The sequence below is a fragment of the Polaribacter ponticola genome (assembly GCF_026191475.2).
In the GTDB taxonomy this organism is placed as follows: domain Bacteria; phylum Bacteroidota; class Bacteroidia; order Flavobacteriales; family Flavobacteriaceae; genus Polaribacter; species Polaribacter ponticola.
The window spans coordinates 1467057-1524727 of sequence record NZ_JAOSLC020000003.1; the positions used below are offsets into that span (position 1 = coordinate 1467057).

The window sequence follows — 57671 nt, forward strand, 5'->3', positions numbered from 1 at the left end:
TATTATATAGAAAAATGTTTGATTTAATGTATAAAGAAATTACGAAACCAGACTTGTATGTTTATCTATATCAAAATACAGATAGACTCTTACAAAACATTAAAAAACGTGGTAGAGATTATGAGCAAAATATTGAATCTTCTTACTTACAAAAAATTCATGATGGCTATAAAAATTTTATAAGTACACAACAAGACCTAAACATCTTAATAATAGATGTTTCTGAAATTGATTTTGTAAACAATTATAATGATTATGAGTTTATAATCAATAAAATAAAAAATGCTTAAAAGCCTATTTTTTAAGTTCTAATTTTTCCGCAAAGTATTCGCAAAAATCCCTCATTGTTGCTCCCATTTTAGCATCGTCAGTTGCTTTTTCAAAAGAATTTGCCATAGAAACTAATGTTTGATGATAAAATTGCTTCATTTCATCTACTGGCATATCTTTTGTCCATAAATCCATTCGCAAAGTATCTTTTTGCTTATGATCCCAAACAGAAATCATAACTGCCTTAGAAGGTTCATTTTCTATTCCTCCATCTTTTGCAGACCAAGAAATTTCTTCAGGAACCTTATTCTCATCTAATCCTATTTTAAAATTTATTTCAGAGTTATGTTGAACAGCCATTACTTTTTTGGTTTATATTTAGATTTATTAAATAAATCTGATTCATTTTTTATTAATAACTCTTGCAAAGATACATCATTATGTTTCATATAAGACCTTACAATTTGCCAACCTACCCAAACCCCTATTTTTCCGGGAGACAAATTATCTTGCTCCATATAAAACTTAGAAAAAGGAGCATTCTCTAAAAACCTCTTGTTTAACTTAGTATCTGTACTAAACAACAATTTTTTATCGATAAAATATTTCCAAATCTGTTCTTCATTCCCAATTGCCCAATTCAATTTTTCTTTAGTAAAACCAATTTTCTCAAAATCAGAAACTAATGGTAAATACAAGTCAAGTAAATACATTTTTTTACCTTCATGTATCATTTTACCTATAAAACTTCTATTTTTAGAAAAGTAAACTTGTTTATCTATAATAGACTTAGCAACATCTACAGCTATATGATTAATTGTATTACTCTCTTTTATATATTTAGGATAATCTCCATAAAAAGGATGACTTTTTCCTAAATACAGATCCAAAGAAATTAATAATAAGGTATCTGCATAAATAATTCTATTTTCATAATCTAAGTTTGTTAACATAGTTACAACATTAGGCTCTTTAAAATTAGAATTGTAATATTTAAGATGTTTAAAGAGTAAACTTAGTTGGTTTTCTAATAATGAAAAATCTTTATAAACTTTCTGACTCTCTTTAAACAGCTCTTGCTCTTGTTTATCTTTAATTTTTACTAATGATGAACTATCTGTATACTCTTTTGGAAACAAATATGGATATTTATTTTTTACATTTATCAATGTTTTTGTATTTGCATTATAAAAATCTACCTCATATCTTTTTACCGAAAAATCTACATTTATAGTAGAAACATCAATTTGGGTTGTTTTTTTATCAGTACAAGAAAAAAACACTGCTAAAACCATTAAAACTATAAATAAAAACCTCATATTCTTTGTATCTTAGTCTTTGAATTTAAGAACGATAAAAATACTAAAATAGTTTATCAATGAACACTGAAAAAGTAGCGGAGTATATAATAAATTGGTTAAAAGAATATGCAACTAATGCAAAAGTTAATGGTTTTGTTGTTGGGGTTTCTGGAGGTATTGATTCTGCACTAACTTCAACCTTATGTGCAAAAACAGGTTTACCAACACTTTGTGTAGAAATGCCTATCCACCAAGCCAAAAGTCAGGTTTCAAGAGCAGAAGAGCATATTAAACAATTAAAAAAACAATTTAATAATGTAACCGAGGTTAGAACTGATTTAACTTCTACTTTCGAAGAATTTAAAAATATAGTTCCTAAAGTTAACAACAAAGCTAAAGTAGATTTATCTTTAGCAAACACACGAGCTAGATTAAGAATGACATCTTTATATTATTTAGCAGGTATTCATGGTCTTTTAGTGGCAGGAACAGGAAACAAAGTAGAAGATTTTGGTGTTGGTTTTTATACAAAATATGGTGATGGTGGCGTAGACTTAAGTCCGATTGCAGATTTAATGAAATCGGAAGTATATGAACTATCTGCCTATTTAGGAGTTCCAAATTCTATACAAGAAGCGCAACCTACAGACGGTTTATTTGGAGACAGCAGAACTGATGAAGACCAGATTGGAGCTTCTTACGATGAGTTAGAATGGGCTATGAAAATGCAAGATCAAGGAAAAAAAGTTAATGATTTTTCTGGAAGAGAAGAAGAAGTTTTTAAAATTTACAATAGATTAAATACTATTAATCAACATAAAATGGTTGCTATTCCAGTTTGTGAATTACCTCTAGGTTTAAAGTAAATTAGCAGAAATCATAAGTTTTTTAATTCTCATATAGGCTTTTTTCTTTGAACCTCTACAAATATCTATTGGTAATAAAAGAAAAAGTAATACGATTTTTATAATTTTAAAAAATTGGTTCATTTAAAGACACTTTACAAGTATAAGACGCATTTAAATAAATTAGTCACAATAAATAAAAAAAGCCTTAACAATTTTAGTTAAGGCTTTTTTTATTTATTATAACTTACTATAGTAAGTTAGCAGCAATCATCATTTTTTTTATTCTCATATACGCTCTTCTTTTAAATCCTTTAGAGATTTCGAACGGTAGCAATATAAATAATTGAATGATTTTTAAAATTTGTAGTAGTCTTTTCATAACTTAATTTTTCTTTTTCTTATGCAAATATACATAAAAACTAATTAATCTATAAAACAGTATTAATAGGAAAAACCCCTTTTTTACAATTTAATAACATTACAAAAGCCTTAAAACCAACAAAAGAAAGATATAATAATCTTAATTACGCTATCTTTTTAAAGAAAAAACATAAGAAATTAGTATTAGTTTTACCAATATTGCAACTAAAGACATTTATTTTTATAAAAGTAATATTTAGACTTATTAAAATTATAAATACTATAATTAAACAACTCTATTTAATTTATCGTAAAGCCTCATTTTTAAGTCTGTATAACTTTTTATCATTTCTAAATCTATATTTTTAGACTCACTTTGCATAGCTTCATTCATTAACTCTTCAATCTTTTCTCCAATTAAAACTCTCCTCAGGTTAAAAACTGCATCATTAACAGCCTTATTTAACACTTCTAAAGTACTTGTAACAACAATATTTTGGCCTTCCCAATCACTTAATTGCCTATTCGGATTTTCTTTTTCCATTAAAACAGAAGTTACAATCGTTGAAATTTCTTGGTTTTTATGGTTTATTAAACCATCGATATTTAATTTTTCTAATTGATTTAATTGATGAATAATTTCTGTATAAATTTCTTGAAAAGTATGGTTAGAAAATTCAATTTCATCATCTTGTAAATGAACATATATTTCCGATGAAACTAAATTCTGATATTTTCTGATAGAAACTATATCATTTCCATTATCATCAACTGTTACAACCTCTTCAGAAAAGTCTACCTCTTCATTACCATATAACAATAAAATTCTTATAATTTCATTTTCAAGAATAGAAAGTTGGTCTATTTTCTGGGAAGTTACTTGCCCACCTTTTACTAAACCCATTTGTGCTTGCTCTTGCTCCATAAAATACTCAGGAGGAGGCTGGTTTGGGTCTATATTTGAATTTGTATTAGATTTAATATTACTTTTTTTATTTCTAGAAGCTTTTTCTTTACTTAATAACTGAGCTAATTCGCTAAACAAAACACGTTCTGAAATATCCATAATTCTTGCACACTCTTGTACGTAGACTTCTCTCTGAATTCCGTCTGGAATTTTAGAAATACTACTTACAATATCTCTTATAACAGTTGCTTTTTTTATGGGATCATTATTTGAATCCTTTAATAAAAGTGATACTTTAAAATTGATAAAGTCTTGTGCAGAATCTTCTAGATATTCTTTTAACTCTAAGTCTGAATGAGATTTTGCAAAACTATCGGGATCTTCTCCATCAGGAAACTGAACTACTTTAACGTTCATTCCTTGCTCTAAAATCAAATCAATTCCACGTATGGAAGCTCTAATTCCTGCAGCATCTCCATCAAATAAAACAGTAATATTTTTAGTTAACCTATTAACCAATCTAATTTGATCTGAAGTTAATGCTGTACCAGAAGAAGCTACAACATTCTCTACTCCAGATTGATGAAAAGAAATTACATCTGTATAACCTTCTACTAAAAAACAATTATCTTGTTTAGCAATTTCTTTTTTAGCTTGATAAATTCCGTATAGAATTTTACTTTTATGATAGATATCACTTTCTGGTGAGTTTAAATACTTAGCAGCTTTTTTATCCGCAGTTAATATTCTACCTCCAAAACCTAAAATACGACCAGACATTGAGTGTATAGGGAACAACACCCGCCCTTTAAAACGATCAAATTGCCTGTTTTCTTTTACAATACTTAAACCTGTTGCTGCTAAATATTTTAAATCATATCCTTTTGCTAATGCAGCTTTTGTAAAATTATCCCACTCGTCTAAACAATAACCTAGTTCGAATTTATTTATAGTATCATCTCTAAAACCTCTTTCTTTAAAATAAGATAAACCAATAGCTTTTCCTTGATTAGTGTTTAACATTAAATTGTTAAAATAATCTTTAGCAAAAGTAGAAACCAAAAACATGCTTTCTCGTTCATCCATCTGAGCTTTTTCTTCGGAAGTTTGCTCTGTTTCTTCTATTTCTATATTGTACTTTTTTGCTAACCATTTTAAGGCTTCTGGATAAGAAAAATGCTCATGCTCCATTAAAAATGAAACTGCATTACCTCCTTTTCCTGTAGAAAAATCTTTCCAAATTTGTTTCACAGGAGACACCATAAATGATGGTGATTTTTCATCTGTAAAAGGACTTAATCCTTTAAAATTACTACCTGCTTTTTTTAATTGCACAAATTCGCCAATAACCTCTTCTACTCTTGCAGATTCGAAAACGCGGTCTATAGTACTTCTAGAAATCATTTTTTGGATAGATTGGAAAGTGAAAACAAATATAAGAAAACCTTGTTTCTGATAAATCTTAAAATTAAAAAACCTCACTAATAGAATTTAGTGAGGTTTATATTCTGTATTGTTTTATAATTACGAAGCTGCTCTTAATTTCTTTAAAGCAGTTTTAGTTAATTTTGCTTCAGCATAATTTTTGGTTACTTTAAATTCTTTTTCATCAGAACTAGGTAAATCAAACATTGCATCTGTAAATATAGCTTCACATAAAGATCTTAAACCTCTTGCTCCTAATTTATATTCTACAGCTTTATCAACTATATAAGTTAAAGCACCTTCTGTAATGGTAAACTCAACATCATCCATTACAAATAACTTAGCATATTGCTTAATAATCGAATTTTTAGGCTCAGTTAAAATTGCTCTTAATGTTTTAGCATCTAAAGGGTTCATATAACTTAACACCGGTAAACGACCAATAATTTCCGGAATAAGTCCAAAAGACTTTAAATCTGACGGAATAATATACTGTAATAAGTTTTCTTGATCTACTTTATCTTCATCTAAAGAAGCTCCAAAACCTACTGCTTGCATATTTAAACGCTTACTAATTAATCTATCTATTCCAGAAAAAGCTCCACCTGCAATAAATAAGATGTCTTTTGTATCTACTTCTATAAATTTTTGTTCTGGGTGTTTTCTACCTCCTTTAGGAGCAACATTTACAACCGTTCCTTCTAATAACTTTAATAAAGCTTGCTGAACACCTTCTCCAGAAACATCTCTAGTAATTGATGGATTATCTCCTTTACGTGCAATTTTATCTATTTCATCAATAAATACAATTCCTCTTTGAGCTTTCTCTACATCGTAGTCCGCTGCTTGTAACAATCTACTTAAAATACTTTCTACATCTTCACCAACATAACCTGCTTGGGTTAAAACTGTGGCATCTACTATAGAAAAAGGAACATTTAACATTCTAGCAATTGTTTTTGCTACCAATGTTTTTCCTGTACCAGTTTCTCCTACTAAAATAATGTTCGATTTTTCAATTTCAACATCATCATCTTCTTTAGTTTGCAACAAACGTTTATAATGATTATAAACCGCAACTGCCATAGCTCTTTTTGTTTCTAACTGACCAATAATATATTGGTCTAAAAAATCTTTAATTTCTAATGGCTTTTTAAGTGTTAAGTCTTTAGACAAGTTACTCGATTTTGCATCAGAGATTTCTTCTTCTACAATACCATGAGCTTGTTCAATACATTTATCACATATATGGGCATCCATACCTGCAATTAACAAGTCTGTTTCTGCTTTTTTTCGTCCACAAAATGAACACTCTAAAATTTCTTCCTTTGACATTTAATTTGGCTTTTTGCTATTCGTTTGTTCTAACAGACTTATAAATAGCTAATTGCGTATTATTTTCTTGCTAAAATTTCATCTATCATACCGTAATTCTTAGCTTCATCTGCTTTCATCCAGTAATCTCTATCAGAATCATTATGTACTTTTTCTATTGTTTGTCCAGAATGATTTGCAATAATTGCATACAATTCATCTTTTAACTTTAAAATTTCTCTTGCAGTTATCTCAATATCAGAAGCTTGCCCTTGAGCGCCACCTAAAGGTTGGTGAATCATAATTCTTGAATGTGGTAAAGCAGAACGCTTACCGGCTTGACCAGCACACATTAAAACGGCTCCCATAGAAGCTGCCATTCCAGTACAAATTGTAGCAACATCTGGCTTTATAAATTGCATAGTATCATATATACCTAAACCTGCATAAACACCACCACCTGGTGAGTTTATATAAATAGAAATATCTTTATTTGCATCTACACTTTCTAAAAACAATAATTGAGCCTGTATAACATTTGCTACTTGATCATTAATACCTGTTCCTAAAAAAATAATTCTATCCATCATTAAACGAGAAAAAACGTCCATCTGAGTAATATTCATTTGACGTTCTTCCATAATATATGGCGTTAAACTACTTGTTATTTTCCCAAAGTATGTACTGTTTATTCCGTGATGTTTTGTTGCGTATTTTTCAAATTCTTTTCCGTAATCCATCTCTTAATCTATTTAATATTTGAATTGTAAAGGTAAGAAACTATTTGTTACTTTTTTGTTAATGTATTCTACTAAAAAAACCTGAATTAAATAATTCAGGTTTTATCTTTTTTAACTTTATTTAGAAAACAAAGTTTAGTTACAGTTATAGTTTTAACTGTTATTTATATACTTCTTTAACAAACTCTTCGTAAGAAACTTCTTTGTTTTTAAAACTCATATTCTCTTTAAAGAAAGCCATCATTTTCTGGCTAATTAATTGAGATTGTAATTTCTGAGCTTCTTCTTGGTTTTGTAAAATTCTACCAGCAATATCATCCAATTCTTTTTCTTCAGGATTCATATTACCAAATTGAGCCATTTGCGTTCGGATGAATCCTTTTGCATAATCAACCAATTCTTTATAATCTAATTTGATGTCGTTATCCTTCATAATCTTACCTTCGATTAATTGGTAACGTAAACCTTTTTCAGATTTTTCAAATTCTGCAGCTGCTTCTTCTGGAGATAATGCTTTTTCACCTGCTGTTGCTAACCATTTCTTTAAAAACTCAACTGGTAAATCGAATTTTGTGCTTTCAATTAAAAACTCAGTGATTGCATTTAATAACTGCTGATCTCCTTGTTGTTTAAATTGTTTTTCTGCATCTTCTTTAATTTTTTCTTTTAATTCTGTTACAGAAGAAACACTTCCATCTGCGAATAACTTATCGAATAATTCTTTGTCTAAATCTGCAGGTTCAGTTTTAGTAATTTCTTCTACAGTTAAAGAAACAGTTACATCTAAATCATGAATTACATCATGTTCAACACCTAAAATATGTTGCAATTTATGATCGTCTTCAAATAATTTCTTAGTATCTAATTCTATTACATCACCAACTTTAGCTCCAATAACTTTCTTTTCGTTTTTCTTTCCTTTAAGATCATTTACTAAGAAAGTAGACTTTTTATTAATCCCTTTTTCTTCATTAACAAAAGTTCCAGTAACGTTAGAATGTTCTGTTGCTGTTTCTAACGGACTCATTTTACCATAACGAGTTTGAATGTTTTTTACTTCTTCCTCAAGCAAATCATCTTTAGCAACAATTTTGTATTCTTTAACCTTGTGTTTTGCTTTTAAATCTACTTCGAACTGTGGTACTAAACCTATTTCAAATTCAAAAGAAAATTTATCTGCATCCCAATTAAAGTCTTCTTTTACTCTTGGTAAAGGATTTCCTAAAATATCTAATTTTTCTTCTGTTAAATATTTATTTAAAGACTCTTGTAAAAGCTTATTAACCTCATCCATCATTATAGATTTCCCGTATTGTTTTTTAATCATCCCCATTGGTACATGACCTTTTCTAAAACCAGGAATATCTGCTTTTTTACGATAATCTGTTAATAAACTTGTTACTTTTGTTTGATAATCATCTGCAACTATATCTACTGTTATAACTGCATTTAACGCATCTATGTTCTCTTTTGTAATATTCATTTCGTCTAATCTATATTTCTTAAAAAATCGAGTGCAAAATTAATCAATTATTATTAATCTTACAAAGGTTTAAACACTTCTATTTCAGCAAATTCGTTTTCCTATAAAAATTATAAATCAAAACTGTCTTTGGTATTTATAAAAAATAAAAAAATACGTAATTTTGCATAACTTATTCCAAAAACAAACGGAATCTTCAAACAACAAACTAAATGCAATACAAAAGAATTCTTTTAAAATTAAGTGGTGAAGCTTTAATGGGTGATAGACAATATGGTATAGATCCAAAACGTCTTTCTGAATATGCAAAAGAGATTAAAGAAGTAGTAGCTAAAGGAATAGAAGTTGCTATAGTAATTGGTGGCGGAAACATTTTTAGAGGTGTTGCAGGAGCTGCTAATGGTATGGATCGTGTACAAGGAGATCATATGGGTATGCTAGCTACTTGTATTAATGGTTTAGCTTTACAAAGTGCCTTAGAAGACCAAGAAGTTAAAACTCGCTTGCAAACTGCTCTAGAAATTAAAGAAGTTGCAGAACCATATATTAAAAGAAAAGCAATTCGTCATTTAGAAAAAGGGCGTGTTGTAATATTTGGAGCAGGAACAGGTAATCCTTATTTTACTACAGACACTGCTGCCGTTTTAAGAGCAATCGAAATTGATGCAGATGCTATTTTAAAAGGAACAAGAGTAGATGGCATTTACAATTTAGATCCTGAAAAAAATAAAGATGCAGTTAAATTTGAAACAATTACTTTTAAAGAAGTTATTGATAAAGGTTTAAAAGTAATGGATATGACTGCTTTTACATTAAGTGAAGAAAACAACTTACCAATTATCGTTTTTGATATGAATACAAACGGAAACTTATTAAAATTAGTTTCTGGAGACAAAATTGGTACAATAGTTGACAATTAATAATCAAAATCTTTAAATTTTAAAAGATGAACGAAGAAATTGAATTTATTTTAGATACTGCTAAAGAAGCAATGGTAAATGCTGTTACGCATTTAGAAAAAGAATTACGATCTATTAGAGCAGGTAAAGCAACACCAGCAATGCTAGGTACTGTAATGGTAGATTATTATGGTTCTCAAACTCCATTAGCTCAAGTAGCAAATGTTAATACTCCAGACCCTAGAACCTTAAGTATTCAGCCTTGGGAAAAAAACATGTTGCAAAACATTGAAAAGGCAATACAAATTGCAAACTTAGGTTTAAACCCAATGAATAATGGTGATATTATTATGATTAATGTACCACCTTTAACAGAAGAACGTAGAATTGGTTTAGCTAAACAAGCAAAAGCGGAAGCTGAACATGCTAAAGTTGGAATTAGAAATGCCAGAAAAGATGCTAATAACGACATCAAAAAAACAGATATTTCTGATGACATGAAAAAAATTGCAGAAGGAGATGTTCAAAAAATGACAGACACGTTTGTAAAAAACATTGAAGAAATACTTTCTGTTAAAGAGAAAGAGATTATGACTGTATAAGTTTTATATTAAAGCCAAAAAAAGAGTGTTAAAAACACTCTTTTTTTTGGCTAAATCACAAGTACAATTTAATTACCTTTGCATAAATTTTTTTAAATGAATTTCTGGACAAAAGTTGCTGGTATTATTTTAAGAAACCGCTACTTGGTTTTATTATTTATCGCCATAATTACTGGTTTGTTAGCTTCTCAAATAAAGTACATGAAGTTTTCATATACAGAAGCAAATTTGCTTCCAGAAAACCATGAAGCAAATTTAGAATACAATAAATTTTTAGAGATTTTTGGAGAAGAAGGTAATCTTGTTATTCTTGGAATAAAAGATTCTACTGTTTTTACTCCTAAAAAATTTAACGCATGGAACAACTTAGTTAATGAGTTTGAAAACCTTAACGAAATAGACTTTACAGTATCTATAGCTGATGTAAAAAAATTAAAAGCAGACAGAAAAAAAGAAAATTTGTTTTAGAACCTTTGTATGAAAAAGATCCATCTACAAAAAAGGAAGTACTTGAAATAAAAAAACAACTTTTCGAAAAACTTCCTTTTTATGACAACTTATTATTCAATAAAGAAACAGGAACTCTTCAAACTGCTATTTATATTAAGAAAGAAATCATAAATACTCCGGCTCGTAGAGATTTCATTTTTTACAAACTTATACCTACTATCGAAAAATTCGAGAAAGAAAACAACTTAGATGTTCGTATTTCTGGAATGCCTTACATTAGAACTGTAAATGCACAAAATATACAAGATGAAATTATTCTTTTTGTTGGTGGTGCACTTGGTATTACTGCTGTTATTTTCTTTTTCTTTTTCAGATCGTTTAGAGCTACTTTTATTACACTTCTAGTAGTATCTATTGGTGTTACTTGGGCACTTGGTTTTATAGGTTTGTTTAGATATGAAATTACAGTTTTATCTGCACTAATACCGCCATTAATTATTGTTATTGGTGTACCAAATGCTGTTTTTCTTATCAATAAATATCAGCAAGAAATAAAAAAACATGGTCATCAAGCTAAAGCTTTACAACGTGTAATTTCTAAAATTGGTAATGCAACTTTAATGACAAATATTACAACTGCATCTGGTTTTGCAACTTTTGTTTTTGTAAAAAGTAACTTATTACGTGAATTCGGAATCTTAGCTTCTGTAAACATCATTAGTATTTTTATTTTGGCACTATTAATTATTCCTATTATTTATAGTTTTATGCCACTTCCTAAAAAGAAACATTTAAATCATCTAGAAAGAAAATGGATTGAAAATGTTGTGGATTGGATGGAAAGAACCGTTAGAGAACAAAGAATTTCTATATACATAGCCACAGTTGTAATCATTATCTTAGGTATTATAGGTGTCTATAAAATTAGAGTTTCTGGAAGTTTAATAGAAGATATGCCTAAAAGCATGAGCTTCTATAAAGACATTAAATTCTTTGAAAAAGAATTTGGTGGTATTATGCCTTTAGAGATTTTAATTGATACTAAAAAAGACAAAGGAGTAATGAAATTATCCACCTTAAAAAAGATGGATAAAATTAATGAAACCATAGAAACTTTCCCTGAACTATCTAAACCTGTTTCTGTAGTAAATCTAGTTAAATACTCTAAGCAAGCTTACTATAAAGGAAACCCAAGATATTATCAATTACCAACTAGTCAAGAACAAAGTTATATTTTTTCGTACACTAAAAACTCGAATAGTGATGCAGGAATGTTAAAGAATTTTGTTGACTCAACTGGTCGTTATGCAAGAATAACAACCTTTATGAAAGATATTGGTACCGATAAAATGGATGTTATTCAAGAGCGTTTAAAGGCGGTTATTAAAAAAGAATTTCCATCAGAAAAATATACAGTTTCCATTACGGGTAAAGCTTTAGTTTTTATAAAAGGTACTAACTATCTAATTAAAAATTTAGTTTTTTCTTTGTCACTTGCCATTTTATTAATCGCAATTTTTATGGCTTGGATGTTTAGATCGCCACAAATGATTTTAATTTCTTTGCTACCAAACATTCTTCCTTTACTTATTACAGCAGGATTAATGGGCTTTTTTGATATTCCTATAAAACCATCTACAATTTTAGTATTTAGTATTGCATTTGGTATTTCTGTAGACGATACAATTCACTTTTTAGCTAAATACAGACAAGAACTCATCGCAAACAAGTGGAAAATTAAACCTTCTGTTTATGCAGCCTTACGAGAAACTGGTGTAAGTATGTTTTACACATCTATCGTTTTGTTTTTTGGTTTTCTTGTATTCTGCTTATCTAGTTTTGGAGGTACTATTGCTTTAGGAGGATTAGTTTCCATTACCTTATTATTAGCAATGGTTTCTAACTTACTACTACTACCTTCTTTATTATTAACTTTTGAGAAGAAAATTGCAAACAAGAAAGTATTTAAAGAACCTAAATTAAAAATTATACCTCCAAAAGAGGAGAAGATTCAATAAACAAAAAACCTTTACTAACTTGAGCTAGTAAAGGTTTTTCTTCTATTTTTAAATTGGGGAACTTAAATCTTTTTCAATTAGTTAAAATTATTTTTCATAGCAATTTTCTTAACTTTTAATAATCATAGCACTTTAAAACAAAATTAAGGTAATATTAACCTTAAATCAACTGTGTTTTTACGCAGTTTTAGTATATTGTAGAATGGAAAATGATTTTGGGAAATATACACGCGAAAGAGTTTCAAACATTCCTTTTGACTCTAACGACCCTGTATACAAAGAATACAGTAATAAAGTACCACAATTTATTGGTCAAGCTGTTTATATTTATTCCTTTGAAAAAAACAGAATGGTTTTTGCTAATGGTTGGAAAGATCTATTAGGTTACGAAGATGTAGAAATTACTTTATTAAAAATTATTGAAAGTACATCTAAAAGGCACTTTAACTTCTCAAACGAATTAAATGATAAAGCTTTACAGTTTTTAAAAAATATAAATCTTAATTTAGATAAGTATAGTTTTACTCTCGAAGTTGAAAAAATTCATAAAAACGGAGATATAATACCACTATTCTCTAGAGTTGGTATTTATAAATCTCATAATGGAAACATACTAGAAGTTATTGGTATATCTGAAAGAATTCATTCGAGAAAATTAGGTAATATTATGCAATATGCTGCTTTTGGCCCTGAAACATCTAGTTTTGAAGAATCTCTTAATGAACAATTATTTAATCAACTGGCTATATCAAGAAAAGAAAAAGAAGCATTAGAATTAGCTGCAAAAGGTTTTGCTTCCAAAGAAATTGCTAACAAACTCAATGTAAGTCAATCTGCAATCGAGAAAAGAATTATTCCTTTATATAAGAGGTTTAATGTAAAAAGTTTACCACACCTTATTAGCTTTTCTTATGATAATTATATATTATAAATTAGTTTTTCGTTTATAAATTTATAGTAACAATTTTACTTTCTTCAATTCCTATATCAACTAACATATCCTTCCATTTATCTTTATTTTCATCAACTAAATTCTGCTTACTTCCAAGCACCCAAATAATATTTTTAGTTTTTAGTAACTCTCTGTTTTCTTTATTTTTAGGTTTTAGAGTATCAATAAAACTTAACAACTTCTTAGGTGAGATTAATTCTTCCTGAATTGGTTCACTAGGATTTATGTCATCAATCATTAAAAAACTTGCAGTTTTCCAATTCCAAATTTCATGACTTTCTAAAACATCATCTTGTTCTTTAAAGAAATAGTTAAACATTTTAATTGCATTCACATACAAACAACTATTATTTTTTATACTTAATTCATTTAAAACACCAACTCCTAAGCTGGTTTTACCTGTATTTAAAGATCCATAAATTAAAAGATGATTTCCGTTATTTTTAGTTGATAAAAAACGATCTACTTTTAATTTATCTAAGCTAGAAATTATAAAATTCCATTGGCTTAAACGAAACTGAAACGGGAACCTTGCATAGAACTGATACATTTTTGTTACATACCAATACCTGGTTGCAAATGCCAAATAAATAGCTAAAAGAATCAAAGCAATAATTACACTATTATTATTCAACTTATAAATACAAAAAGCAAATAACAAGCTTCCTAAAGTAAAAAAGCACACATCTGTAAAGGTATCAAAAGCCACATTAATCCATTTAGGCTTAAAAATATATTTTTCCTTTTTTGGTACAAAAAGAACACCAGAATTGGACTCTCTTTTACTTAACAAAGGCCCTAAGAAATTATACAACTCAAACAAAAACCAAAATCCTGAAACATAAATAGCTGCTCGCACTCCTTCTATCTCAAAAAAATAAAAAAGCAAGAATGTTGGTATAAATCCTAATGAAATATGCCCAAATTGATTTGCCAACCACGCATAAGTTAAAGTTACTCCACGATGAGAATCCTTTCCTATTAAATCTGCTTTTAACTGTTGTAGAATTCTTTTAAAAGGAATTTTATTTACAATTTTCATACACTTTTTTACTTATAAAGATAACAAATTGTAGATGATAAAATATGTTTAAAAAATTTTGAGGAGATTAACTGAAGATTAATTAATACGATGTACTATTAAATATTACACATTTTCAGTTCGAGTGGTTTTTATGAAGTGATAACGTAATAAAAATTGTATAGAGAATCTATTTAGCAACGAAAACTTCTCGATACAAAATTATTTTCCATTGCATTTCAAATAATTTTACTCGAAGTGACCATATATGTACACGAAATTATAAAATGTAAATTGTATAACATGCTAATTGAATAGCATTAATCTAGAAGCCTAAATTTAAGCCAAAAAAACCAGATGATTTTTAGAACATCTGGTTTTACTAACAAAAAATCAAAAACTACTTTCTACTTTTTCACTATTCTTTTTATTGTTACTCCTTTTTCTGTAACTATATTCATTAAATAAATTCCTTTTGGCAAACTAGAAACATTAATAGACGTTTTAGGTTCTTTTAAAACTTGTACACTCTTTCCTAAAATATTAAATATCTCTATTTTGTTAATTGCAACATTATTAGAATTTCTAATTTGTAGAATATCATTTACTGGGTTAGGAAACAATTTAATTGCTTTAGAAAACTCATTATTATCTACGGATAAGGCTGTATCATAGGTTAATGTTACATTTTCTGTTCGTATGGTTAAACCAGTAACTACAGTACTTGTTACATAACAGAAATAATAACCATTATCGGTTGCAGAAGCTTCTGTTATTTCTAACGTTTTATTTGTTGCTTCTGTTATTTTACTTCCGTTTTTATACCATTGATACTCATTATTAACTCCATTAACTTCCGCGTCTAAAGTAAAGCCACTTGTACCAAAACTTTTATCCTCTTCAACACCCACTTTTGCTTGAGGATTATATATAAAAGTTGTTAAGTTTTGATAATCTGTAAACTCATCTTCGAAATCACCAAACTGAAACTTATTGCTACTTAAATACAATGTTTGAAGTGAAGTAATTCCTGATAAATCTGGCACTTTACCAGATAACTCATTGTCTTGAAAATAAACTGTTTTTAAATTAGATAAATTGCTTAACTCACTTGGTAAGCTTGTTAATTGATTATTGTTTAAATGAATTTCCTCTAATACTCTTAGGTTTCCAAAACTTGCAGGTATGCTTCCACTTAAATCATTCCTACTCATTTGTAAATATTTAAGTTTAGATAAATTACCGAAACTCGCAGAAAATTCTCCTTTTAATTTATTATTTGATAAACTAATACTAGAAATATGCTTAGCTCCGTCAATAATTTCTGTTGTAACACCTTGCCATTTTGTTGCGTTATAAGGAGAGTTTATTGTTGCTTTTGCTAAATCTCCTGTCCAATTAGTTTTGTTTGTCCAATTTGCACCATCTAAATTATTATACATATCTACCAAAGCTTGTATTTCTCCTTCTGGTACATTGTTATATGCACTACAATCTAGACCCCAAACAATATTAGGTCTTTGTTGAGCAAAGGTTGTTGCTTCCCAATCTGCAATTGTATTTTGAGGTACAGCAATACAGTTTAAATATTGATTGCTTGAAAAACTAAAATTATTTCTGTATCCATCATGACTTACATTATCAAAAACAGAAGGTGAAAGCCCTATTTTTAAACCTGTAATTTGATTACTAGAAATATGTAAAGAGGTTAAATTAACTAAATTAGAAAAATCTAAATTACCTTCTAATTGATTAGAAGACATTTCTAACCTTTTTAAAGAAGTGATGTTATTTATTTCTTCAGGAATTGTTTTTAAAACATATTCTGCATTCGTTGAATTATATTGACTTGTAAAAGTTAACTGCTCTAAATTAGTTAACTCTCCAATTTCTGATGCAATTTCTGAAACTGAATTATTATTAAAATCCAACTCCTTTAACTGAGTTAGGTTTTTAATTACAGATGGTATTGTACCATCTAATTTATTAGAATTTAACTCAACTTTTGTAACATGTTTTTGCCCATTAATAATTGCCGTTGTTACACCAAACCAAGCACCTACATTTCTTTTTTGCGTAGCATCTGCAACCCAAGTTACTCCGTTATAAGAACCGGATAAATCGTTTTTCCAATCTGTTCCTTTTGTATTGTTGTATAAAGCAATTAATGCTTCTCTTTCTATATCTGGAATAGCATTAGTAGTTACTGCGCTACAATTGTCTGAATAGATTACACCATTGTCTAAATAACCTTTTTCTTCATTTACTCCAGATAATTGCCAAGAAACCAATTCATCACTTGGTACTTCTATACAACCTAGTGCGTTTCTTTTTAATTTAATACTATAAGACCCATTTGTGCCTCCAAAAGCTGTTGGTGAAAGATTCATTTTTAATCCATTTAAATTATTATATCTAATATTTAAATTATCTAATTTATCAAGGTTACTAATATTTAAATAGCCAGATATATTATTATAGCTAATATTTAAATTATCTAAATTAATTAAGTTATTAATAGAGCTTGGTATATTATTTAGACCATTACTAGATAGTTCTAGTTTTTTTAATGTTGCTATATTTCCTATCTCTTCTGGTAAACTCGTTAATGTTGCTACGCCTCCACTTTTATGTTCTACTTGACCATGCAAATACAACTCTTCTAATTTTGCCATTCCTCCTATACCTGATGGTAAAGTGGTTAATTGATTACTGCGTAAAAATAAATAAGTTAAGTTATCTAAATCTCCTATCTCTTCTGGTAAACTAGTCAAATCTTGATAGGTCATTGTAAAACGTTCTAACTTACTCAATAAACCTATCTCTTTTGGCAGACTTTGTATATTTTCACTTTGATTCACGTAAATACTTCCAGATAAATCTAACTCTGTTAATTCTGGTAAATCTTTTATTAAAGGTGACACATCTCCTTGAGTGTCTTGATTTGATAAAGATAATTTTGTAACATGTTTTTGCCCATCTATTAATGCTGTAGTTACTCCAACCCAAGAACCAACATTGGTTAACCTACTGGTATCTGTATCCCAATTGTTTAATGTAAATCTATCTCCTCCTCCTATAGATTCATAAACGGCTATTAATGCTTCTCTTTCACTTTGTGGAACTCTAAAACCTGTACAACTATCACTTAAGGCAACTCCATTATCTCTTTGTATTGCTTCCCATTTGGTAATATCTGCTGTTGGCACTTCTATACATGTTATAAATGGATTTTGACGTACATTATAAGATCTTGATTGAAAACCTGTTGGATATCCTCCTAATTTTAAATCTGAAATCTCATTGTCTGAAACATTTAATTGATGTAAAACATCTGTACCACTTAAATCAACCAAACCTGTAATTTTGTTTCCTACTGAATAAAATGTAACTAGCTTGATTAAATCTTTTGTAGAAGCTGGAATACTTGTTAAGGTTTTTATTGTTACATTATTCTCTCTCTTTGATTGATAATTAACATTAATACTTTCTAAGTTTGATAAATTACCAATGGTAGATGGCAATGAAGTAAACTCATTACTCTGTAATTCTAATTTCTTTAAACTTGTGATATTAGTTATCTCATCTGGTAAAACAGTTAATTTATTACCAACTAAATTTAACTCTTCTAAAGAAGCAAAATTACCTATACCAATAGGTAGACTTATAAGACCATTACTAGATAGTTCTAGTTTTTTTAATGTTGCTATATTTCCTATCTCTTCTGGTAAACTCGTTAATGTTGCTACGCCTCCACTTTTATGTTCTACTTGACCATGCAAATACAACTCTTCTAATTTTGCCATTCCTCCTATACCTGATGGTAAAGTGGTTAATTGATTACTGCGTAAAAATAAATAAGTTAAGTTATCTAAATCTCCTATCTCTTCTGGTAAACTAGTCAAATCTTGATAGGTCATTGTAAAACGTTCTAACTTACTCAATAAACCTATCTCTTTTGGCAGACTTTGTATATTTTCACTTTGATTCACGTAAATACTTCCAGATAAATCTAACTCTGTTAATTCTGGTAAATCTTTTATTAAAGGTGACACATCTCCTTGAGTGTCTTGATTTGATAAAGATAATTTTGTAACATGTTTTTGCCCATCTATTAATGCTGTAGTTACTCCAACCCAAGAACCAACATTGGTTAACCTACTGGTATCTGTATCCCAATTGTTTAATGTAAATCTATCTCCTCCTCCTATAGATTCATAAACGGCTATTAATGCTTCTCTTTCACTTTGTGGAACTCTAAAACCTGTACAACTATCACTTAAGGCAACTCCATTATCTCTTTGTATTGCTTCCCATTTGGTAATATCTGCTGTTGGCACTTCTATACATGTTATAAATGGATTTTGACGTACATTATAAGATCTTGATTGAAAACCTGTTGGATATCCTCCTAATTTTAAATCTGAAATCTCATTGTCTGAAACATTTAATTGATGTAAAACATCTGTACCACTTAAATCAACCAAACCTGTAATTTTGTTTCCTACTGAATAAAATGTAACTAGCTTGATTAAATCTTTTGTAGAAGCTGGAATACTTGTTAAGGTTTTTATTGTTACATTATTCTCTCTCTTTGATTGATAATTAACATTAATACTTTCTAAGTTTGATAAATTACCAATGGTAGATGGCAATGAAGTAAACTCATTACTCTGTAATTCTAATTTCTTTAAACTTGTGATATTAGTTATCTCATCTGGTAAAACAGTTAATTTATTACCAACTAAATTTAACTCTTCTAAACTTGTTAAACCTCCTATTGAATTTGGTAGTATACTTAATCTGTTAGTATTTAAAGGTAATTTTGTTAATTTAATTAAATTACCAATATTAGCAGGTAGTTTTTTTAATTGATTATTATTTAATGTCAACTCTTCTAACAACACTAAGTCAGACATATCTTCTGGTAAATCTGTATTAAAATTTGGGTTGTCTTCTCCTAACCTATTGTTATGTAATCTTAAGGCTTTTAATTTTGTAAAACCACCTAAACCAGCAACCACTTGTATTTGGTTGTTGTTTAAATATAAGGTTTCTAGTTCTTTTAAATTCGCAAATGCAGCTGGTGTGTTAGATAGCTCACAATTTGCAAAATCTAAATAGGTAAGTTTTGCTAATTGCCCAAACTCACTTGGTATACTTGCAATACTATTAGGTGCAGCTACCAAACGTGTTAATTCTACCAAACCACCTATTTCTGGTGGTAATAAGGTAATTTTGGTATTAGCAAATTCTAAAATTTGTAATTTTTTTAGATTACCAATTGTTGTTGGTATTACATCTACTTGGGTATTGCTAAAATATAACTCTTCTAAAGAAGTGAAGTCTCCTAATTTACTATCTAAACTAGGTATTTGATTATTACTAATATTTAGTATTTTTAAATTTACTAAATCATAAAAATCTGTTGGTATTGCAGTTATTGAATTATTATTCAAATACAACTCTTTTAATTTAGTTGCATTTTTAATTTCTGTTGCAATACTATTAATTCCTGAACTTGGTATATGTAAATGTGTTAATTCTGTAAATGCACCTATTTCTGAAGGCATTGCGCCATTAATTGCCAAACTTGTTGTATGAATTTCTGTAACTCTAGTTTCACCATTAATTACTTCAATTTCTAGCCATTCTGTATCGTTTGTCCCATTTTTTATAGTATTTGCGTACGTGTATGATTTATTTGCATATAATTTTTTTAAAGCTTCTCTTTCTAAAGCATTTGGTGTAGCTGTTTTATCTGCTTGATCGTAAGCAACTATTCGTAAACCTAAATCAAATCTATCACTTGTTAAATTTATAAAATTTGCTGGAGTAGCTGATTCTATAAACACTAACTTTGGAGTATTTTTAGTACTTAAACCATTACTTAAACTATTGGGTACTTTTAAAAAATCAATATCAGAATCGTTTACTAATAGAGTAGATAAGCTATTAAAAACACTTAAATCTAAACTCCCTGAAATGTCATTATTGCCAATTACAATTCCTGTAATGGCGTTTGGAAAATTATTTTCAGAAACAGTTCCAGTAACTTTTAAGTTATCTAAATAAAGAACGTTTAAATTGGTTAGAGAAGAAAAATCTGGAAAAGAACCTGTAAGAGCGTTATTTGACAACCTTAAAACTGAAAGAGTATTAGGAAATTTGGTAATATCTAATACATCTGATATTAGATTGTTTGCAATTTCTAATCGGAGTAATTCAGATAAATTTGTAACATCTGGTAATGTGCCTAAAAGATTATTAGTATTTAAATTTATTCTTGTAACATGTTGTTGTCCATTAACCAATGTAACCGTTACTCCTTGCCAAGTAGCAACATCAGAAGTAGAGTTTGGGTCTGTATCCCAATTTGTATTATTAGTCCAATTATCGCCATCTGTAGCATTGTATAAATCTATTAACGCTTGTCTTTCTGTTTGAGAAACTTGCGCATGAAAGGCTAAACTAAATAGCGTAAGGAAAAGTAGTAATTTTAGTTTCATAATGATTGTTTTTAGGGTAATTCCCAAATTTAATCATTAAACAAACATTAGTAAATACCTACTAGTAGGTATATTTTGCCTTTTACAACTATTTAGACTGAAAAGCAATTGAGCACTTCACAAACTAATTAACACTCTAAACTACAGTATTTTAACTTATATTTTTCAATACAATTTTTTAGTACATGCATCAAAAAAAATCTGCTCTTTTTTTATAGATGCATATTTTTTCTATTTCCTAAGTAAAAAAATACTCTTTTTTTAACTATAACAAATTATTATTTTTTAGAACTTATAAAACCCTTCTAAAAATTAAACAAAGCTATTATATACTTTAAAAAACAACTTTTTAGGTTAATTCAAATGTTAAACACCCATCTGCAGTTATAGTAAAAGTAGAACTCCATGTATAATTACCACAAGTAGCTGTAAAACTATGTGACCCTTGTGAAAGTGTAAATATTGTACCTTCTGAACAACCATTTATTCCTTGAGTATAATATTGACTAATAGTTTTTGTGGTATTTCCATCAACAGTAATAGTAATGTTTCCACACCCTTTATCCGATTTGACAAAAAAAGCAACCTTACCTTCAGTTGTTGAATTGTTTCCACCTCCTCCTCCTGAGTTACTTCCCGAACAAGGAAAATCACTCACAGGTGTATATGTAGATGGATTATTTGTAGATTGTGATATTTCATCCCAAGGAGCGAGAATTAAATTGCTTCCGCTTTTTGTAATTCTAAGTATACGTTCATCTCCATTATTATACAAAGTAAAAAAGGCAGTATTAGCATCTTCCCATCTTAAATCGGAATAAGTACCTCCAACAACATTGCCATTAGCACAAAATACGGGTACAGAATTACTTAAATCCATATAAGTATTACCAGATGATTTTAACCAATATCCATTCGACCAATTACTACTATTGCTATTCCCTGTATCTGATGGCGGATTATAAATATCAGAATCATCTTCTAATGTTTCACAACTAAAAAAAACTAAAAATAATGATAGTAGAAGTATTTTAAATCTATAAAAATTATTCAACAGAAGTAATGTTTCATTTTTTTCATGGCTTTATTTTTTTATTTTATCCAAAACTAGAAAATAAAACTGCGTAAATCAATACCTATTTATAGGTATATTTAAAATAAGTTACTTATAATAAACTATTTAGACTGAAAAGCAATTGAGTACTTTATCAACTCATTCGTGTTCTGAACATCAAGTTTTTGCTTTATTTTTTTCCAATGCTCTCTTAAGGTATGTGTAGAAATAAAAAGTTCTTCTGCAATCTCTTTTTGTTTACCTCCTTTAGATAATAATTTTAAAACCTCTTTTTCTCTTTTTGTTAAAGATGCATATTTTTCTACATTCGATTTTATAAAATCATTTTCTTCTAGAGCTCTTTTAAAAGATTTTATTGTGTTTGCAATATCTGTTGCAGATTTTTTAATTTCAATGATAGCATTACCATCTTCATCTAAACCTTTATAAGCAATTTCTGTACTTGTTTTGTTTTTTGGTTCTGCTTTTAAATCAATCAATTTATGATTTAACCAATCTCGAGCTTCTTGTTCTGTTGCAAAGTGTTTAGGTTTAAAAACACTTGGGTTAGGTTCATCAAAAACACCCATAACTTCCATATGAGAAAGCACGTCTTGTCCAACTACAAAAGCAATTGGATGATACCCCTCTTTATCAATTTTTATATACCCTTTTTCAAACCTTGGTCTTAAAATATTTATTTCTACCCAAATTTTTGTCTCATCATCTATTTGATGCTTAAAATTTTGTTGCAACCAGATAATTTGAATTGGATTAAATTTTTCTAAGCAACTTAAATAAACTAACAACTCGCTTTTAAACTCTTCTATATTGTTAGGTGTAGATTTCCAATAATTAATAAACCTTTGGTTCTCTTCTTCAAATTTTATCTCTAAATAAGGGCCTTTATAAACATTCATATTCTAAAAAAATCTCTACTTTTTTGTTTTTTATTATCCGTTCTAAATATAATTTTTCTTTTGCAAATACGAAAACAAAAATTAAATTAAGAGCAATAAAAAACCATAAAATTTATGAAAATCTTAAAAATTCTTATCTTATAAATATCATTGCTCAATTTATAGTAAAAAAGTATCTTTACAACTCAGTAAATATATTTTGTAACAAATCAATCAAACAGAAAAAATGAAAGAGAAAAACGTTGCCGAAATTTTAAAATCGGATTCAGTTTTACAAGAAATAGCATTAAAGGGTTGGGTAAGAACTTTTAGAAGTAATCGTTTTATTGCCTTAAATGATGGTTCTACTATAAAAAATATACAGTGTGTTATCGACTTTGAAAACACAGATGAAGAAACTCTAAAAAGAATTACTACAGGTGCTGCTATTGCCATAAAAGGTACAATAGTAGAAAGCCAAGGTAGAGGCCAAACCGTAGAAATTCAGGTATCTGAAATTACTATTTTAGGAGATTCAAATCCTGATGAATATCCAATTCAGCCTAAAAAACATAGTTTCGAATTTTTAAGAGAAAACGCGCATTTACGTACAAGAACTAATACATTTAGTGCAGTTATGAGAGTACGTTCTAAACTATCTTTTGCTGTGCATAAGTATTTTCAAGAAAATGATTTTAACTACGTAAATACTCCAATAGTTACTGGTTCAGATGCAGAAGGAGCTGGTGAAATGTTTAGAGTTACTACTTTTGAAGACAACAAAGCTCCGCTTACAGAAGATGGAAAAATAGATTTTTCTAAAGATTTTTTTGGTAAAGAAACTAACTTAACAGTTTCTGGTCAATTAGAAGCAGAAGCTTATGCAATGTCTTTAGGTAAAGCGTATACTTTTGGACCAACTTTTAGAGCAGAAAACTCTAATACTACACGTCATTTAGCAGAATTTTGGATGATAGAGCCAGAAGTTGCATTTATGGATTTAGATGGTAATATGGATTTGGCAGAAGACTTTATTAAATCTGTGATAAATGATGTTTTAGAAAATTGTAAAGACGATTTAGAATTTTTAGATCAACGATTAACGCAAGAAGAAAAGAGTAAACCACAAGCTCAAAGAAGCGAAATGAGTTTACTTGAAAAATTACGTTTTGTTGCCGACAATAATTTTAAACGTGTTTCATATACAGAAGCTATTGACATTTTAAGAAATTCTAAACCTAATAAAAAGAAAAAATTTCAATTTCCTATTAACGAATGGGGTGCTGATTTACAATCTGAACATGAGCGTTTTTTAGTTGAAAAACACTTTAAATGTCCGGTAATTTTATTTGATTACCCTGCTAACATTAAAGCTTTTTACATGCGTTTAAATGATGATGGAAAAACTGTTAGAGCAATGGATGTATTGTTTCCAGGAATTGGAGAAATTGTTGGTGGTGCACAAAGAGAAGAACGTTATGATGTTTTAATCGACAAGATGAAAGCCATGAACATAGATGAGAAAGAACTTTGGTGGTACTTAGATTTACGTAAATTTGGTTCTGCAGTACATTCTGGTTTTGGTTTAGGTTTTGAGCGTTTGGTTCAATTTACCACAGGAATGGGCAATATTAGAGATGTAATACCATTTCCTAGAACGCCACAAAACGCAGAATTTTAAAAAAATCATAAAATTGAATATTGTAAACGTCATTCCTAATAGAATGACGTTTTTATTTTACGCTATTTCTTATATTTGTGTATATGCTAAAGCAAAGTTTACAATACAAACTCTTACAAAAATTATCTCCTCAACAAATTCAGTTGATGAAGTTAATACAATTGCCTACACAAGCTTTTGAGGAACGATTAAAACAAGAAATCGAAGAAAACCCAGCATTAGACACTGGTAAAGAAGAATCAGATTCTTTTGATGAAGATTTATCAGATGAATATGATGATACTGGTAACGAGAAAATTGAGGCAGAAGACATCAATATTGATGAATATTTGAGTGATGATGAAATACCCAATTACAAAACACAAGCAAATAATTACTCTGCAGATGATGAAGAGAAAAATGTGCCTTATGCAGCTGGCACAACATTTCATCAATCTTTAAAAAACCAATTAAATACTTTTAGAATAGACGAAGAAGAACGAGCTATTGCAGAGTTTTTAGTAGGTAGTATTGATGATAGCGGATACATTAGAAGAGAAATTATTGATTTAGTAGATGATTTAGCCTTTACAGCAAACGTATTTACCACAGAAGAAAAAGTAATTTCAGTTTTAACTAAAGTAGTTCATACACTCGATCCTGTTGGAGTTGGAGCAAGAGATTTAAAAGAGTGTTTAATTATACAATTAAAAAATAAAGAAAAAACCAAAATTAGAAGTTTAACTATAAATATTTTAGAAGAAGCTTTTGATCATTTTGTAAAAAAACATTTTAAAAAATTACAAGAAAAGTTTAACATCTCTGAAAACGAGCTAAAAGAAGTTAATACAGAAATTTCTAAATTAAACCCAAAACCTGGTAGCTCTTATGCCGGGAATAATAAAATAGCCGAACAAATTGTTCCTGATTTTTCGATTAAAATTGTAGACGGTGTTTTAGATTTAACACTTAATTCTAGAAATGCTCCAGAATTACACATCTCTAGAGAATACAATAATATGCTCAAGGGATATCAAGAATCTACAGTAAAAAGTAAATCGCAAAAGGATGCAGTGTTTTTTATAAAACAAAAGTTAGACGCTGCTAAATGGTTTATTGATGCTATAAGACAAAGACAACAAACCCTTTTAATAACCATGAATACAATTATGCATTATCAATTAGAGTATTTTTTAACTGGCGATGAACGAAAGTTAAAACCTATGATTTTAAAGGATATTGCAGATCAAATAAACATGGATGTTTCAACTGTATCTAGAGTTGCAAATAGTAAGTATGTATCTACTCCTTATGGTACCAAGTTGATAAAAGTGTTCTTTTCTGAATCTATGAAAAACGATCAAGGAGAAGATGTTTCAACAAAAGAAATTAAGAAAATTTTAGAAACAGTTATAGCTGAAGAAAATAAAAGAAAGCCATTAACAGATGAGAAGTTATCTTTAATATTAAAGGAAAAAGGATATCCAATAGCTAGAAGAACAATAGCAAAATATAGAGAACAATTAGATTTACCTGTTGCTCGATTAAGAAAAGAAATTTAGTGCGAATTCATAAAGTTATATCAACAATACTTCATCCAATTGTACTACCAACTATTGGAGTAATGTTGTATTTTTTATTAATACCAAATAGCTTTAGAAGTAATCAAAAGTTTACCCTTTTAAGTATCGTATTTATTTGTACTTACCTAATACCTTTACTAGTCTTATTTGTTTTTAAAAAATTTAAAATTATTAAAAACTATCAAACAGAAAGCATAAAAGAGAGAAAATTACCAGTAGCTATAATGATTATAGTTTTTTATGTTTTAGGTAATACTATATATAATATTGCTAATTTAAGAGACTTAAGCATGTTATTTCATGCCAGCTCTTTAGGTTTATTTCTAATATATTTACTATTTAATTTAAAAATAAAAGCAAGTATACATTTATTATCATTTGGAATCTCAATCGGATTTTTCTTAATCTTAAGCTATACTTATAATCAAAGTATGCTACTAATAATAATTGTCTTATTATTTCTTTCTGGCATATTAGCAAGTGCCAGATTACATTTAAAAGCTCATAATAATAAAGAAATTTATCTTGGTTTTTTTATTGGAATAGCCTCTAGTTTAAGTATCCATTTTATATTATAATATATAAAAAATTAAGCCAAATTTTAAAATAGAAGAATTAATATCCTCACCATTTAAAGTTCCATTTTTAAAAATGGGAGTTAAACCGTAAAACAAATACGCATTGAACTCCGTATAACCTGCAGAAAATGTTAATCCGTATTGTAACTTCCTGTAAGCAGAAATATTTTTATTTTCAAAATCTATTGCATTTTCGGTATATTGAAATTTATTGGTTAAATTATATAAAAATTTAACACCCGTATAAATACGCCAGAAATCATATTTTTTAGCAGTAGATGTTCTCCATCTAAATTCGATAGGAAACTCTAAATTATGTGCTTTAAAAACATTTGAACTAATATTTTTAGCATTATCAAATACTGTAATATTGTTAGTTTCAGAAACTTTTAATTCGTGATTAAAAAAGTCGAATCCATAACCTACACCAAGAGCAAAAGAAATATTTCCGCTTTTAGATAAAATGAAATCTTTTAAAAACCCCGCAGAAATTGCATAGGAAAAACTACTTCTAGTTATAGTTGTAGGTTGCTTGCTAAACTGAGCATAAGTAATAGAAGCATAAATTTGATCATCCGCATATTTATCACCCAATTGCAAAGAATCTTTTTGTGCATATAAACTTGAAGTAATGCAAACAAAAACAAAAAAGTAAATTATTTTATACATAAACAAATAACGGAATATAAATATACAATATTTCAATAACTACATTTTAAATTAAGGTATAAAAAAAGGGTAATTCTAAAGAATTACCCTTTTAAATGATTTATAAAAATTAATTATTCGGCTCCTTTTTGAGTAGAATAACTAACCTTAAGAGCATTTACATCTCTTAATTTTAATCTAATATCTGTAATTGTTCCTACACTAGATTCTTTATCAGCCTTAATAGAAGTTGTCATGAAAGGTACTTCAGCTTCAGATACTTTAGATCTAGCATTAATAATAAATGCTGGAACTTGATCTGCAGAAGCAATCTTATCATTTAACTGAATTCTATTAAACCCAGAACCGTGTTTATTAACATCTTTAGATTTACCAACATATATAGTACACACTAAACTCTTATGCTCAAGTTTTTTTATTTCTGTTGCACTAGGTAATTTTGGCGCTTCAATTCTTAGGTCTGTCTCTCTCATAGTAGTAGTAACCATAAAGAAAAATAACAACATAAAAACGATATCTGGTAACGATGCTGTATTAACAGCTGGCATTCCCTTTTTTTCTTTTTAAATTTAGACATTTTGTTAAATTTTAAATTAATTAAGAAGTTGGTTCTGCGTCAGAAATAATTTGCGGATACGCATTACGTATTGCTTCAATTTTTTTCTTCAACTCTTCGTTATTTTTATCATCTTTATAAGCAGCTTCTAAATCTGTAAAAGACATATTATATCTTTGCTGACATAACCTATTTCTTAAAACTCTATATGCTCTTAATAACTCATTCTGAACTTGAATATATGTACCATACTCAGTACCTCTATCACTTTGAACAGAAATAATTGCTTTGTTTGGATGATCTGAAGAAGATTCACTTTTTTCACCTTCACAGTAATCACAGGCTTTACCTGGTGTACCATCTTCTCCTGGTTTTCCAACTCCACCACCATTATCAATAAATTTAATAGCAGCCTCTTTTAGATCTTTAATATCCATAGCTTCATTCTCTACAAGTAGATCATTATTTCTATTGATATTTACCTCGAAAATGTTTTTCTCCTTAATAACAGGTGGAACATAATCTGCAGGTGGTTTTTCTGACAGCTTTTTAGAAACCCCAGAATCTACATTCATAGTTGTGGTTACTAAAAAGAAAATTAATAACAAGAAGGCAATATCTGCCATAGATCCTGCATTAATTTCTGGATTTTCTCTTCTTGCCATAGTTTTAAGATTTAATTAATCCTTTCCCTAAATCTAATACAAAGAAAAACGCAGCTACAGCACCTAAAATAACGCTGTACCATATACCAGTTCCAACCCATTTATTAACAGTAGATCCTGCTTCTCCACCTGGTTGAATTTTACCAGCTGCATCATATACTACATTACTATCCGCCATAAAATAAGCGACTACTAAAAGCACTCCTAAAGCAACTAAGCTCATAAGCATCTTTTTTAAATTCTCTGGATTCTTAATAATTGTCCAAAGAGAAAGAACAACTGCAATAACTACTGCGGCTAAGAATAAGTAAAAAGAAAATGAAATTAATGGGCTAACAACACTGTTTTGCACATCTACATTACTCTTAATTACCTCAGCATCTTCCATACCAACTCTTACGAAAAGAATAGCTCCAACAATAGCGATGACAGCAATTATAATATTTAATATTTTATTACTTTTCATAATCGTTTTTTATTTTTTATACTTCACTAATAAATCTACCAAAGAGATAGAAGCGTCTTCCATACTGTTTACAATAGCATCAATTTTAGATACGATGTAATTATAAAAAATTTGAAGAATAATAGCTACGATTAAACCAAATACAGTTGTTAATAAGGCTACTTTAATACCTACCGCAACTACTGCAGGAGAAATGTCGTTTGCAACAGCAATATCGTTAAATGCTCCAATCATACCAATTACAGTACCCATGAAACCTAACATCGGTGCAAGTGCAATAAATAAAGATAACCAAGAAACATTTTTCTCTAATTGCCCCATTTGAACACCTCCATAAGAAACTACAGCTTTTTCAGCAGCTTCAACACCTTCATCAACTCTATCTAAACCTTGATAAAAAATAGAGGCAACTGGTCCTTTTGTATTTCTACATACTTCTTTTGCAGCTTCAACACCACCAGAACTTAATGCATCATCTACATTAGCTAATAATTTTTTTGTGTTTGTTGTTGCCATGTTTAAATATATAATTCTTTCAATGGCAATAGCTAATCCTAAGATTAATGCTACTAATACAATTCCCATAAATTCTGGACCACCATCAATAAAGTTTTGCTTTAATACTTGGTGAAACGTTTGCGCTTCTGTTGCTGTTTCTTGAGCAAAAGTTGATTGAATAGCTCCAAAAAACATAAATCCTGTTACAGATAAGACATTTACTACTTTTTTCATCTTTGTTATAATTAATTTTAATAGTTAACGGGTTAAAGATATAATTTTCATCACAAATAAAAGAAATTCGAAGACACAATCTAATTTTTTAAGAAATTATCTTCTAGTTCTATTTTTGAGACTGCCAAGTAACAAAAAATGTTAGGCATAAAAAAATTTATTTACGCTATTTGTATTTTTTTAATCACTTTTATAAAGAAATCATTCTTTTTCTAGGTTTTCATTGGTATTTATCAATCGAAATTATTAGAAATTTCTCCTCTTAATGATTTTTCGAAATAAAATGAAAATTCTTTTAAAGATAAGTTTTCGTTTAAGAGATACATTAATTTTGCAACTGCAGATTCTGTGGTAATATCCTTACCGCTTACAACTCCTATTTGTTTTAAAACTACACTGGTTTCGTAATGCCCTTGAATAACGTTTCCTCCAGAACATTGGGTAACATTTATCACTCTAATATCTTTAGTTATTGCATCTTTTAACAAACTTAAAAACCAATTTTTATCAGGAGCATTACCAGAACCATAAGTTTCTAAAACCACACCTTTTAAATCTTTAGTATTTAGAATACTTTTTACTGTTTTTTCTGTTATTCCTGGAAAAAGTTTTAATATTAGAATATCTGTTACCAAATTCTTTCTAACTATTAAATCTAGATTTTCTTTTTCTGGCTTATAAATATAATGTTCATTAAAATTTAAATGCACTCCACTTTCTGCTAATGGCGGATAATTCATAGAAGTAAAAGCTTCAAACTGTTCTGCGTTTATTTTAGTGGTTCTATTTGCTCTGTATAATTTATATTCAAAGTATAAACAAACTTCAGATATTATAGGTTTATTATTTTTTCTAGAACAAGCTATTTCAATAGAAGTGATTAAATTTTCTTTTGCATCTGTTCTTAAATCTCCTATTGGTAATTGAGAACCCGTAAAAATAATAGGCTTTTGTAAATTTTCTAACATAAAACTTACTGCAGATGAAATGTAAGACATCGTATCCGAACCAGTTAACACAACAAAACCATCAAAACCTTTATAATTTTCTTGAATTATATTAACAATTTCAACATAATTTTGAGTATTCATATTTGAAGAATCTATAGGCTCTTCAAAAGAAATACTCTCTACATTACAATTTAATTGTTCTAATTCTGGGATTTTTTCTAGAATCTGATTAAAATCAAACGCCTTTAAAGCATTTGTTTTATAATCTTTTATCATTCCAATTGTTCCACCAGTATAAAGAAGTAATATTTTTGGTTTTATTGACATTTTGACATTTTTTTGCTCCAAATTAAAAATGGAATAATTTATGTTGTAAATTTATCAAACAAAAATGAACTAAAAAATTTAAAACAATATACAATTATGATAGGTTTTTATATTCTTATTGGTGCAATCTCTTTATTAAGCTGGTTAGTTAGCAACACTCTTAAAAGAAAATTTAAAGAGTATTCTCAAATTCAATTGAGAAATGGCTTAAGTGGAGCTGAAATAGCAGAAAAAATGCTAGCAGACCATGGTATTTACGATGTTAAAGTTATCTCTACTCCCGGTAGATTAACTGACCATTACAATCCAAAAGACAAAACTGTAAATTTGAGTGAATCTGTATACAGTCAGAGAAATGCTGCCTCTGCTGCTGTAGCAGCTCATGAAGTTGGCCACGCAGTTCAACATGCAAAAGCTTATAGTTATTTAACAATGCGTTCTCAATTAGTGCCAATTGTGAGTATTACTTCTAAATTTTCTCAATGGATGGTAATTGGTGGATTAATATTAGGCGCTGCGTCTGGAGCACAAGGTGTTGGTTTTTATATTGCTATTGTCGGATTAATTTTTATGGGTTTTGCTACATTATTTAGTTTTATTACTCTTCCTGTAGAATATGATGCTAGTAATAGAGCATTGGCGTGGTTAAAAAATAAAAACATGGTTTCTCAAGAGGAATTTGCTGGTTCAAAAGATGCTTTAAAATGGGCGGCTAGAACTTATTTGGTTGCAGCCCTAGGCTCTCTTGCTATGTTATTATATTGGGGCCTACAAGTTTTAGGTGGTAGAGATTAATATCTCAAATACATTTATAGTATCGCTTTTATTTTATAAAACACTTAACACTTTTGATTATTAAATCAAGAGTGTTTTTTTTGTATTAAAAATCTACAAAAAAGTTTACAGTTCTTAATTATGATTAAGACTTAATATAAAAAGAGAAATACTTCTAACACAGATTGAAATGACATTCTTTTTTTTGCTGAATTAACTTCTTTATCTCAAATAAATAATAAAAATGGCTACAAACAAAACTACCTTTCTAATTTCTTAGAAAGGTAGTTTATCTTAAATATATTATATTATTTTTTATTGAGCTTTAGAGGTAGAATTTTAATTACCATACTTAGTCCAATCGCTGCAAATGCTCCCAACATAAAATCTAAAATATCAGCGTATTTAAAAGTTTTTTCCCAAAGAAAACCTAACGTCAATCCTAAAATAGCAATAAGCATCCCAATAATTTGATTTTTGTTTATTTTCATGCTAGTCATTTAGCTTAAGAACTGCCATAAATGCTTCTTGTGGTATTTCTACATTACCTACTTGACGCATTCTTTTCTTTCCTTTTTTCTGCTTTTCTAATAACTTACGTTTCCTAGAAATATCTCCACCATAACACTTTGCAGTAACATCTTTACGCAAAGCTTTGGTAGTTTCACGCGCAATAATTTTTGCTCCAATTGCTGCCTGAATAGGAATATCGAACTGTTGTCTTGGTATTAAAGTTTTTAATTTTTCAACTATTTTTTTACCAATTGTATAGGCATTGTCTGCGTGTAAAAGTGCCGAAAGTGCATCAACAGGTTGTGCATTTAAAAGAATATCTACTCTTACTAATTTCGATTCTTTCATACCAATTGGATGATAATCAAAAGAAGCATACCCTTTAGAAACAGTTTTTAAACGATCGTAAAAATCAAATACAATTTCTGCCAAAGGCATTTCGAAAATTAATTCTACTCTCTGCGTAGTTAAATAGGTTTGATTTGTTATTTGACCTCGTTTTTCAATACACAAACTCATAACTTGCCCAACAAAATCGGATTTTGTTATAATTGACGCCTTAATAAATGGTTCTTCTACTCTATCTAATCGAGATGGATCTGGTAAATCTGTTGGATTATTCAACAAAATCATTTCATCAGGATTTTTCTTGGTATACGCGTGGTAAGAAACGTTGGGTACGGTTGTTATAACCGTCATATTAAACTCACGCTCTAAACGTTCTTGAATAATTTCCATGTGTAACATTCCTAAGAACCCACAACGGAAACCAAAACCTAAAGCAGCAGAACTTTCTGGTTGAAACACTAAAGAAGCATCATTTAATTGCAGTTTTTCCATAGAATAACGCAATTCTTCATAATCTTCTGTATCTACAGGATAAATTCCTGCAAAAACCATTGGTTTTACATCTTCAAAACCATCAATAGTTTCTGTTGTTGGTTTGTGTGCATCTGTAATTGTATCTCCTACTTTTACTTCTTTTGCAGTTTTTATTCCTGTAATTAAATACCCAACATCACCAGTTTTAACCGATTTTTTTACAACTTGTTCTAACTTTAAAGTTCCAACCTCATCAGCAAAATAGTTTTTGCCGGTTGCCATAAACTTAATTTCTTGTCCTTTTTTAATTTCTCCGTTTAAAACTCTAAAATAAGTTTCAATTCCTCTGTAAGAATTGTAAACAGAATCGAAAATTAAGGCTTGTAATGGCGCTTCAGGATCTCCTTCTGGAGCTGGAATTCTATCTATAATTGCTTCTAAAATATTATCTACTCCAAAACCAGTTTTTCCACTTGCATGTATTACCTCTTCTGCATCACAGCCTAATAAATCTACAATATCATCTGTTACTTCTTCTGGATTAGCAGAAGGTAAATCTACTTTATTAAGAATAGGGATAATTTCTAAATCGTTTTCTAAAGCTAAGTATAAGTTAGAAATTGTTTGTGCTTGTATACTTTGTGCTGCATCTACAATAAGTAAAGCACCTTCACAAGCTGCAATAGATCTCGAAACTTCGTAAGAGAAATCTACGTGACCAGGAGTATCAATTAGATTTAAAATAAATTTTTCACCTTTATGCTCAAAATCCATCTGAATAGCATGCGACTTTATGGTAATACCACGTTCTCGCTCCAAATCCATACTATCTAATAACTGTGCTTTCTTTTCGCGCTCAGTTACAGTGTTTGTATAATCTAACAATCTATCTGCCAACGTACTTTTACCGTGGTCAATATGCGCAATGATGCAAAAGTTTCTAATATTCTTCATTCGTCGTAATTCTAACTGCTTTCAACCAACAAAGATATGTTATTTACAGACCTTGTCAAAAATAAAAAGTATAATGAATTTCATTATACTTTTTATTTTTATTACTTTTTTATTCCAGATTCTTTAATGGCTAATTGAAATTCATCCCAACTTACTTTTCCATCCCCATTAGCATCAAAACTTTTCAGCATAAAATCTGCAACTAAACCTCTAATTAATGCACTAACTTTAGCTTCTTTTAATAACTTTTTAAAATCAGATTTTATTAAGAAACCATCATTATCTTCATCAAAATAACCAAAGGCTTCTTTAGGTTCAGCAAATTTACTTCGCATTAATTTTTCGATATTAACTAAGATTTTTTCTTTTGTCCAAACCATTTAATCTTGCCATTCTGCAATAAATAAATTCGTATCTCTTTTGTTTATTTCATATTGTCAATCCATCTAGTCTTGCCACTCTGCAATAAACAAGTTGGTATCTCTACCTCCTCCATTATTTCTGTTTGATGAAAATGCTAGTTTTTTTCCATCATTAGAAAATACTGGAAATGCATCAAATGTTTCTCCATGGGTAATTCTTTCTAAATTTTTACCATCAATATCAATTAGATATAAATTAAACGGAAACCCTTTTTCAGCTTCAAAATTAGAAGAAAATAAAATCTTTCTTCCTGAAGGATGAAAAAACGGACTCCAATTTGCATTTCCTAAATCTGTTAACTGACGTAAACCAGAACCATCAGAATTACAGATATATAACTCCATTTCTGTAGGTTGCACTAATCCTTCTTTTAATAAATCTTTGTATTCTTTAATCTCTTCATCAGTTTTTGGTCTCGAAGAACGAAAGATCAATTTTGTTCCGTCTGGCGAGAAAAAAGCACCTCCATCATAACCTAATTCAGAAGTAATTTGCTTTACATCAGAACCATCAATATTCATGGTAAATAATTCTAAATCTCCTGTTCTCATTGATGTAAATACAATTTTATCCCCTTTTGGAGAAACTGTTGCCTCTGCGTCATAACCTGGTTCGTTAGTTAATTGTTGGGTGATATTTCCTTCTAAATCTGCAACAAAAATATCATAAGAATCATAAATTGGCCATACATACCTCCCTTCTCTTCTTAAAGGTGAAGGCGGACATTCTTTACCTCCTAAATGTGTAGAACCATAGACATAACTCTTATTATCAGGTAAAAAATAAGCACAAGTTGTTCTTCCTAAACCAGTTGAAATCATTGGCGGAATTGAATCTTTAAAAGTATCACCAACATTCATTAAAAACATTTGATCACAACCAACATTCCAGTCTTTATTATTAGACTGAAAAATAATTTGTTTATCATCAAAACTCCAATAAGCTTCTGCATTATCTCCACCAAAAGTAACTTGTTGTATAGATTTAAAATGCTTTTCTTCAGGATAAATTAAACCACCTTTCCATTTTTTGGTTTCACCAGATTTTGCATCTGAATTTTCTTTTTTGTTAGTTTTACAAGCTGTAATTGTTATAGATATCAGGAGTAGAAGAAGTAATCTAAATTTCATTTTATACAATATAATAAGTGATAATAATTCTCTAATTTTGTAAAAATAATATTTATCATCATGAGAAACCTTTTTATTTTATTTTTTTATGTTTTTTAATTTCTTGCAAAGAATCTATAAATCAAGAAAATAGAATAAAAGAAGATGTAACTTTTTTAGCTTCTGATGATTTACAAGGTAGGCAAACAGGAACTGATGGTGAAAAAAAGCTGCAGCGTATATTGCAAGTCGCTTTAAAGAATTAGGATTGTCTGAAAAAGGAACAGAAAAATATTTACAACCTTTTACCTTTAAACCAAAGACAAATCCTCATGAAGAAGTAAAATTTGAGGTAAATGGTGATGGAACAATAACAGGAAATAACGTAATTGGTTTTTTAGATAATAAAGCAGAAAACACGATTATTATTGGCGCTCATTTTGATCATTTAGGTTTTGGAGGCGAAGGCTCTTTATATAGAGATTCTATGAAAGCCATTCATAATGGTGCTGATGACAATGCTTCTGGAATATCAGTTTTATTAAATTTAGCTGCAAAATTAAAAGAAAAAAACACCAATAACAATTACCTTTTTATGGCTTTTTCTGGAGAAGAAATGGGGCTTTTAGGTTCTAATTATTTTGTTAAAAACCCAACTATTAATACAAAAAAAGTATCCTATATGATTAATATGGATATGGTTGGTAGAATGAAAAAAGATTCTTCTTTAGCTGTTTATGGAACAGGAACTTCACCAATTTTCAAACAAACTCTAAAATCTCATAATGATAGTTTTAAATTAATTCAGCAAGAATCTGGAGTTGGACCAAGTGATCATACAAGTTTTTATTTGGCTGATATTCCTGTATTACATTTTTTTACGGGTCAGCATGAAGATTATCATAAACCTGGTGATGATTCAGAAAAACTGAATTATGATGGAATGGAATTAATTTCTAAATATATTTTTAACATCATTTCTGATTTAAATGACAATGGAAAATTAGCTTTTAGAAAAACTAAAAATGAAAGTGAAAGTACACCTCGTTTTAAAGTTGGTTTAGGTGTAATTCCTGACTATATGTTTGACGGAAAAGGAATGCGAATTGATGGTGTTTCTGAAGAAAAACCAGCACAAAGAGCAGGTTTACAAAAAGGCGATATTGTAATAAAACTTGGAAATAATGAAGTGATAAACATGATGACTTACATGAAAGCTTTAGCTATTTTTAAAGAAGGAGATAAAACCAAAGTAGTTGTTCAACGAAAAAATGAAAAAGTAACTACAGAAATTCAGTTTTAATATTCTTTTACAAATAAATCAACCTGTTAAATTTTAAATTTAGCAGGTTTTTTCATTCGCATAAAAAAAGTAAATTTGCAGCATGGTAAAAATTGGTAACATAGAACTTCCAGACTTTCCGCTTTTATTAGCGCCAATGGAAGATGTTTCAGATCCTCCGTTTAGAGCTTTATGTAAAGAAAACGGAGCAGATGTTGTTTACACTGAATTTATTTCTTCGGAAGGATTAATCCGTGACGCAGCAAAAAGCGTTATGAAATTAGATATATATGAAAAGGAACGACCTGTAGGAATACAGATTTTTGGTGCCAATTTAGATTCAATGTTGAAAACTGTGGAGATTGTAGAAAAATCTAACCCAGATATTATTGACATTAATTTTGGATGTCCTGTTAAAAAAGTGGTTTCAAAAGGTGCAGGTGCTGGAATTTTAAAAGATATAGATTTAATGGTTTCTCTAACAGAAGCTATGGTTAAACACACCAATTTACCAGTTACTGTTAAAACACGTTTAGGTTGGGATCATGATTCTATTAAAATTGTTGAAGTTGCAGAACGTTTGCAAGATGTAGGTTGTGCAGCAATATCAATTCATGGTAGAACTCGAGCACAAATGTATAAAGGTGAAGCAGATTGGAAACCAATTGCTGATGTAAAAAACAACCAGAGAATGCATATTCCTGTTTTTGGAAATGGAGATGTAACTTCTCCTGAAAAAGCAATGGAAATGAGAGATAAGTTTGGTTTAGATGGTTGTATGATTGGTAGAGCATCTATTGGTTACCCTTGGTTCTTTAACGAGGTAAAGCATTATTTTAAAACTGGAAAACATTTAAGCAAACCTACAATTGCACAGCGTGTGGAAATGGCGCGTAGACACTTACAAATGGCTATAGATTGGAAAGGTAATCATTTAGGTGTTGTAGAAACAAGAAGACATTATACTAATTACTTTAAAGGAATTCCTCATTTTAAAGAGTATCGTATGAAAATGGTTACTTCTGATGATGCTAAAGATGTTTTTACAACATTTGATGAAGTTGAGACGAAGTTCGGGAACACTATTATTCCTCAATTTTAAATGAATCCATAATTTTAATAGCTTCATCTACTACATCTTTATAAAGAATATTACTAGCTTTAAAATGTAGTTTGTAAATTTTACTTTTATGATAGTAATACAAGAACAAATTTGTGTTATTTCTACTATTCCAAATAGAACCATACTTTAAAAGTAGAGCATCTCCGTATTTTGTATTCTCAACTATTACTTTCTCAAAATTTGTGTTTACCGTTATATTGTTCGTTTTAATTTCGTTTTCAAAAAAATCAATTTTACTTTCTACATTTTTAATAACAAAAACACCTATCGTAACCTTTTGGCTTTCTAAACCATTATCCATAAATCTCTTAGGAGAATGATATATAGAATGATACCCTAAATAAGAATACCAATTATTAGGAATTTCAAATGAATAATCATTCATGAAGTTTAAAATAACTGACTTCTCTAAGGGAACAAATTTTTTGGTATTCCAGATTTTATTTTCAGAAGTTTTACATCCAAATAACAGCATTAAGCACAAAAATAATTGAAGGTTTTTCATAAAAATTAATTTTCAATAAAATTTGCAGAGATTCTTGAACTTGCAATTTTTGCAGCAATAAAACCAAGAATTGTAATCGTACTAATAACAATAATTAGGTTAGAAAATCGAAACTCTACAGGATATGCAAAATTTTCTGTAATCATAAACAAACTAAATTCTTTTTGAAGAAATAATAAAATTAACCCTAAAGTTAAACCTATAAGCATTCCAAAAAAAGTAAGTAAAAAACCCTGCAATACAAATATCCTTTTAATCTCTTTTACTGTTGCTCCTAAACTAAAAAGCGTTTTTAAGTTATCCTTTTTATCAATTATCATCATAATAATTGTACCAATAACATTAAACAATGCTATAATTACAATCAATGTAAAAATTAAATAAGAAACAAAATTTTCAGTATTTATTACTTTGTAAAAAACTTCATTCAATTGTTCTTTAGTTTGAACTTTAAAATTATCCCCTAAAGCTGTTTGTAGTGTTTCAGAAACAACATCTGCATAAGCATTTTTAGTCAATTTCAACTCTAAAGCAGATACCTGATTCTCTTTAAACTTTAATAAACTTTTTGCTTGTTGTAGAGAGACAAACACATATTTACTTTCAAACTCTTCTGTACCGGTATATAAACCTACTATTTGAACATTTGTTTTATAGAAAGCGTTATTAGGGTTTATAAACCCTGTACCTGGTTTTGGTACCATTATTTTTAAAGGCTGACCAAAACTCCTTATACCTAAAGATAATTTATAAGCTATAGTTCCACCTATAACCGCAGTATTGGAATAATTAACATCTAACCAAGAGCCTTGACTTAGGGTTGAATCTATACTAGAAATGATAGTGTAATTCTCTTCAACTCCTTTTATAAATGCAATTTCGTTTTTATTATTATATTCTAAAAAAACACGTTCCTCTATAACTTTAGAACTTAATGATATAGCTGAGTTTGCATCAATTATTTTACTAAGCTTATCAGTAATAAAAAAAGATTTCCCTTTAACCGAAGTAATTTTAATATCAGGATCAGAAGCATCTAATAAACTATAACTAAAAGTACGTAAACCAGAAAAGCCTGATAAAATAATAAATAATGCTAAAGAACCAACAATAACACCAAATGAAGCAATTATTGTAACAATGTTAATGGCATTATTACTTGTTTTGGTAAATAAATATCTTTTAGCTATGTAGAGAGAAAAATTCAAATTATAAGGTTGAATTTATCTTTTTTTACGCCTAGGAAGCATCTCTGGGTTTTTAATAGGATTTTCATCCTCTCCTTTTAAAGACTTATCAATTTCTTCAATATAATCTAACGTATCATCACCATAAAACAATAACTCAGGCATTCTACGCAATTGATTTTTTGTTCTTTGCGCCATTTCATGACGAATTAAAACTGTGTTAGATACTACACCTTTAATTATTTCATCTCTATTAATAGAAGGAAAAACGCTTAAATAAACCTTAGCAACTCCTAAATCTGAAGTAACATGAACCTTAGAAACAGAAATTAGAATTCCTTTCATTCCATCTTGTGCTGCTTTTTGCAATACATCTACTAAGTCTTTTTGCAGAACACCTGCTATCTTTCTTTGTCTATTCGTTTCTTCCATACCGCAAATTTACGATATTTTTAAAGAGTGTAAACTTTATTTTTTATTGCATACATAACTAAACCAACTCTATTTCTTACATTTAATTTAGTGAACAGAGTATCTCTATAACCATCAATAGTTTTTGGACTTAAATTCATCTTATCTGCAATTTCTTTATAGGTTAACTCTGTACATGCTAACCTTAAAAAAGTAACTTCTCTTTCCTTAAAAACAATATCTTCTTCTATATTTCCAGAAATTGATTTCATTAATAAATTAGTAACACTTCTGGTATGATAAAATCCATTTTCAACAATTTCTATTAATGCTTTTTCTAAAATAGATTTTTCTGTATCTTTTAACAAGTAACCAACAGCTCCCGCTTTGAGCATTTTTAATACAGTCTTATCTTCATCTTCAACAGAAAGTGCCATAACATTAACCTCAGAATGATTTTGTTTAATCCATTCTGTAGTTTCAATTCAATTCATTATTGGCATATTAATATCCATTAATACTACATCTGGTATAAACTCAGAAATAGAAAATTTATCAACAAGTTCTTGTCCATTTTTACAAGTATATAAAACTGTAAAATTTTCAAAAGTATTTACCATCGCTTGAATTGCTTGAGATAGTAAAGTATGGTCATCAACAACTACAACGGTAAATTTTTTCATAATTTATAGTTTATTTTAAGAATAGTTCCTTTATTTTCCTCAGATAAAAATACAATTTCTGCATTAATTAATTTTGCTCTTTTTTTTATATTTAATAAACCTATTCCTTCTTTTTTTGTTTCTGAAGAAAAACCTATTCCATTATCTTCCGCAGTAATATTTAGTAAGTCATTAAAGTATTCTAAAGATATTTTTAAAATAGAAGCTTTAGAATGTTTAATTGTATTTGAGAAAAATTCTTGTAAAATTCGAAAAATAATTATATTATGCTTTTTATCAATTTCTTTTTCAATACCAATAATTTCTAAACTAGATTTTATAAAATTTAACCTATTAAAACGATCTACTTCTAGTTGAATTGCTTCTTTTAAATTAATATTTTTTATAGCTTCTGGGTTAATTAATTTTGATAACGAACGAACCTCTGTTAAACCTTTTGTAATCGTTTCTGATACGTCTTTAATATTTTCTTCAGTAGCATTCTGTAGTTGAATTTTAGCCAAAGTTAAAAGCTGACCAATATTATCGTGTAACTCCCAACTAATATTTCTTAAAGTTTCTTCTCTAATTTCTATTTGAGTTTCTGCAATTTCTCTTTCAAAACGCTTTTTTGCTTCTTTTTGTTCTTCTATTAAGCTGTTTTTTTTCGTTGAAAAGTTGTAAATAAAACCACTAATGCTACCACTACTAATAAAATTAATAGTGTAGATATTATTAGAACTAAGCCTCCATTTTCTTGCATGTTATTAAACCATAAATAATACTAAGATGTAAAATAGCTATTACAGCTAGTAATATAGGAAACATTGTTCTACTATTAAAAAATCCAGAGAATAATAAAGTAAAAAAGGGAATTGTAACTAAGTAAAAAATTAAGAAGCCTACAGACATCCAAAAAGAAAATAACTTTTTATAATTTAAAATCTTATTAGAATTTAATAATTCTTTAAAAAATAAAATGATAAAAACGCTATTTACCACACCTTCTAAGGAAGTTGTATATTTCTGCAATTCAACTACAATAAAGCTTAAAAAATATATTAAATTAAAAACAATGACAAGTTTTATAATTAGCTTTAAAGTTTTAGTGCTTTTAATTAAATTATAATAAATTAAAGCTACTAAATTAAATTCAAAAAAAGTATATAAATTTATAAACCAAAAATTATTGTCTTTAATAAAACTAGAGACAAAATCAGTTAAACAAGCACAAAACAAATACAAAACAAAATAGGTGTAAAATTTTGATTTATACTTTTTTATATATAATAACGCTACAAATAAACTAATATACTGTAAAGATCTACCTGCAATATTTATTGATTCCAAAGTTATACTATTTTGGTGGAACAGTTGGAAACTTATTTACTGAAGAACTTTCTGTAGATTCAAATTTTGGTAGTATGGAGCCAGTGTAAACTTTTTTAGCTCTTACCTGCTCTAAATATTTTGATACACTTACTGGATTTCCTTTTTCTGAATATAATGGCTCAAAAGCTGCATCATATTTCCCATCAATTATTGTAGTTGGTGTAAAAATAATTGTAACTCTATTTCGTAATTCTTTATTACTATAATTTTTAGGATAAGAAGTAGGTATAATTCTAAAACCAGTTACTGGAATATCTTTTTCTTTAGAGATTCTTTCAATATACGCTATGTATTGCTTTAAATCATCTAATTTATACCAATTATAATCTGTAGAAGTTGTTTTTTTTCCATTAGAAACTTTTTTAAGATATTTATTCATTTCTTTTTTAACACCATTATCATAAGAGTCCATCATTTCTGCCATTTCTAAATAAGTAATTACTTGTGAAGGTTTATTACTATTTGGATAACATGATAATTTTTCATTTTCATATTTAATTTCTTTATGATTACAGTTGGAATTACAAGAAAAAAATAAAAATGAACAGAGTACTATAGCAAAATAATTTAACGTTTTTAAATTCATAATCAATATTTATATAATCTAAAAATACAATATAAATCTAAAAAAATATTTTTCATTAAAAAAGGGTGTTTTTCCTTAGTTAAATTAAGTGATTAAACTCTTACTCATTATTGTTTTTTAATTCATCTTTGAATTAAGAAAAAGAAGAATTGGGAAGATTGCATAAAAAAACATCTTTATTAATAAAGATGTTTTTTTTAATTTTATAATCGTAAATACTTAATTAATAGCCTCAAACTAAATAAATAATTTGAGGCTATTATAACACTTATTATTAAGTAAAATTAATCAGCTAAAATAATAGCCTTATTATCGTTTAATTCTAATGTTCCAGAATTTATTGCTAATGTTAAAATTTTATCATCATCAATATGTGGCACTAATTTTCCGTTTAAGTCATTTAATTCAATATGCTCTTGAGAATGAATATGAATTTTTACTTGACCTTCTTTTAAAATAGAGACTACTGGTGCGTGATTATTTAACATTTGAAAATCTCCATTAATACCAGGTACAGTTATGGCATCAACTTCTGATGAAAATAAAATAGCTTCTGGTGTTACAATTTCTAAATACATAGTTAAACTTATTTAACTATCCTGAACTTGAATCAGGATTTATTAATGTTAGTAATAGGTTTTTAAAACAGATGCTGAAATAAATTCAGCACTTGCTTTTGCTTATGCCTCCGCAAGCATTTTCTCACCAGCATCAATTGCGTCTTGAATTGATCCTCTTAAGTTAAATGCTGCTTCAGGGTATTTATCTAACTCACCATCCATAATCATATTAAAGCCTTTAATAGTGTCTTTAATATCTACTAATACACCAGGTATACCTGTAAATTGTTCAGCTACATGAAAAGGTTGAGATAAGAAACGTTGTACACGTCTAGCTCTGTGAACTACTAATTTATCTTCTTCAGATAATTCTTCCATACCTAAAATAGCAATAATATCTTGTAATTCTTTATAACGTTGTAAAATTTCTTTTACAGCTGTTGCTGTATTATAGTGCTCATCTCCTAAGATTTCAGCAGATAAAATTCTAGAAGTAGAATCTAATGGATCTACTGCAGGATAAATACCTAATTCTGCAATTTTACGAGATAATACAGTTGTAGCATCTAAATGCGCAAACGTTGTTGCTGGCGCTGGATCTGTTAAATCATCTGCAGGAACATAAACCGCCTGTACTGATGTAATAGAACCTTTTTTAGTAGATGTAATACGTTCTTGCATTGCACCCATTTCAGTTGCTAATGTTGGTTGGTAACCAACTGCAGATGGCATACGTCCTAAAAGTGCCGACACCTCAGAACCTGCTTGTGTAAATCTAAAAATATTATCAACAAAGAAAAGAACATCTTTTCCTTGTGCCTCTCCTGCTCCATCACGGAAATACTCAGCAATAGTTAAACCAGATAATGCAACACGTGCACGTGCTCCTGGTGGCTCATTCATTTGTCCGAATACGAAAGTAGCTTTTGAATCTCTCATACCAGGTTTATCTACTTTTGATAAATCCCATCCTCCTTCTTCCATAGAATGCATAAAGTCATCACCATACTTGATAATCCCTGACTCTAACATTTCACGAAGTAAATCATTACCTTCACGAGTTCTTTCACCAACTCCTGCAAACACAGATAAACCACCATGTCCTTTCGCAATGTTGTTAATTAACTCTTGAATTAATACTGTTTTACCTACTCCTGCTCCACCAAATAATCCAATTTTACCACCTTTTGCATAAGGTTCAATTAAATCGATTACTTTAATTCCTGTAAATAAAACTTCTGTAGATACAGATAAATCTTCGAACTTAGGTGCAGATCTATGAATTGGTAAACCGTCTTTACCATCTTTATTTAAATTACCAAGACCATCAATAGCCTCACCAGTAACATTAAATAAACGACCGTAAATATCATTACCTATTGGCATTTGAATTGGACTTCCTGTAGCAAAAACTTCTGCCCCTCTAGATAATCCATCAGTAGCATCCATAGAAATAGTTCTAACAGTATCTTCACCAATGTGTTGTTGTACTTCTAAAACTAAAATTGAACCATCAGCTTTTTTAATTTCTAACGAATCATAAATTTTAGGAAGCTCGTTGTTTTCTGTATTGAATTCAACATCAATAACTGGCCCAATTATTTGAGAAACTTTACCTGTAGTTGTAGACATTTTGTATCTAATTAAATTATTATTATTTTATATGGGAACTACCCTCTCATTTTCAAGGTGCAAAGGTACTTTTTTTGTTTGAATTTAAAAAAGTTTTTTAACTAAAAAAGCCTCATCTTAAAGATGAGGCTTTTAATATAGTAGTTTAACTAAATATTAGTTAGTTACTTTAATTTCTACTCTTCTGTTTTGAGCTCTTCCTGCTCTAGTTAAGTTAGATGCTTCTGGATGTGCTTCACCATAACCTTTAGCAGTTAATCTTGAAGCATCAATTCCTTTTCTTACGAAGTAATCTTTAACAGCATTTGCTCTTTTTTCAGATAACTTTAAGTTAGAAGAAGCTCTACCTGAACTATCAGTATAACCTCCAATAGCAAAAGTTGCTTTATTGTTTTTACTCATAATTGCAACAATAGCGTCTAATTGCTTAGTTACACCAGATTTGAAAGAAGATCTTCCTGAGTTAAATAATATAGATTTAGCAGCAAATTTAATTGCTTCAACAGCTTCATCTTTAATTACTGGCACAGGACATCCGTTATTAGATGCAGGTCCTACAACACTAACACATTTATCATCTCTATCTAATACACCGTCTCCGTCAGTATCTGGCCAAGGACATCCACCATTTGCAGCAGGTCCTGCAGTAGTAGCACATTTATCGTCTTTATCAACAACACCATCTCCGTCAGTATCAGGACAACCTTTATTAGCTTTAGTTCCTTTAGAATTAGGACACATATCATCTTTATCAGCAACACCGTCTCCGTCAGAATCAGGACAACCGTTCATAGCTGCTAAACCTGCAACATTAGGACAAGCATCATCAGAATCTTTTACACCGTCTCCATCAGCATCAGGACATCCGTTAAATTCTGCTAAACCAGCAACTTCTGGACAAGCATCATCTTTATCATATACTCCGTCTCCATCAGTATCTTTTCCTCCAAATTTAATAACTAAACTTAAAGAATGTTGCCAATGATTTTGTACTTTATCTGCAAAACCACGTTTAGCACCTGTCTGAAAGTTTAATCCTAAGTTTTCATTAAACCAAGTATTAAATCCAGCACCAAATGTTAACATTCCTTCACCTTCAGAATCTACAGAAACATAACTACCACCTAAATGAACATAAGGATCAAACCAACCTGTATCAATTCCAGGGGCTAACTCATTTAAGTCATACCTTACAGAAGCATCGATAGAATAATAAAGAAAATCAGAATCATTTTCTAATTTGAAATTTTCAATCTTATTTATAGAACCTGCTAATTGTAAACTAAATCCTTTTTCTAAATACTTACTTACAGAAAGCCTTGAAATCGAAGGCAATAGATTCCAATCCTGATCACTACCTAAAAGATCTTCAAAGTGAATCTTCTCACTAATTGGTGCATGAATAAAATCTACAGTATTCATACCAAAACTTACAGCCCATGGGTTGTTTTCATCTTGTGCGCTTACGTTACTAACTGTTACCAACGTAAATAAAGCTATCACAGCTAATTTTAATCGTTTCATTATCAAATTTTTAAATTAAAAGTTCGTTATTATAATACGCAAAAGTAAAGTCTTCTATCGTATCTACAAAGACAAATCTACAAAATATTCATAAAAGAGCAATTTTTTATCAATTCTAAATAACTTTTAGCTCTTTACCTACCTTTACAAATGCAGAAATAGCCTTATCTAAATGCTCTTTCTCGTGTGCCGCAGAAAGCTGCACTCTTATTCTTGCTTTTTCTTTAGGAACAACAGGAAAAAAGAAACCTATAACGTAAATACCTTCATCCAACAACTTATTTGCCATCGTTTGAGATAATTTTGCATCATATAACATAACCGGTACTATTGCTGCATCTGCACCAACCAAATCAAAACCAGCTTTTTCCATTTCTGTTCTAAAGTAATTTGTATTCCATTCTAATTTATCACGTAATGAAGTATCTTCAGAAATTAAATCAAAAACCTTTAATGAAGCTCCAACTATTGCCGGCGCTAAAGAATTAGAAAACAAATAAGGACGTGAACGTTGACGTAAAATTTCTATGATTTCTTTTTTTGCCGTTGTATAACCTCCCATTGCACCTCCTAAAGCCTTACCCAAAGTACCCGTAACAATATCTACACGATCCATTACGTTTTTCAATTCTACTGTACCTCTACCTGTTTTACCAATAAAACCAGTTGCATGACATTCATCAACCATAACCAAAGCATCATACTTATCTGCTAAATCACAAATTTCATCTAGCTTAGCTACAATTCCATCCATAGAAAAAACACCGTCTGTAACTATTATTTTAAAACGATGATTTTGTTTATTCGCTTCAATAAGTTGCTCTTCTAAAGCCGACATATCATTATTACTATATCGATAACGCGCTGCTTTACACAAACGAACTCCATCAATAATAGATGCGTGATTTAAACTATCAGAAATAATTGCATCTTCTTTTGTTAGCAATGGTTCAAAAACACCACCATTTGCATCAAAAGCTGCTGCATATAATATGGTATCTTCAGTTGTGTAGAAATCTGCAATTTTTTGCTCTAATTGTTTGTGAATATCTTGAGTACCACAAATGAAACGTACAGAAGACATTCCAAAACCATGAGTATCCATAGTATCTTTTGCTGCTTTAATAACTTCTGGATGATTAGACAACCCTAAATAATTATTTGCACAAAAGTTAATTACCTCTTCTCCTGTAGAAATTTTAATAACTGCATCTTGAGAGGATGTTATTATTCTTTCTGACTTATACAATCCAGCATCTTTAATTTCCTGAATCTCTTTTTTTAAAGTATCTTTAATTTTACCGTACATTTTTTATTGATTTAAAAAATACAAAGTTACAAAGTTTATTTTTTTGATTATACCTCAACAACATCAATTTTATCATTAATATAAATTAAGAGTTTTTTCTTTACTTTAAAGTCCATCGATTTTAAAACTCTCTCGTACCTTAATAATTGCTGATGATGCTCTTTTGATTGATTTCCTGTTTTATAATCTATGACTACAACCTCATTTTTATCTGTAAAAACCAAACGATCTGGTATAATTATTTGGTTATCCACATCTAGAATCTCTCTTTCATTAAAAACAGTTACAAACTCTGAAAAATAAAATTTTAAATCTATATGATTAACAATCAAAACAATTTTCTCTTTAATAACTTCAAATTGATCTAAATTTATTAATCCTTGTTTATAATATTGAGCAACTACTTTACCTACATCTTCGTGTGATTTTATTCTAGACAATATTTCATGAAATAAATTACCAAAACTAATAGCATCTCCTTGTTTAGTATTCCACAATTTTGAAGCGCTTGCTAATAAAATCACATTGTGTTCTTGCCAAGGTGTGGAAATAAATTTTTTATGCACTTCAGCTAAAGAACTATTCTCAACTTTTTTAGCTACTCTAGCACTATTACCAAAAAAATATTCTAAAACATCAGTATTCCAAAGATTTTTTTAATTAGATAATTAATAAAAATTCCTGAATAAAAATTTGTTTTTTCTTCACCTTTAGTAGAAATTTTCTTTTCTGTAATTATATGCAATTGCTCAACAGCTCTTGTTAAAGCCACATACAATAAATTAAAATTATCTAGCTCTAGCTCTTCTCTTTGTTTATTATATATCTCTAAACCCCTATTATTTACATAACTTAACTCCTTATTGTAATCAACCAAGAGTTCTTTAAAATTATCATAATTTTCTGGCAATTCATTTAACCAAACCTTTGGATTAATTTGTCTATAAATATCTACATCACAGGGAAAAATTACAACCGGAAACTCCAATCCTTTAGATTTATGAATTGTCATAATCTGAACAGCGTTTTTACTTTCTGAAGCAACAATGCTTAAGCGTTCTTTTTTTATTTCCCAGAATTCTAAGAAATCTGCTACATTGGTAGAATTTCGCTGCTGCTCCAATACAACATCTAAAAAAATTGAACATAAGCATCTGAAGTATTTAATAGATTAAAACCTCTTATAATCGCTTCAATTTTCTCGTAAAAAGGTAGCTGATAAAAAATCGAAACCTCAAATGAGATTCCATATATTTTTAAATTCTCAAAAATAGTTTGGTTATCTAACTTTGCAAATTCTTTAAAGAAAAATGGTTTTGACTTATTTACGTTTAAATGTTCATGTAAAAAATACAACATATTAAAACGCGTTTCTTCATCGTTTGGGTTTTGTAATATTTTTAAGACATCAATAATAAAAATTACTTTAGCGCTATTTTGTATTAGTAATGTTTCAGACGAAATAATATCTACATTATTCTCAGTTAAATATTTTGCAATTGTAACTCCATCTTTTTTTGTGCGTGTTAAAATGCAAATTTCATTCAAAGAAAATTGATTCTTTAATTGATTAATTCTCTCTAAAACTTTCTTAGGATACTTAATTTTTCTCTCTTCTTTATCTTTTTCATCTTCTAAAAAAGATAAAGAAACAAATCCTCCTTTTTTAGAATTCTCAACCTGCTTATTTCCTTCAACAAAAAGGTTTTTATAAGAGTTGTTTTGAAGAAAACCTCCTGTATGCTGGAAAAATGAGTTATTAAAATTTATTACTTCAGAATAGCTTCGATAATTCGTTTCTAAGCTTTTAATTTCTTTAAATACATGAAAAGGGTTTACAGTGTCTGAACCTAACTCAATAAACTGTTCTGCCTTACCTCCTCGCCACCTATAGATAGCTTGCTTACCATCACCTACCAACAATAAATTACTATTTTCTTGCGCCAATGCATTATCTATTAAAGGAATTAAGTTTTGCCACTGCAACGTAGAAGTATCTTGCATCTCATCAATAAAATAATGCTGAAAACGCTGCCCAATTCTTTCATAAATAAAAGGTGCTGGTTGCTCTTTAATATTATCAGAAATTAGTTGATTAAATTCAGAATTTAATTGAATGTTGTTTTCTTCTTTAATTTGCTCTAACTCTAAATTAATATTATTTAAAACTGCTAAGGGAATAATATTTTTTAAAGCCAATTTATTCATTAAAAATTGACTAAATATTTCTTTGGATTTGTTATAAAGCTCAATAATTTGTGGAACAATATTTTCTATTAATGACGCTACTTCACCTGTAGTCGATTTAGAATAATATTGTTGATTATCTATAGCTTTTTCAATAGTTAAACTTCTAGTTAAGTAATTAAAATTAAAAGATTTATCATTTATATCTTTAAAAAACTTCGGAATTGTAGAACGCATAAAGTCTTTATGCTCCAACCCTTTACTTTCTATTAACTCTAAACAATCTCCACCAATTCTTCGAAAGGTTTCTTTTAATTCTTTTTGATGCAGAAATAATTTCGATTTTAAATTTGTAAAATCTTCTAACTTTTTATTTGAAAGCAATCTAAAATGCCTTACATCATCTTCATTTAAAAGCACTTTAGCAAACTCATTTAAATCTCTAGAAATATCCCAAGACTTATCATCATCAGTTTTATCTAAAGTATAATCTATTAAAAGTTTTGTTAGTTGTTTGTCTGTACCAATTTTAGAAATTAAAACATCTACAGCTTCACCTAATAATGAAATAGCATCCATTTCTACCTCAAAGTTAAGCGGTAAACCTAAATCGTAAGCAAAACTTTTAATTATTTTATGCGTAAAACTATCAATGGTAGTAATTGAAAATGCTGAGTAATGTTGTAAAATTACTTCTAAAATTTTTTTACTTCTTTCTTGTATAGTAAGTTTATCTACAGCAACTTCATTAATAATAATTTTAAATAAATCATTTTGTTTACCATTTGCAAAGTCTTCTAGATTAGAAAGAACTCGCTCTTTCATTTCTCCTGCAGCTTTATTAGTAAATGTAATTGCTAAAACTTTCTGAAACGTAAAAACATCTTCAGAACTTAATAATACTTTTAAGTATTCTTTTACAAGAGTAAACGTTTTTCCACTTCCTGCGGATGCATTATAAACTTCGAAAGTTGCTGGTTTTTGCACAGTAATATTTTTTATTGCAAAATAACCTTTTTAGCTCCAAAAGACAAAAATCTACAGAAAAGAAAAGCAGAATTTCAATTACAAAATTCTGCTTTTCTTATATTTTTACAATTCAAATCTTAACCTAAACCAACATCCAAAGACATCATTACAATAAAACCGCCAATAAAACCAAGTGTGGCAATATCTGTATATTTATCTCTTTGGGTTTCTGGTATTACTTCTTCTACCACTACAAAAATCATTGCACCAGCTGCAAATGCTAAAGCGTAAGGTAAAATAGGTGTAAAAAACGAAACTGCTAAAGCTCCTAAAACTGCTGCAACTGGTTCTACGACTGCAGATAATTGTCCATACCAAAAACTTTTTATTCTACTTATTCCTTGTCTTCTTAAAGGCATTGCAACTGCAAATCCTTCGGGAAAATTCTGAATTCCTATACCAATTGCTAAAGAAATTGCAGCAATAATCATTTCTGTTTGTTCAACTCCCACTAAAGTTGAAGCTGCCCCAAATAAAACACCAACAGCTAATCCTTCTGGAATATTGTGTAGTGTTATTGCCAAAACCAAAAGTGTAGACCTATGTAAATCAGTTTTTACACCTTCAGCTTCACTTTCTTTAAAATTAATATGTAAATGTGGTAAAATTTTATCCATACCAAATAAAGATAAAGCACCTAATCCAAAACCAATTGCAGATGGCAAAACTTTTACAAAACCTTCTCCTGGGCTATTTTCTATTGCTGGCGCCAATAAACTCCAAAAACTTGCAGCAACCATTACACCTCCTGTAAAACCTAACATCCCATCTAAAACTGCTCTGTTTAACTTTTTGAAAAAGAAAACTAATGATGCTCCTAAAGCTGTTAATCCCCAAGTAAAAAGTGAGGCATATAATGCGGCTTGAATTGGATGTTCTTTTCCAAATGCAACTAATTGATCGAATGTACTCATGTCTTTTTTATGTATAAATTATTCGCTATTTTTTTTGATATTGAAAGTTTTTTATCATCAATTAAAATTGAGAAAGAATCATCAAAATCTTCTCTTTCTAATACTTTTATTTGTTTTCCTAAAGTGATGCCTTTTCTGTCTAAAAACTGTAAAAATTCTGATGAAGAATCATCTACACCAACACAAATTCCTTTTTCATTTTTTGATAAAGTTGACAATAAACTTTTATCAATAGTTTTTAGATTTCCATCTTTATCAGGAATTGGATCTCCATGAGGATCGTGGGTTGGAAAACCTAATAAAGCATCTATTTGATTTATTAGTTTTGGAGATTTAATATGTTCTAATTGTTCTGCAACATCATGTACTTCATCCCAAGAAAAATTAAGTTTATCAACTAAAAAAACTTCCCAAAGTCTATGTTTTCTAATAACATTTGCTGCTATTTTTGACCCTTCCTCAGTTAGATGAACTCCATGATATTTTTTATAAACAACAACCTTTTTTTCTGATAGTTTTTTAATCATATCAGTTACAGAAGAAGCTTTCGTTTCTAATTTTTCTGCAATAGAATTTGTGCTAATTCCTTTATCTGAAATTGCACTTAAATGATAAATTGCTTTTAAATAATTTTCTTCTGATTGACTAAACACATCTTTAATTTAGACTACAAACATACAAAATTTTGATTTATAAAAACCTATTTTTAGACAAGTCTAAAAATTATTTTATATTTGCAAAAAATATTTATAATGAAAATAGGATTTTTTGTAAGTTTATTTTTGATTTCGTTTGTGTCTTTTGGGCAATCTATTTCTGGAAAAATCAGCACTAAAAAAGGGAATACTTTACCATATGTAAATGTATATTTAAAGAAAACTAAAATTGGAACCTCTACCAATGAAAAGGGATTTTATCAACTTAATAACATAAAAAAAGGGAATTATACTTTAATAATTAGTAGTATTGGTTACAAAACAAAATCAGTTAAAATATCAGTTAAAGAGAATCAAGTATTAATCAAAAATTTCTTTTTATCAGAAGATAATTCTTTAGATGAAATTGTAATATCTGGAACTCTAAAACCTATAAGTAAATTGGCAAGTCCAGTTCCTGTAGAAGTATATAGCGAAACTTTTTTTAAGAAAAATCCTACACCTTCTATTTTTGAATCTTTACAAAATGTAAACGGAGTTCGTCCGCAATTAAATTGCAATGTTTGTAATACTGGAGACATTCATATAAATGGATTAGAAGGTCCTTACACTTTTATTTTAATTGATGGAATGCCAATTGTTAGTGGACTTTCTACAGTGTATGGCTTAACAGGAATTCCACAGGCTTTAATAGAAAGAGTAGAAGTTGTTAAAGGCCCTGCATCTACATTATATGGTTCTGAAGCTGTTGGAGGAATTATAAATATTATTACAAAAAAACCAACAAATGCACCAAAATTAACAACAGATACTTTTGCAAGTTCTTGGGGAGAAGTTAATATGGATCTAGGTTTACGCTATAATTTAAATGAAAAAACACAAGGTTTATTAGGTGTAAATTATTTCAATTTTCAGAATAGAATAGATAACAATAATGACAATTTTACAGATTTAACACTGCAAAACAGAATATCACTTTTCAATAAAATCAATATTGATAGAAAAAGCAACAAGGTTTTTACAATTGCAGGAAGGCATGTTTATGAAGATAGATGGGGAGGCGAAATGGACTGGAAAAAAAATACAGAGGAACAGACACTAAATATGGAGAAAGTATTTATACTAACAGGTGGGAAACCTTTGGAACTTACCAATTACCAACATCAGAAAATATTAATTTTCAATTTAGTGCAAATGGTCATTTTCAAGATTCTTATTATGGAACTGATGCTTATGATGCAGAACAATTTATTGCTTTTGGACAATTTGTTTACAACAAGAACATTAATGAAAAACACGATTTCACTTTAGGATTAGCTTACAGATACACTTTTTATGACGACAATACTTTTGCAACTTTAGATGAAAATGGGAATGAAAATCAGCCTTCAAAAGTTCATTTGCCTGGAGTTTTCTTACAAGATGAAATCAGTTTAACTGATAGAAAAAAGTTGTTACTTGGTGCAAGATGGGATTACAACAGCAAGCATGGAAGTATTTTTTCGCCAAGAATAAATTACAAATGGAATTCTAGAGATAATTCTAATATTATTAGATTTAGTTTAGGTAATGGCTTTAGAGTTGCTAATGTTTTTACAGAAGATCATGCAGCTTTAACAGGTGCAAGAGAGGTTGAATTTGAAGGCGAACTAAAACCAGAAACTTCTTGGAATGCAAACATCAATTTTGTAAAAAAGATAAATACAGAAAACACTTTTATCACTTTAGACGCAAGTGCATTTTACACGCATTTTGATAACAGAATTCTACCTGATTATGAAACTGATTCTAATAAAATTATATATGCAAATTTAGAAGGGTTTTCTGTTTCTAAAGGAGTTTCTTTAAACGCAGATTTTTTATTTACAAATGGTTTAGCAATAAATGCTGGTGCAACTTTAATGGATGTTTCTGTAACAGAAAATGACGTAAAAACTAGGCAATTATTAACAGAAAGTTTTAGTGGAGTTTGGTCTATTTCTTATAAATTTCAAAACGATTTCACTTTAGATTATACTGGTAACATTTATGGACCAATGCGTTTGCCATTGTTAGGAGAAAATGATCCAAGAGATGAATATTCACCTTGGTTTAGTATTCAAAATATACAATTAACAAAGAAATTTAGCAACTCTTGGGAAATTTATGGTGGTGTAAAAAACTTATTAAATTTTACACCTGCTTCAAACAGCATTAATAACGCTAATAACCCTTTTGAGATAGGCCTAGATACAGATAAAAATCCAGAATTAGCTTTTGACCCAAGTTATGTTTACGCTTCTAATCAAGGAATTAGAGCTTTTGCAGGCCTAAGATTCACTATTTTTTAAGTAAAATGATAAAAAAAAGCATTGTTTTTATAATTCTTCTTTACTGTTTTGCAATTCGAGCACAAAAAGAAAAAGTAGTATTAAAAACATACACCTTTTCAGAAATTGAAATTCTACAACAAACAAAACCAAAACCTGTAGTTGCATTTATTTACACCGATTGGTGTAAAATTTGTTTTGGAATGAAGAAAAAAACATTTCAAAATTTAAAAGTTATAAACTTACTAAATGATCGTTTTTATTTTATAAAATTAAATGCAGAACATAAAAAAGAAATCTTTTTTTTAGGCAAAAAATTTAAATACAAACCTAACGGAAGCAAAACTGGAATACATGAACTTGCAAAAGAATTAGGTACTATTAATAATAAAACCAGCTATCCAACTACTGCATTTTTAAGTTCAAAATTTGAAATTAATTTACAGATTGACAGCTACATTAATAGTAAAAAAATGGAAAATATTCTATTGAAAATTCTACAATTAAAAAGTTAATGTTTTCTATCCCAAATTCTTGGATTCATATTTCTTGGCTCTAAACTGTAAACCAAACCAATAGAAGGATAAAAATGTGAGTATTGACTCTCAAACTTAGCTTCAGAGTATTTATAGATTAACTGAAGGTTAACACCGTAATTAGGTTTAAGCCAAAAAGTATTTCCAACTCCAAAATTTAAAGTTGGTGTAGATTTTATGGCACTTACAACACTACCTCCAATTAATAAATATGGTACTACATTGTCTGAAGATGCTCTAAAGTCATAACGTATAACGGCATCTAAAGTTGTATATTTTTGTGTATCGAAAATAGCAGTTGATAAACCAACATCAGCAATAAAGCCTTTTAGCAAGTATTTAGAAACATTAATTCTTGGTGACTGGTTCACAAATGAACCTCCTAAAATTTTACCCTGAAAATCTGTATATTTTGCAGAAGCAAGACTTAAACCTACTGTCCATTTACTATCAAAATTCTGAGATGAAAGGGAAAGTGATAAAAATAAAACAAATACTAAAGAGTTAATTTTCATGATTATTTTTTAAAAGTATAAAAATAGAAAAAGATTTAAACTCTAACTCTTTCAAATTAATATATTTGTATAAAATATTTTTACGTTGAGTAAGCAGAACATTGTAAATCAATATCAAAAATCTGCGAATATTTCGCAGTTAAACAAACAACTTCAACAAGATAAAAACCAAATTCAGATTTCGAATTTAGTAGGCTCTTCGTTGTCTTTTGTTATTTCAGAAACTTTTAAAAAAGGAGACAAACCATACCTCTTAATATTTAATGATAAGGAAGAAGCTGCTTATTATTTAAATGATCTAGAACAACTTTTAGGTGAAAAAAACGTACTCTTTTACCCAGGTTCTTACAGAAGACCATATCAAATTGAAGAAACTGATAATGCGAATGTTTTATTACGCTCAGAAGTTTTAAATAGAATTAATTCTCGTAAAAAACCCGCTGTAATAGTTACCTATCCTACTGCTTTATTTGAAAAAGTAGTAACTAAGAAAGAACTAGAAAAGAACACATTAAAAGTAACAGTTGCAGAAAGTTTATCATTAGATTTTGTAAATGAAGTTTTATTCGAATACAAATTTAAACGAGTTGATTTCGTTACAGAACCTGGAGACTTTTCTGTGAGAGGAGGAATTATAGATGTTTTTTCTTTTTCTAATGACGAACCTTACAGAATAGAATTTTTTGGTGATGAGATTGATAGTATTCGAACTTTTGATGTAGAAACCCAACTTTCTAAAGAAAAATTAAAAAAAATCTCAATAATGCCAAATGTTGAGAATAAAACATTACAAGAAAATAGAGAGAGTTTCTTAAAATACATTTCACCTAAAACAATAATTTTTGCAAAAAACTTAGATTTAATATTTGGAAATCTAGATAAATTTTACACTAAAGCACAAGAAGCTTTCAATGATTTATCTAAAGAAATAAAACATGCAAAACCAAATGAGTTATTTTGTAATGGGGATTTTATTAAAAAACAGATTCAAGATTTTTCTTTAGTTAATTTTGAAGCAAAGCGTCATTCTGAACTTGTTTCAGAATCTCAAGAAAAAATGCTAAAACAAGTTCAGCATGACATTAAATTTAACGTCATTCCACAGCCTTCTTTTAACAAGCAATTCAATTTATTAATTGATAATTTAGAAGAATATCATAAAGGAGGATTTACCAATTATATTTTTTGTGCAAACGAACAACAAGCACAACGTTTTCATGACATTTTTGATGATGCAGAACAAGAAGTACATTACGAAACAGTTGTTTTTCCTTTATACAAAGGTTTTGTTGATATAGAACAAAGGTTGGTTTGTTATACAGATCATGAAATTTTTGAACGTTATCATAAATTCCGATTAAAAAATGGGTATGCAAAAAAGCAAGCTATTACACTTCAAGAATTAAACAAACTTGAAATTGGAGATTATGTTACACATATGGATCATGGGATTGGGAAATTTGGTGGTTTACAAAAAATTGATGTTCAAGGAAAAAAGCAAGAAGCCATTAAATTAGTT

At 28.9% G+C, this 57671-nt stretch carries 48 protein-coding genes and 5 pseudogenes (2 of these 53 cut by a window edge); 15 read left to right on the forward strand and 38 right to left on the reverse strand.

Features of this window, described 5'->3' with window-relative positions; genetic code table 11:
• Positions 1 to 290, forward strand: a pseudogene (gene folK / locus N5A56_RS11785) (2-amino-4-hydroxy-6-hydroxymethyldihydropteridine diphosphokinase); it begins 834 nt to the left of the window's first position.
• Between the two features lie 4 nt (positions 291 to 294).
• Here folK and gldC read toward each other — a convergent pair.
• Together gldC and gldB are read right to left on the reverse strand one after the other, a co-directional pair.
• Positions 295 to 630, reverse strand: a complete 336-nt coding sequence (gene gldC, locus N5A56_RS11790) for a gliding motility protein GldC (RefSeq protein ID WP_265725629.1) — start codon at positions 628 to 630, stop codon at positions 295 to 297.
• On the reverse strand, positions 630 to 1589 hold the full coding sequence (gene gldB, locus N5A56_RS11795; RefSeq protein ID WP_265725630.1) for a gliding motility lipoprotein GldB: 960 nt from the start codon (positions 1587 to 1589) through the stop codon (positions 630 to 632). Before gldB ends, gldC begins: the two co-directional genes overlap by 1 nt.
• 59 nt (positions 1590 to 1648) lie before the next feature.
• On the opposite strand from gldB, the gene nadE reads away from it, so the two are divergent.
• Positions 1649 to 2437 carry an NAD(+) synthase gene (nadE, locus tag N5A56_RS11800; RefSeq protein WP_265725631.1) on the forward strand — a complete coding sequence of 263 codons (789 nt, stop codon included), beginning with the start codon at positions 1649 to 1651 and terminating at the stop codon, positions 2435 to 2437.
• A 628-nt stretch (positions 2438 to 3065) separates the two neighbouring features.
• On the opposite strand, the gene dnaG is transcribed toward nadE, so the two are convergent.
• From dnaG to tig, 4 genes are all read right to left on the reverse strand, one after another.
• Positions 3066 to 5090 (reverse strand): DNA primase, encoded by a 2025-nt coding sequence (gene dnaG / locus N5A56_RS11805; protein WP_265725633.1) that lies wholly within the window; start codon positions 5088 to 5090, stop codon positions 3066 to 3068.
• Positions 5091 to 5210: 120 nt separating this feature from the next.
• Positions 5211 to 6446, reverse strand: a complete 1236-nt coding sequence (gene clpX, locus N5A56_RS11810; protein WP_265725634.1) for an ATP-dependent Clp protease ATP-binding subunit ClpX — start codon at positions 6444 to 6446, stop codon at positions 5211 to 5213.
• A 59-nt stretch (positions 6447 to 6505) separates the two neighbouring features.
• Complete coding sequence (gene clpP / locus N5A56_RS11815) at positions 6506 to 7165, reverse strand: ATP-dependent Clp endopeptidase proteolytic subunit ClpP (RefSeq protein ID WP_265725635.1); 660 nt, start codon at positions 7163 to 7165, stop codon at positions 6506 to 6508.
• A 160-nt stretch (positions 7166 to 7325) separates the two neighbouring features.
• The gene (gene tig, locus N5A56_RS11820; RefSeq protein ID WP_265725636.1) at positions 7326 to 8648 is read right to left on the reverse strand and encodes a trigger factor; all 1323 of its coding nucleotides are present in this window, start codon (positions 8646 to 8648) and stop codon (positions 7326 to 7328) included.
• Between the two features lie 212 nt (positions 8649 to 8860).
• Here tig and pyrH point away from each other — a divergent pair, with 212 nt between their 5' ends.
• The 4 genes and pseudogenes from pyrH (at position 8861) to N5A56_RS11840 (ending at position 13548) form a co-directional block, all read left to right on the forward strand.
• Positions 8861 to 9568 (forward strand): UMP kinase, encoded by a 708-nt coding sequence (pyrH, locus tag N5A56_RS11825; protein ID WP_265725637.1) that lies wholly within the window; start codon positions 8861 to 8863, stop codon positions 9566 to 9568.
• A 26-nt stretch (positions 9569 to 9594) separates the two neighbouring features.
• A complete protein-coding gene (frr, locus tag N5A56_RS11830; RefSeq protein WP_265725638.1) occupies positions 9595 to 10149 on the forward strand; it encodes a ribosome recycling factor in 555 nt (184 codons plus the stop codon).
• A 96-nt stretch (positions 10150 to 10245) separates the two neighbouring features.
• Positions 10246 to 12617, forward strand: a pseudogene (locus tag N5A56_RS11835) (efflux RND transporter permease subunit).
• A 202-nt stretch (positions 12618 to 12819) separates the two neighbouring features.
• Positions 12820 to 13548 (forward strand): LuxR C-terminal-related transcriptional regulator, encoded by a 729-nt coding sequence (locus N5A56_RS11840; RefSeq protein ID WP_265725639.1) that lies wholly within the window; start codon positions 12820 to 12822, stop codon positions 13546 to 13548.
• 13 nt (positions 13549 to 13561) lie between these two features.
• Here the strand turns inward: N5A56_RS11840 and N5A56_RS11845 are convergent, their stop codons facing one another.
• The 4 genes from N5A56_RS11845 to N5A56_RS11860 all read right to left on the reverse strand — a co-directional run bounded on the left by N5A56_RS11845 (position 13562) and on the right by N5A56_RS11860 (position 23073).
• A complete protein-coding gene (locus N5A56_RS11845; protein WP_265725640.1) occupies positions 13562 to 14611 on the reverse strand; it encodes a P-loop NTPase family protein in 1050 nt (349 codons plus the stop codon).
• A 386-nt stretch (positions 14612 to 14997) separates the two neighbouring features.
• Positions 14998 to 21099, reverse strand: a complete 6102-nt coding sequence (locus N5A56_RS11850) for a leucine-rich repeat domain-containing protein (protein WP_265725641.1) — start codon at positions 21097 to 21099, stop codon at positions 14998 to 15000.
• 349 nt (positions 21100 to 21448) lie between these two features.
• Positions 21449 to 22153 (reverse strand): hypothetical protein, encoded by a 705-nt coding sequence (locus N5A56_RS11855; RefSeq protein ID WP_274270427.1) that lies wholly within the window; start codon positions 22151 to 22153, stop codon positions 21449 to 21451.
• A gap of 122 nt (positions 22154 to 22275) precedes the next feature.
• Positions 22276 to 23073, reverse strand: a complete 798-nt coding sequence (locus N5A56_RS11860) for a helix-turn-helix transcriptional regulator (RefSeq protein ID WP_274270428.1) — start codon at positions 23071 to 23073, stop codon at positions 22276 to 22278.
• 226 nt (positions 23074 to 23299) lie between these two features.
• Here N5A56_RS11860 and asnS point away from each other — a divergent pair, with 226 nt between their 5' ends.
• The 3 genes from asnS (at position 23300) to N5A56_RS11875 (ending at position 26873) form a co-directional block, all read left to right on the forward strand.
• Positions 23300 to 24733, forward strand: coding sequence for an asparagine--tRNA ligase (gene asnS / locus N5A56_RS11865; protein ID WP_265725643.1), 1434 nt, complete (start codon positions 23300 to 23302; stop codon positions 24731 to 24733).
• Between the two features lie 83 nt (positions 24734 to 24816).
• Entirely contained in the window at positions 24817 to 26274 is a 1458-nt protein-coding gene (gene rpoN / locus N5A56_RS11870; protein WP_265725644.1) for an RNA polymerase factor sigma-54, read from the forward strand.
• Positions 26274 to 26873 carry a hypothetical protein gene (locus tag N5A56_RS11875; protein WP_265725645.1) on the forward strand — a complete coding sequence of 200 codons (600 nt, stop codon included), beginning with the start codon at positions 26274 to 26276 and terminating at the stop codon, positions 26871 to 26873. The genes rpoN and N5A56_RS11875 overlap by 1 nt, the downstream gene beginning before the upstream one ends.
• On the opposite strand, the gene N5A56_RS11880 is transcribed toward N5A56_RS11875, so the two are convergent.
• From N5A56_RS11880 to N5A56_RS11905, 6 genes and pseudogenes are all read right to left on the reverse strand, one after another.
• Positions 26868 to 27542, reverse strand: coding sequence for a porin family protein (locus N5A56_RS11880; protein ID WP_265725646.1), 675 nt, complete (start codon positions 27540 to 27542; stop codon positions 26868 to 26870). The genes N5A56_RS11875 and N5A56_RS11880 overlap by 6 nt on opposite strands.
• A 113-nt stretch (positions 27543 to 27655) precedes the next feature.
• A pseudogene (locus N5A56_RS11885) lies at positions 27656 to 28119 on the reverse strand (ExbD/TolR family protein).
• A 20-nt stretch (positions 28120 to 28139) separates the two neighbouring features.
• Positions 28140 to 28763 carry an ExbD/TolR family protein gene (locus tag N5A56_RS11890; RefSeq protein ID WP_265725647.1) on the reverse strand — a complete coding sequence of 208 codons (624 nt, stop codon included), beginning with the start codon at positions 28761 to 28763 and terminating at the stop codon, positions 28140 to 28142.
• A 4-nt stretch (positions 28764 to 28767) separates the two neighbouring features.
• Positions 28768 to 29229: a hypothetical protein gene (locus N5A56_RS11895; RefSeq protein WP_265725648.1), complete on the reverse strand. Its 462-nt coding sequence runs from the start codon at positions 29227 to 29229 to the stop codon at positions 28768 to 28770.
• A gap of 9 nt (positions 29230 to 29238) precedes the next feature.
• A complete protein-coding gene (locus N5A56_RS11900; RefSeq protein WP_265725649.1) occupies positions 29239 to 29961 on the reverse strand; it encodes a MotA/TolQ/ExbB proton channel family protein in 723 nt (240 codons plus the stop codon).
• 233 nt (positions 29962 to 30194) lie between these two features.
• Positions 30195 to 31238 carry an asparaginase gene (locus N5A56_RS11905; protein WP_265725650.1) on the reverse strand — a complete coding sequence of 348 codons (1044 nt, stop codon included), beginning with the start codon at positions 31236 to 31238 and terminating at the stop codon, positions 30195 to 30197.
• Positions 31239 to 31334: 96 nt separating this feature from the next.
• Between N5A56_RS11905 and N5A56_RS11910 the strand changes: the two genes are divergently transcribed.
• Positions 31335 to 32033 carry a zinc metallopeptidase gene (locus N5A56_RS11910; protein ID WP_265725651.1) on the forward strand — a complete coding sequence of 233 codons (699 nt, stop codon included), beginning with the start codon at positions 31335 to 31337 and terminating at the stop codon, positions 32031 to 32033.
• Between the two features lie 287 nt (positions 32034 to 32320).
• On the opposite strand, the gene N5A56_RS11915 is transcribed toward N5A56_RS11910, so the two are convergent.
• The 4 genes from N5A56_RS11915 to N5A56_RS11930 all read right to left on the reverse strand — a co-directional run bounded on the left by N5A56_RS11915 (position 32321) and on the right by N5A56_RS11930 (position 35854).
• Positions 32321 to 32503, reverse strand: a complete 183-nt coding sequence (locus N5A56_RS11915; protein ID WP_265725652.1) for a hypothetical protein — start codon at positions 32501 to 32503, stop codon at positions 32321 to 32323.
• Between the two features lies 1 nt (position 32504).
• Entirely contained in the window at positions 32505 to 34301 is a 1797-nt protein-coding gene (lepA, locus tag N5A56_RS11920) for a translation elongation factor 4 (protein ID WP_265725653.1), read from the reverse strand.
• A gap of 101 nt (positions 34302 to 34402) precedes the next feature.
• A complete protein-coding gene (locus N5A56_RS11925; protein ID WP_265725654.1) occupies positions 34403 to 34681 on the reverse strand; it encodes an EF-hand domain-containing protein in 279 nt (92 codons plus the stop codon).
• Between the two features lie 66 nt (positions 34682 to 34747).
• Positions 34748 to 35854: a TolB family protein gene (locus N5A56_RS11930; RefSeq protein ID WP_274270429.1), complete on the reverse strand. Its 1107-nt coding sequence runs from the start codon at positions 35852 to 35854 to the stop codon at positions 34748 to 34750.
• A gap of 247 nt (positions 35855 to 36101) precedes the next feature.
• Between N5A56_RS11930 and N5A56_RS11935 the strand changes: the two genes are divergently transcribed.
• Complete coding sequence (locus tag N5A56_RS11935) at positions 36102 to 37136, forward strand: M28 family peptidase (protein WP_337994799.1); 1035 nt, start codon at positions 36102 to 36104, stop codon at positions 37134 to 37136.
• An 82-nt stretch (positions 37137 to 37218) separates the two neighbouring features.
• Positions 37219 to 38217 (forward strand): tRNA dihydrouridine synthase DusB, encoded by a 999-nt coding sequence (gene dusB / locus N5A56_RS11940; protein WP_265725657.1) that lies wholly within the window; start codon positions 37219 to 37221, stop codon positions 38215 to 38217.
• On the opposite strand, the gene N5A56_RS11945 is transcribed toward dusB, so the two are convergent.
• From N5A56_RS11945 to N5A56_RS12020, 17 genes and pseudogenes are all read right to left on the reverse strand, one after another.
• Entirely contained in the window at positions 38201 to 38623 is a 423-nt protein-coding gene (locus N5A56_RS11945; protein WP_274270430.1) for a hypothetical protein, read from the reverse strand. The two genes, dusB and N5A56_RS11945, sit on opposite strands and share 17 nt — an antisense overlap.
• Positions 38624 to 38748: 125 nt before the next feature.
• On the reverse strand, positions 38749 to 39951 hold the full coding sequence (locus N5A56_RS11950; RefSeq protein ID WP_265725659.1) for an ABC transporter permease: 1203 nt from the start codon (positions 39949 to 39951) through the stop codon (positions 38749 to 38751).
• A 15-nt stretch (positions 39952 to 39966) separates the two neighbouring features.
• Entirely contained in the window at positions 39967 to 40362 is a 396-nt protein-coding gene (gene rbfA / locus N5A56_RS11955; protein ID WP_265725660.1) for a 30S ribosome-binding factor RbfA, read from the reverse strand.
• 20 nt (positions 40363 to 40382) lie between these two features.
• Positions 40383 to 40613, reverse strand: a complete 231-nt coding sequence (locus N5A56_RS17480) for a response regulator transcription factor (RefSeq protein ID WP_337994845.1) — start codon at positions 40611 to 40613, stop codon at positions 40383 to 40385.
• Positions 40614 to 40679: 66 nt separating this feature from the next.
• Positions 40680 to 41024, reverse strand: a pseudogene (locus N5A56_RS17485) (response regulator); the annotation flags it as partial.
• A complete protein-coding gene (locus N5A56_RS11965) occupies positions 41021 to 41527 on the reverse strand; it encodes a sensor histidine kinase (protein WP_337994800.1) in 507 nt (168 codons plus the stop codon). The pseudogene N5A56_RS17485 and the gene N5A56_RS11965, both read right to left, overlap by 4 nt.
• A 217-nt stretch (positions 41528 to 41744) precedes the next feature.
• A complete protein-coding gene (locus N5A56_RS11970) occupies positions 41745 to 42353 on the reverse strand; it encodes a hypothetical protein (RefSeq protein ID WP_265725661.1) in 609 nt (202 codons plus the stop codon).
• Positions 42354 to 42360: 7 nt separating this feature from the next.
• Positions 42361 to 42981: a hypothetical protein gene (locus tag N5A56_RS11975; RefSeq protein ID WP_265725662.1), complete on the reverse strand. Its 621-nt coding sequence runs from the start codon at positions 42979 to 42981 to the stop codon at positions 42361 to 42363.
• A gap of 284 nt (positions 42982 to 43265) precedes the next feature.
• Positions 43266 to 43559 (reverse strand): FoF1 ATP synthase subunit delta/epsilon, encoded by a 294-nt coding sequence (locus N5A56_RS11980; protein ID WP_265725663.1) that lies wholly within the window; start codon positions 43557 to 43559, stop codon positions 43266 to 43268.
• A 102-nt stretch (positions 43560 to 43661) separates the two neighbouring features.
• On the reverse strand, positions 43662 to 45173 hold the full coding sequence (gene atpD / locus N5A56_RS11985) for a F0F1 ATP synthase subunit beta (RefSeq protein ID WP_265725664.1): 1512 nt from the start codon (positions 45171 to 45173) through the stop codon (positions 43662 to 43664).
• Between the two features lie 156 nt (positions 45174 to 45329).
• Positions 45330 to 46697 carry an OmpA family protein gene (locus N5A56_RS11990; RefSeq protein ID WP_265725665.1) on the reverse strand — a complete coding sequence of 456 codons (1368 nt, stop codon included), beginning with the start codon at positions 46695 to 46697 and terminating at the stop codon, positions 45330 to 45332.
• A gap of 115 nt (positions 46698 to 46812) precedes the next feature.
• Positions 46813 to 48006: a glycine C-acetyltransferase gene (gene kbl / locus N5A56_RS11995; RefSeq protein WP_265725666.1), complete on the reverse strand. Its 1194-nt coding sequence runs from the start codon at positions 48004 to 48006 to the stop codon at positions 46813 to 46815.
• A 47-nt stretch (positions 48007 to 48053) separates the two neighbouring features.
• On the reverse strand, positions 48054 to 48530 hold the full coding sequence (locus N5A56_RS12000; RefSeq protein ID WP_274270431.1) for a PD-(D/E)XK nuclease family protein: 477 nt from the start codon (positions 48528 to 48530) through the stop codon (positions 48054 to 48056).
• A gap of 104 nt (positions 48531 to 48634) precedes the next feature.
• Positions 48635 to 49129: a 3'-5' exonuclease gene (locus N5A56_RS12005; protein WP_274270432.1), complete on the reverse strand. Its 495-nt coding sequence runs from the start codon at positions 49127 to 49129 to the stop codon at positions 48635 to 48637.
• 8 nt (positions 49130 to 49137) lie between these two features.
• Positions 49138 to 51180: a UvrD-helicase domain-containing protein gene (locus N5A56_RS12010; protein ID WP_274270433.1), complete on the reverse strand. Its 2043-nt coding sequence runs from the start codon at positions 51178 to 51180 to the stop codon at positions 49138 to 49140.
• Positions 51181 to 51299: 119 nt separating this feature from the next.
• Complete coding sequence (locus tag N5A56_RS12015; RefSeq protein WP_265725668.1) at positions 51300 to 52136, reverse strand: ZIP family metal transporter; 837 nt, start codon at positions 52134 to 52136, stop codon at positions 51300 to 51302.
• Complete coding sequence (locus N5A56_RS12020; RefSeq protein ID WP_265725669.1) at positions 52133 to 52789, reverse strand: metal-dependent transcriptional regulator; 657 nt, start codon at positions 52787 to 52789, stop codon at positions 52133 to 52135. The genes N5A56_RS12015 and N5A56_RS12020 overlap by 4 nt, the downstream gene beginning before the upstream one ends.
• Positions 52790 to 52888: 99 nt before the next feature.
• Between N5A56_RS12020 and N5A56_RS12025 the strand changes: the two are divergent.
• Both N5A56_RS12025 and N5A56_RS12030 read left to right on the forward strand, forming a co-directional pair.
• Positions 52889 to 55122: pseudogene (locus tag N5A56_RS12025) on the forward strand (TonB-dependent receptor).
• 5 nt (positions 55123 to 55127) lie between these two features.
• The gene (locus N5A56_RS12030) at positions 55128 to 55616 is read left to right on the forward strand and encodes a thioredoxin family protein (protein ID WP_274270434.1); all 489 of its coding nucleotides are present in this window, start codon (positions 55128 to 55130) and stop codon (positions 55614 to 55616) included.
• Here the strand turns inward: N5A56_RS12030 and N5A56_RS12035 are convergent.
• Complete coding sequence (locus tag N5A56_RS12035; RefSeq protein ID WP_265725672.1) at positions 55613 to 56152, reverse strand: hypothetical protein; 540 nt, start codon at positions 56150 to 56152, stop codon at positions 55613 to 55615. The two genes, N5A56_RS12030 and N5A56_RS12035, sit on opposite strands and share 4 nt — an antisense overlap.
• 85 nt (positions 56153 to 56237) lie before the next feature.
• On the opposite strand from N5A56_RS12035, the gene mfd reads away from it, so the two are divergent.
• On the forward strand, positions 56238 to 57671 hold the beginning of the coding sequence (mfd, locus tag N5A56_RS12040; protein ID WP_265725673.1) for a transcription-repair coupling factor. Its footprint extends 1938 nt past the window's final position; the window shows 1434 of its 3372 coding nt (coding positions 1-1434); the start codon lies at positions 56238 to 56240; its stop codon lies off the right edge, out of view.

What these genes read in the sequence shown, in the direction of transcription:
- N5A56_RS11900 (WP_265725649.1), bottom strand. Translation starts at nt 29,961, where the DNA reads ATGAAAAAAGTAGTAAATGTCTTATCTGTAACAGGATTTATGTTTTTT.
- N5A56_RS11850 (WP_265725641.1), bottom strand. Translation starts at nt 21,099, where the DNA reads ATGAAACTAAAATTACTACTTTTCCTTACGCTATTTAGTTTAGCCTTT.
- N5A56_RS12015 (WP_265725668.1), bottom strand. Translation starts at nt 52,136, where the DNA reads ATGAGTACATTCGATCAATTAGTTGCATTTGGAAAAGAACATCCAATT.
- tig (WP_265725636.1), bottom strand. Translation starts at nt 8,648, where the DNA reads ATGAATATTACAAAAGAGAACATAGATGCGTTAAATGCAGTTATAACA.
- clpX (WP_265725634.1), bottom strand. Translation starts at nt 6,446, where the DNA reads ATGTCAAAGGAAGAAATTTTAGAGTGTTCATTTTGTGGACGAAAAAAA.
- dusB (WP_265725657.1), top strand. Translation starts at nt 37,219, where the DNA reads ATGGTAAAAATTGGTAACATAGAACTTCCAGACTTTCCGCTTTTATTA.
- N5A56_RS17480 (WP_337994845.1), bottom strand. Translation starts at nt 40,613, where the DNA reads ATGAAATCAATTTCTGGAAATATAGAAGAAGATATTGTTTTTAAGGAA.
- gldB (WP_265725630.1), bottom strand. Translation starts at nt 1,589, where the DNA reads ATGAGGTTTTTATTTATAGTTTTAATGGTTTTAGCAGTGTTTTTTTCT.
- dnaG (WP_265725633.1), bottom strand. Translation starts at nt 5,090, where the DNA reads ATGATTTCTAGAAGTACTATAGACCGCGTTTTCGAATCTGCAAGAGTA.
- N5A56_RS11845 (WP_265725640.1), bottom strand. Translation starts at nt 14,611, where the DNA reads ATGAAAATTGTAAATAAAATTCCTTTTAAAAGAATTCTACAACAGTTA.
- N5A56_RS11980 (WP_265725663.1), bottom strand. Translation starts at nt 43,559, where the DNA reads ATGTATTTAGAAATTGTAACACCAGAAGCTATTTTATTTTCATCAGAA.
- asnS (WP_265725643.1), top strand. Translation starts at nt 23,300, where the DNA reads ATGAAAGAGAAAAACGTTGCCGAAATTTTAAAATCGGATTCAGTTTTA.
- N5A56_RS12035 (WP_265725672.1), bottom strand. Translation starts at nt 56,152, where the DNA reads ATGAAAATTAACTCTTTAGTATTTGTTTTATTTTTATCACTTTCCCTT.
- atpD (WP_265725664.1), bottom strand. Translation starts at nt 45,173, where the DNA reads ATGTCTACAACTACAGGTAAAGTTTCTCAAATAATTGGGCCAGTTATT.
- N5A56_RS11915 (WP_265725652.1), bottom strand. Translation starts at nt 32,503, where the DNA reads ATGAAAATAAACAAAAATCAAATTATTGGGATGCTTATTGCTATTTTA.
- clpP (WP_265725635.1), bottom strand. Translation starts at nt 7,165, where the DNA reads ATGGATTACGGAAAAGAATTTGAAAAATACGCAACAAAACATCACGGA.
- pyrH (WP_265725637.1), top strand. Translation starts at nt 8,861, where the DNA reads ATGCAATACAAAAGAATTCTTTTAAAATTAAGTGGTGAAGCTTTAATG.
- N5A56_RS11910 (WP_265725651.1), top strand. Translation starts at nt 31,335, where the DNA reads ATGATAGGTTTTTATATTCTTATTGGTGCAATCTCTTTATTAAGCTGG.
- N5A56_RS11890 (WP_265725647.1), bottom strand. Translation starts at nt 28,763, where the DNA reads ATGGCAAGAAGAGAAAATCCAGAAATTAATGCAGGATCTATGGCAGAT.
- N5A56_RS11895 (WP_265725648.1), bottom strand. Translation starts at nt 29,229, where the DNA reads ATGAAAAGTAATAAAATATTAAATATTATAATTGCTGTCATCGCTATT.
- N5A56_RS11840 (WP_265725639.1), top strand. Translation starts at nt 12,820, where the DNA reads ATGGAAAATGATTTTGGGAAATATACACGCGAAAGAGTTTCAAACATT.
- N5A56_RS12030 (WP_274270434.1), top strand. Translation starts at nt 55,128, where the DNA reads ATGATAAAAAAAAGCATTGTTTTTATAATTCTTCTTTACTGTTTTGCA.
- lepA (WP_265725653.1), bottom strand. Translation starts at nt 34,301, where the DNA reads ATGAAGAATATTAGAAACTTTTGCATCATTGCGCATATTGACCACGGT.
- frr (WP_265725638.1), top strand. Translation starts at nt 9,595, where the DNA reads ATGAACGAAGAAATTGAATTTATTTTAGATACTGCTAAAGAAGCAATG.
- gldC (WP_265725629.1), bottom strand. Translation starts at nt 630, where the DNA reads ATGGCTGTTCAACATAACTCTGAAATAAATTTTAAAATAGGATTAGAT.
- N5A56_RS11945 (WP_274270430.1), bottom strand. Translation starts at nt 38,623, where the DNA reads ATGAATGATTATTCATTTGAAATTCCTAATAATTGGTATTCTTATTTA.
- nadE (WP_265725631.1), top strand. Translation starts at nt 1,649, where the DNA reads ATGAACACTGAAAAAGTAGCGGAGTATATAATAAATTGGTTAAAAGAA.
- N5A56_RS11990 (WP_265725665.1), bottom strand. Translation starts at nt 46,697, where the DNA reads ATGAAACGATTAAAATTAGCTGTGATAGCTTTATTTACGTTGGTAACA.
- N5A56_RS11905 (WP_265725650.1), bottom strand. Translation starts at nt 31,238, where the DNA reads ATGTCAATAAAACCAAAAATATTACTTCTTTATACTGGTGGAACAATT.
- rpoN (WP_265725644.1), top strand. Translation starts at nt 24,817, where the DNA reads ATGCTAAAGCAAAGTTTACAATACAAACTCTTACAAAAATTATCTCCT.
- N5A56_RS11880 (WP_265725646.1), bottom strand. Translation starts at nt 27,542, where the DNA reads ATGTATAAAATAATTTACTTTTTTGTTTTTGTTTGCATTACTTCAAGT.
- rbfA (WP_265725660.1), bottom strand. Translation starts at nt 40,362, where the DNA reads ATGGAAGAAACGAATAGACAAAGAAAGATAGCAGGTGTTCTGCAAAAA.
- N5A56_RS11930 (WP_274270429.1), bottom strand. Translation starts at nt 35,854, where the DNA reads ATGAAATTTAGATTACTTCTTCTACTCCTGATATCTATAACAATTACA.
- N5A56_RS11925 (WP_265725654.1), bottom strand. Translation starts at nt 34,681, where the DNA reads ATGGTTTGGACAAAAGAAAAAATCTTAGTTAATATCGAAAAATTAATG.
- N5A56_RS11975 (WP_265725662.1), bottom strand. Translation starts at nt 42,981, where the DNA reads ATGAATTTAAAAACGTTAAATTATTTTGCTATAGTACTCTGTTCATTT.
- kbl (WP_265725666.1), bottom strand. Translation starts at nt 48,006, where the DNA reads ATGTACGGTAAAATTAAAGATACTTTAAAAAAAGAGATTCAGGAAATT.
- N5A56_RS11860 (WP_274270428.1), bottom strand. Translation starts at nt 23,073, where the DNA reads ATGAATGTTTATAAAGGCCCTTATTTAGAGATAAAATTTGAAGAAGAG.